This is a genomic window from Acinetobacter tjernbergiae DSM 14971 = CIP 107465 (genome assembly GCF_000374425.1).
In the GTDB taxonomy this organism is placed as follows: Bacteria; Pseudomonadota; Gammaproteobacteria; order Pseudomonadales; family Moraxellaceae; genus Acinetobacter; species Acinetobacter tjernbergiae.
The window spans coordinates 57,672-115,342 of the sequence record NZ_KB894354.1; the positions used below are offsets into that span (position 1 = coordinate 57,672).

General features: G+C 39.4%; 53 protein-coding genes and 5 pseudogenes (2 of these 58 cut by a window edge). 34 read left to right on the forward strand and 24 right to left on the reverse strand.

Annotation, left to right across the window (positions count from 1 at the left end):
- Window positions 1-730, reverse strand: a pseudogene (locus tag C502_RS18010) (IS5 family transposase); it reaches 204 nt to the left of the window's first position.
- 55 nt (window positions 731-785) lie between these two features.
- Between C502_RS18010 and C502_RS18720 the strand changes: the two are divergent.
- Together C502_RS18720 and C502_RS0101550 are read left to right on the forward strand one after the other, a co-directional pair.
- Window positions 786-1,071: pseudogene (locus C502_RS18720) on the forward strand (DUF932 domain-containing protein); the annotation flags it as partial.
- Window positions 1,072-1,286: 215 nt separating this feature from the next.
- The gene (locus C502_RS0101550) at window positions 1,287-1,730 is read left to right on the forward strand and encodes an acetyltransferase (RefSeq protein ID WP_018677103.1); all 444 of its coding nucleotides are present in this window, start codon (window positions 1,287-1,289) and stop codon (window positions 1,728-1,730) included.
- A 58-nt stretch (window positions 1,731-1,788) separates the two neighbouring features.
- Here the strand turns inward: C502_RS0101550 and C502_RS0101555 are convergent, their stop codons facing one another.
- Complete coding sequence (locus C502_RS0101555) at window positions 1,789-2,379, reverse strand: helix-turn-helix domain-containing protein (protein ID WP_018677104.1); 591 nt, start codon at window positions 2,377-2,379, stop codon at window positions 1,789-1,791.
- Window positions 2,380-2,661: 282 nt separating this feature from the next.
- Between C502_RS0101555 and C502_RS18015 the strand changes: the two are divergent.
- Window positions 2,662-3,206 (forward strand): annotated as a pseudogene (locus C502_RS18015) (YqaJ viral recombinase family nuclease); the annotation flags it as partial.
- 220 nt (window positions 3,207-3,426) lie between these two features.
- Here C502_RS18015 and C502_RS19705 read toward each other — a convergent pair.
- Window positions 3,427-3,546: pseudogene (locus C502_RS19705) on the reverse strand (IS1595 family transposase); the annotation flags it as partial.
- 182 nt (window positions 3,547-3,728) lie between these two features.
- On the opposite strand from C502_RS19705, the gene C502_RS0101565 reads away from it, so the two are divergent.
- The gene (locus C502_RS0101565; RefSeq protein WP_018677105.1) at window positions 3,729-4,892 is read left to right on the forward strand and encodes an MFS transporter; all 1,164 of its coding nucleotides are present in this window, start codon (window positions 3,729-3,731) and stop codon (window positions 4,890-4,892) included.
- Window positions 4,893-4,983: 91 nt separating this feature from the next.
- Here C502_RS0101565 and C502_RS18020 read toward each other — a convergent pair.
- Window positions 4,984-6,261, reverse strand: a pseudogene (locus C502_RS18020) (tyrosine-type recombinase/integrase).
- Between the two features lie 701 nt (window positions 6,262-6,962).
- On the opposite strand from C502_RS18020, the gene modA reads away from it, so the two are divergent.
- Genes modA through C502_RS0101585 form a run of 3 tightly spaced genes read left to right on the forward strand, consistent with a single transcriptional unit; the run spans window position 6,963 to window position 9,047 of the window.
- Window positions 6,963-7,733 carry a molybdate ABC transporter substrate-binding protein gene (gene modA, locus C502_RS0101575; RefSeq protein WP_018677107.1) on the forward strand — a complete coding sequence of 257 codons (771 nt, stop codon included), beginning with the start codon at window positions 6,963-6,965 and terminating at the stop codon, window positions 7,731-7,733.
- 7 nt (window positions 7,734-7,740) lie between these two features.
- Window positions 7,741-8,427, forward strand: coding sequence for a molybdate ABC transporter permease subunit (gene modB, locus C502_RS0101580; RefSeq protein WP_023274499.1), 687 nt, complete (start codon window positions 7,741-7,743; stop codon window positions 8,425-8,427).
- A 2-nt stretch (window positions 8,428-8,429) separates the two neighbouring features.
- Complete coding sequence (locus C502_RS0101585; protein ID WP_018677109.1) at window positions 8,430-9,047, forward strand: ATP-binding cassette domain-containing protein; 618 nt, start codon at window positions 8,430-8,432, stop codon at window positions 9,045-9,047.
- Here the strand turns inward: C502_RS0101585 and C502_RS0101590 are convergent.
- The gene (locus C502_RS0101590) at window positions 9,042-9,308 is read right to left on the reverse strand and encodes a metal/formaldehyde-sensitive transcriptional repressor (protein ID WP_018677110.1); all 267 of its coding nucleotides are present in this window, start codon (window positions 9,306-9,308) and stop codon (window positions 9,042-9,044) included. The genes C502_RS0101585 and C502_RS0101590 overlap by 6 nt on opposite strands.
- 56 nt (window positions 9,309-9,364) lie before the next feature.
- Between C502_RS0101590 and dmeF the strand changes: the two genes are divergently transcribed.
- Window positions 9,365-10,312, forward strand: a complete 948-nt coding sequence (gene dmeF, locus C502_RS0101595; protein ID WP_018677111.1) for a CDF family Co(II)/Ni(II) efflux transporter DmeF — start codon at window positions 9,365-9,367, stop codon at window positions 10,310-10,312.
- 47 nt (window positions 10,313-10,359) lie between these two features.
- Here the strand turns inward: dmeF and chrA are convergent, their stop codons facing one another.
- Together chrA and C502_RS0101605 are read right to left on the reverse strand one after the other, a co-directional pair.
- Window positions 10,360-11,712 (reverse strand): chromate efflux transporter, encoded by a 1,353-nt coding sequence (chrA, locus tag C502_RS0101600; protein WP_018677112.1) that lies wholly within the window; start codon window positions 11,710-11,712, stop codon window positions 10,360-10,362.
- A 2-nt stretch (window positions 11,713-11,714) separates the two neighbouring features.
- On the reverse strand, window positions 11,715-12,638 hold the full coding sequence (locus tag C502_RS0101605) for a chromate resistance protein ChrB domain-containing protein (protein WP_018677113.1): 924 nt from the start codon (window positions 12,636-12,638) through the stop codon (window positions 11,715-11,717).
- A gap of 216 nt (window positions 12,639-12,854) precedes the next feature.
- Here C502_RS0101605 and tauA point away from each other — a divergent pair, with 216 nt between their 5' ends.
- The 4 genes from tauA to tauD are packed head-to-tail and all read left to right on the forward strand — an operon-like array spanning window position 12,855 to window position 16,436.
- Entirely contained in the window at window positions 12,855-13,895 is a 1,041-nt protein-coding gene (tauA, locus tag C502_RS0101610) for a taurine ABC transporter substrate-binding protein (protein WP_171067596.1), read from the forward strand.
- Between the two features lie 9 nt (window positions 13,896-13,904).
- Window positions 13,905-14,696, forward strand: a complete 792-nt coding sequence (locus tag C502_RS0101615) for a taurine ABC transporter ATP-binding protein (RefSeq protein ID WP_018677115.1) — start codon at window positions 13,905-13,907, stop codon at window positions 14,694-14,696.
- A complete protein-coding gene (gene tauC / locus C502_RS0101620) occupies window positions 14,693-15,574 on the forward strand; it encodes a taurine ABC transporter permease TauC (RefSeq protein ID WP_018677116.1) in 882 nt (293 codons plus the stop codon). The genes C502_RS0101615 and tauC overlap by 4 nt, the downstream gene beginning before the upstream one ends.
- 16 nt (window positions 15,575-15,590) lie before the next feature.
- The gene (tauD, locus tag C502_RS0101625) at window positions 15,591-16,436 is read left to right on the forward strand and encodes a taurine dioxygenase (RefSeq protein WP_018677117.1); all 846 of its coding nucleotides are present in this window, start codon (window positions 15,591-15,593) and stop codon (window positions 16,434-16,436) included.
- Window positions 16,437-16,743: 307 nt separating this feature from the next.
- Here tauD and C502_RS0101630 read toward each other — a convergent pair whose 3' ends face one another.
- Entirely contained in the window at window positions 16,744-17,838 is a 1,095-nt protein-coding gene (locus C502_RS0101630) for an AraC family transcriptional regulator (RefSeq protein ID WP_023274498.1), read from the reverse strand.
- 66 nt (window positions 17,839-17,904) lie between these two features.
- Here C502_RS0101630 and C502_RS0101635 point away from each other — a divergent pair, with 66 nt between their 5' ends.
- Window positions 17,905-19,653: a neutral/alkaline non-lysosomal ceramidase N-terminal domain-containing protein gene (locus C502_RS0101635; RefSeq protein ID WP_018677119.1), complete on the forward strand. Its 1,749-nt coding sequence runs from the start codon at window positions 17,905-17,907 to the stop codon at window positions 19,651-19,653.
- Entirely contained in the window at window positions 19,650-20,936 is a 1,287-nt protein-coding gene (locus C502_RS0101640; RefSeq protein ID WP_018677120.1) for a D-arabinono-1,4-lactone oxidase, read from the forward strand. The genes C502_RS0101635 and C502_RS0101640 overlap by 4 nt, the downstream gene beginning before the upstream one ends.
- A gap of 141 nt (window positions 20,937-21,077) precedes the next feature.
- On the opposite strand, the gene C502_RS19090 is transcribed toward C502_RS0101640, so the two are convergent.
- Window positions 21,078-21,254: a hypothetical protein gene (locus C502_RS19090; RefSeq protein ID WP_018677121.1), complete on the reverse strand. Its 177-nt coding sequence runs from the start codon at window positions 21,252-21,254 to the stop codon at window positions 21,078-21,080.
- Here C502_RS19090 and C502_RS0101650 point away from each other — a divergent pair.
- Window positions 21,253-22,416, forward strand: coding sequence for an alanine racemase (locus tag C502_RS0101650; RefSeq protein WP_018677122.1), 1,164 nt, complete (start codon window positions 21,253-21,255; stop codon window positions 22,414-22,416). The two genes, C502_RS19090 and C502_RS0101650, sit on opposite strands and share 2 nt — an antisense overlap.
- 22 nt (window positions 22,417-22,438) lie before the next feature.
- On the opposite strand, the gene C502_RS0101655 is transcribed toward C502_RS0101650, so the two are convergent.
- From C502_RS0101655 to C502_RS0101665, 3 genes are all read right to left on the reverse strand, one after another.
- Window positions 22,439-22,807: a hypothetical protein gene (locus C502_RS0101655; RefSeq protein WP_018677123.1), complete on the reverse strand. Its 369-nt coding sequence runs from the start codon at window positions 22,805-22,807 to the stop codon at window positions 22,439-22,441.
- 144 nt (window positions 22,808-22,951) lie between these two features.
- On the reverse strand, window positions 22,952-24,193 hold the full coding sequence (locus C502_RS0101660) for a transporter (RefSeq protein WP_018677124.1): 1,242 nt from the start codon (window positions 24,191-24,193) through the stop codon (window positions 22,952-22,954).
- 261 nt (window positions 24,194-24,454) lie between these two features.
- Window positions 24,455-24,895, reverse strand: coding sequence for a universal stress protein (locus tag C502_RS0101665; protein WP_018677125.1), 441 nt, complete (start codon window positions 24,893-24,895; stop codon window positions 24,455-24,457).
- A 213-nt stretch (window positions 24,896-25,108) separates the two neighbouring features.
- On the opposite strand from C502_RS0101665, the gene C502_RS0101670 reads away from it, so the two are divergent.
- Together C502_RS0101670 and C502_RS0101675 are read left to right on the forward strand one after the other, a co-directional pair.
- Window positions 25,109-25,399: a hypothetical protein gene (locus tag C502_RS0101670; RefSeq protein ID WP_018677126.1), complete on the forward strand. Its 291-nt coding sequence runs from the start codon at window positions 25,109-25,111 to the stop codon at window positions 25,397-25,399.
- A 114-nt stretch (window positions 25,400-25,513) separates the two neighbouring features.
- The gene (locus C502_RS0101675) at window positions 25,514-26,005 is read left to right on the forward strand and encodes a DUF2505 family protein (RefSeq protein ID WP_018677127.1); all 492 of its coding nucleotides are present in this window, start codon (window positions 25,514-25,516) and stop codon (window positions 26,003-26,005) included.
- Between the two features lie 43 nt (window positions 26,006-26,048).
- On the opposite strand, the gene C502_RS18725 is transcribed toward C502_RS0101675, so the two are convergent.
- Window positions 26,049-26,252 (reverse strand): amino acid transport protein, encoded by a 204-nt coding sequence (locus C502_RS18725; protein WP_081401087.1) that lies wholly within the window; start codon window positions 26,250-26,252, stop codon window positions 26,049-26,051.
- 126 nt (window positions 26,253-26,378) lie between these two features.
- Here C502_RS18725 and def point away from each other — a divergent pair, with 126 nt between their 5' ends.
- A complete protein-coding gene (gene def, locus C502_RS0101680; RefSeq protein ID WP_026315709.1) occupies window positions 26,379-26,861 on the forward strand; it encodes a peptide deformylase in 483 nt (160 codons plus the stop codon).
- 183 nt (window positions 26,862-27,044) lie between these two features.
- Window positions 27,045-28,337 (forward strand): glutaminase, encoded by a 1,293-nt coding sequence (locus C502_RS0101685; protein WP_018677129.1) that lies wholly within the window; start codon window positions 27,045-27,047, stop codon window positions 28,335-28,337.
- On the opposite strand, the gene C502_RS0101690 is transcribed toward C502_RS0101685, so the two are convergent.
- Window positions 28,334-29,116: an AraC family transcriptional regulator gene (locus tag C502_RS0101690; RefSeq protein WP_018677130.1), complete on the reverse strand. Its 783-nt coding sequence runs from the start codon at window positions 29,114-29,116 to the stop codon at window positions 28,334-28,336. The two genes, C502_RS0101685 and C502_RS0101690, sit on opposite strands and share 4 nt — an antisense overlap.
- 106 nt (window positions 29,117-29,222) lie before the next feature.
- On the opposite strand from C502_RS0101690, the gene C502_RS0101695 reads away from it, so the two are divergent.
- Both C502_RS0101695 and C502_RS0101700 read left to right on the forward strand, forming a co-directional pair.
- Window positions 29,223-30,443, forward strand: a complete 1,221-nt coding sequence (locus C502_RS0101695; protein ID WP_018677131.1) for an MFS transporter — start codon at window positions 29,223-29,225, stop codon at window positions 30,441-30,443.
- A gap of 147 nt (window positions 30,444-30,590) precedes the next feature.
- Window positions 30,591-30,974 carry an endonuclease domain-containing protein gene (locus tag C502_RS0101700; protein ID WP_018677132.1) on the forward strand — a complete coding sequence of 128 codons (384 nt, stop codon included), beginning with the start codon at window positions 30,591-30,593 and terminating at the stop codon, window positions 30,972-30,974.
- Window positions 30,975-31,066: 92 nt separating this feature from the next.
- On the opposite strand, the gene C502_RS19405 is transcribed toward C502_RS0101700, so the two are convergent.
- The 3 genes from C502_RS19405 to metH form a co-directional block, all read right to left on the reverse strand.
- A complete protein-coding gene (locus C502_RS19405) occupies window positions 31,067-31,597 on the reverse strand; it encodes a TIGR02391 family protein (protein ID WP_018677133.1) in 531 nt (176 codons plus the stop codon).
- A gap of 117 nt (window positions 31,598-31,714) precedes the next feature.
- On the reverse strand, window positions 31,715-31,897 hold the full coding sequence (locus tag C502_RS19410; RefSeq protein WP_018677134.1) for a hypothetical protein: 183 nt from the start codon (window positions 31,895-31,897) through the stop codon (window positions 31,715-31,717).
- A 175-nt stretch (window positions 31,898-32,072) separates the two neighbouring features.
- Entirely contained in the window at window positions 32,073-35,759 is a 3,687-nt protein-coding gene (metH, locus tag C502_RS0101710; protein WP_018677135.1) for a methionine synthase, read from the reverse strand.
- Window positions 35,760-36,197: 438 nt separating this feature from the next.
- Here metH and C502_RS0101715 point away from each other — a divergent pair, with 438 nt between their 5' ends.
- On the forward strand, window positions 36,198-37,826 hold the full coding sequence (locus C502_RS0101715) for an inorganic phosphate transporter (RefSeq protein ID WP_018677136.1): 1,629 nt from the start codon (window positions 36,198-36,200) through the stop codon (window positions 37,824-37,826).
- A 558-nt stretch (window positions 37,827-38,384) separates the two neighbouring features.
- Here the strand turns inward: C502_RS0101715 and C502_RS0101720 are convergent.
- The gene (locus C502_RS0101720) at window positions 38,385-39,365 is read right to left on the reverse strand and encodes a Tim44 domain-containing protein (RefSeq protein WP_018677137.1); all 981 of its coding nucleotides are present in this window, start codon (window positions 39,363-39,365) and stop codon (window positions 38,385-38,387) included.
- Between the two features lie 82 nt (window positions 39,366-39,447).
- On the reverse strand, window positions 39,448-40,836 hold the full coding sequence (gene radA / locus C502_RS0101725) for a DNA repair protein RadA (protein WP_018677138.1): 1,389 nt from the start codon (window positions 40,834-40,836) through the stop codon (window positions 39,448-39,450).
- Window positions 40,837-41,127: 291 nt separating this feature from the next.
- Here radA and C502_RS0101730 point away from each other — a divergent pair, with 291 nt between their 5' ends.
- The 6 genes from C502_RS0101730 (at window position 41,128) to C502_RS0101755 (ending at window position 46,614) form a co-directional block, all read left to right on the forward strand.
- Window positions 41,128-42,540, forward strand: a complete 1,413-nt coding sequence (locus C502_RS0101730; RefSeq protein WP_018677139.1) for an amino acid permease — start codon at window positions 41,128-41,130, stop codon at window positions 42,538-42,540.
- 118 nt (window positions 42,541-42,658) lie between these two features.
- On the forward strand, window positions 42,659-42,871 hold the full coding sequence (lptM, locus tag C502_RS0101735) for an LPS translocon maturation chaperone LptM (protein ID WP_018677140.1): 213 nt from the start codon (window positions 42,659-42,661) through the stop codon (window positions 42,869-42,871).
- A 22-nt stretch (window positions 42,872-42,893) separates the two neighbouring features.
- A complete protein-coding gene (gene lysA, locus C502_RS0101740; RefSeq protein ID WP_018677141.1) occupies window positions 42,894-44,144 on the forward strand; it encodes a diaminopimelate decarboxylase in 1,251 nt (416 codons plus the stop codon).
- A 6-nt stretch (window positions 44,145-44,150) separates the two neighbouring features.
- Complete coding sequence (gene dapF / locus C502_RS0101745) at window positions 44,151-45,005, forward strand: diaminopimelate epimerase (protein WP_018677142.1); 855 nt, start codon at window positions 44,151-44,153, stop codon at window positions 45,003-45,005.
- 78 nt (window positions 45,006-45,083) lie between these two features.
- The gene (locus C502_RS0101750) at window positions 45,084-46,010 is read left to right on the forward strand and encodes an ADP-ribosylglycohydrolase family protein (RefSeq protein ID WP_018677143.1); all 927 of its coding nucleotides are present in this window, start codon (window positions 45,084-45,086) and stop codon (window positions 46,008-46,010) included.
- Window position 46,011: 1 nt separating this feature from the next.
- Window positions 46,012-46,614: an alpha/beta fold hydrolase gene (locus tag C502_RS0101755; RefSeq protein WP_018677144.1), complete on the forward strand. Its 603-nt coding sequence runs from the start codon at window positions 46,012-46,014 to the stop codon at window positions 46,612-46,614.
- A gap of 55 nt (window positions 46,615-46,669) precedes the next feature.
- On the opposite strand, the gene C502_RS0101760 is transcribed toward C502_RS0101755, so the two are convergent.
- Window positions 46,670-47,278 carry a LysE family translocator gene (locus C502_RS0101760; protein WP_018677145.1) on the reverse strand — a complete coding sequence of 203 codons (609 nt, stop codon included), beginning with the start codon at window positions 47,276-47,278 and terminating at the stop codon, window positions 46,670-46,672.
- Window positions 47,279-47,439: 161 nt separating this feature from the next.
- Here C502_RS0101760 and xerA point away from each other — a divergent pair, with 161 nt between their 5' ends.
- The 5 genes from xerA (at window position 47,440) to C502_RS0101785 (ending at window position 51,732) form a co-directional block, all read left to right on the forward strand.
- Window positions 47,440-48,327, forward strand: a complete 888-nt coding sequence (xerA, locus tag C502_RS0101765) for a site-specific tyrosine recombinase/integron integrase (protein WP_162147105.1) — start codon at window positions 47,440-47,442, stop codon at window positions 48,325-48,327.
- A 438-nt stretch (window positions 48,328-48,765) separates the two neighbouring features.
- Entirely contained in the window at window positions 48,766-49,515 is a 750-nt protein-coding gene (locus C502_RS0101770; protein WP_018677147.1) for an electron transfer flavoprotein subunit beta/FixA family protein, read from the forward strand.
- Between the two features lie 17 nt (window positions 49,516-49,532).
- Window positions 49,533-50,468 (forward strand): electron transfer flavoprotein subunit alpha/FixB family protein, encoded by a 936-nt coding sequence (locus C502_RS0101775; RefSeq protein WP_018677148.1) that lies wholly within the window; start codon window positions 49,533-49,535, stop codon window positions 50,466-50,468.
- A 174-nt stretch (window positions 50,469-50,642) separates the two neighbouring features.
- Complete coding sequence (locus C502_RS0101780; protein ID WP_018677149.1) at window positions 50,643-51,140, forward strand: DUF2147 domain-containing protein; 498 nt, start codon at window positions 50,643-50,645, stop codon at window positions 51,138-51,140.
- Window positions 51,141-51,216: 76 nt separating this feature from the next.
- A complete protein-coding gene (locus tag C502_RS0101785) occupies window positions 51,217-51,732 on the forward strand; it encodes a DinB family protein (RefSeq protein ID WP_018677150.1) in 516 nt (171 codons plus the stop codon).
- On the opposite strand, the gene C502_RS0101790 is transcribed toward C502_RS0101785, so the two are convergent.
- Window positions 51,717-52,307, reverse strand: coding sequence for a hypothetical protein (locus C502_RS0101790; protein WP_018677151.1), 591 nt, complete (start codon window positions 52,305-52,307; stop codon window positions 51,717-51,719). The genes C502_RS0101785 and C502_RS0101790 overlap by 16 nt on opposite strands.
- Window positions 52,308-52,529: 222 nt before the next feature.
- Here C502_RS0101790 and gyrA point away from each other — a divergent pair, with 222 nt between their 5' ends.
- On the forward strand, window positions 52,530-55,259 hold the full coding sequence (gyrA, locus tag C502_RS0101795; protein ID WP_018677152.1) for a DNA gyrase subunit A: 2,730 nt from the start codon (window positions 52,530-52,532) through the stop codon (window positions 55,257-55,259).
- A 26-nt stretch (window positions 55,260-55,285) separates the two neighbouring features.
- Here the strand turns inward: gyrA and C502_RS0101800 are convergent, their stop codons facing one another.
- The 3 genes in view from C502_RS0101800 to C502_RS0101810 are tightly spaced (at most 3 nt apart) and all read right to left on the reverse strand, a layout consistent with a single transcriptional unit that may run on beyond the window.
- The gene (locus C502_RS0101800; protein ID WP_018677153.1) at window positions 55,286-56,398 is read right to left on the reverse strand and encodes an ABC transporter permease; all 1,113 of its coding nucleotides are present in this window, start codon (window positions 56,396-56,398) and stop codon (window positions 55,286-55,288) included.
- A complete protein-coding gene (locus tag C502_RS0101805; protein ID WP_018677154.1) occupies window positions 56,395-57,525 on the reverse strand; it encodes an ABC transporter permease in 1,131 nt (376 codons plus the stop codon). The genes C502_RS0101800 and C502_RS0101805 overlap by 4 nt, the downstream gene beginning before the upstream one ends.
- 3 nt (window positions 57,526-57,528) lie before the next feature.
- Window positions 57,529-57,671: the 3' end of an HlyD family secretion protein gene (locus C502_RS0101810; protein WP_018677155.1), read on the reverse strand. 1,009 nt of this gene lie beyond the right edge of the window; the window shows 143 of its 1,152 coding nt (coding positions 1,010-1,152); the start codon falls outside the window, past its right edge; its stop codon occupies window positions 57,529-57,531.

Below are 57,671 nucleotides of genomic sequence, written 5' to 3' on the forward strand. Positions count from 1 at the left end.
TTGATTGTTTTCAATAATTCATTTCTCTCTAAAGATCCCAATTTCTTATCTTTCCATGGCCTTGCATTTTTTCTTGGAGGAATTACCGCATGTGCATGACGATCTGAAATCACTTGTCTGCACAATTTCGTGTCATATGTATGCTCCATCGGTATAGACAGAATCAATGTGTTCATCAAATTGGGTTTGATTCAGCAGATCACTCAAGACTTGTGAATCCTGACATTATTTGTTGTGAGCTGTACAGCTCGTATTTGCAAGGTTTTAGCATCGATATCAATATGCAGTTTACGCCATTGCCGACGATATTCAGGCTGATATTTCTTCCTTTTCATTCACCTTCGCCTAAAAACTTAAGGCCAGTTGAGTCTACCAATAGATGTAGTCCTTCATGAATTTTTTGATAGCTGATCGCAATATCAATCTGCTTTTGTCGTCTGCAAAGTGTGGAATAATCCGGTGCTGTCCAACTTAACCCACTGAGTTGAATAAGGCTTTGCACAAAGCCTGTGACCATACGCAAAGAAAGTCGAAAGATAGATTTGATCATCAAACAGCACTGAATTGCTGTATCAGAATAGGTTTGATTTCTTCCATGCTTAGCTTGTGGCTGAGCATGCCATTGAGTCTGAGGATCGAACCAAATTGAAATATTTCCTCGCTTGATTAGAGCTTGGTTATAAGAGGACCAATTCGTTGTGCGATAGATTTTGGATGCAGGCTTCTTCATTTGAAAATTATATTGCTGAAAAAGACTTTAAGAATAGTTTTGTGCAACAAAGCTGGATGAAAGTATTATTCAATTTTATCGTAATGCAGCCATGCCAAATCAAGGCATCAATACAACAACCAAAGCTGATAATAAAACCGAACTGAATGGACGAGCGATGTCGAAAGTCATGACCATGTTTAACGGACACAGCGTATGGATTGCTGTGCAGCATCACAGAGTTTTGTGACCATGAACGAAGAGCCATGAGTACCGATCACCGACTCGATTCAGCATGGTTTGGAGCAGGGGCTGCCATTAAACAGCGTGGTTTGGAACAGGCATTAAGAATGATTGCTTAGATTGATGGGCTAAGCAGAAAGAATGAATTGCAGTGATGAAATTCTTTCTACATTTTAAAAATCTAAATGAAATGTGATGGAGTCAGAGAAGTGGATGAGTAAAATAAATCCACTATTGTAATTATTTGTTCACTATAGTAAATTTAATGGTTGGTAATTATTCATTCTAGAGGAATTCTTCACCAAAATTTTAATTTGATGATGCGAGATACAATATGTTAAAAATTCGAATGTCACGACCAGATGAGGGTGACCAAGTGGTTGCCATCTGGAAAAGTTCTGTTGATGCTACACATGATTTTCTTAGCGCAAATGACCGTATAGAAATTGAAAAAGAAGTGGTTGGCTTTTTTTCAGAAACACCCGTGTGGGTTGCGGTTAATGCTGATGACCAAGCTTTAGGTTTTATGTTCTTACATGATGGACATATGGAAGCATTATTTATTGATGCTGCCGCTAGAGGATTAGGTGTTGGAAAAGCACTTCTATTACATGCATTAAGTATTTATCCAAACTTAACGATTGATGTGAATGAACAAAATCAGCAAGCAGTTGGTTTTTATCAACATATGGGCTTTCAAGTTACTGGTCACTCACCAGTAGATAGTCAAGGTAGAGCTTATCCGCTGTTGCACTTAAGCATGGCCTCTTCAACTTAATTTATTTTATGCTTTTTAGTGGGAAAGTTGCGGGATAAGAGTAATTGGAATTTTAGTTCTAAAACTTCTTTTGACTAAACGCAACGATATAAACACACGGTAACTGATGATCAGGGTTATGCAGTTTGCAGTCGGCAGGAGTCGTAAGCGCAATACTATCCCCAGTTTCTAGATGAAATAACTGAGTGTCAATTTGAATATCAAGTTGTCCACTTAAAAGCCAGATGGTTTGTCCATTGAGATGTTCATATGCACTTGCTGGCATAAAGAACTCACTTAATGCAGGAATCTCAATTTTAACTAATTCTGGATTTGCTCCAGCAGGAGAGATTGACCATCTTGTAATACCGAGTTGGTTGTCTGTCCAATGCTGTTGCTGTTGTTTCTTAGAAAGAAGAACGTTGGTATTTTGACTTAGTTCAGCTTCAGCAAAAAGCTTAGACAATGTGATACCGAGTGCATTTACTAAGCGACCAAGTATTGCAGCACTTGGACTAGAAGCACCTCGTTCGACTTTGCTGATCATGGCTTGGCTCACGCCTGAATATTCTGCTAATTCAGCTACAGTCCAGCCTTTGCTCTTTCTCTGTTTTAGTAATAGTCGAGCGATTTCAGCATCAAGTACTTGCGTCTCAGCATGTTCAACCATTATAGAAACCTTTCATTTTTACACATGGGTATTATGCGATAGAAATTAAATATTGTTGTATAAAATCAGCATTGTATTTTCTATTCAATATGATCAATTTATCTCAGGAATATTTTACATCGCTAAAACTTATGTAACACAACTAAGCCATATCTTCGGATGTGGCTTTTTTTATGCCCAAAATTCAGCTTTTACGTTTTTATCGATACAGGAATATTCTCTATGAATAGTCACACTCAAATTTAGAACACCCTTAAGAATCCATCTTTACAACCTTATCCCATCAAGATCGAGACAGAACATAAAGCTGAAGTTGGAACACGAAGTAAGCGTACCCCAAGTAAAATTAAAGTATTGGCAGCAAAACGCCTAGCCAATACTAAACAGTTGAATTACCAACAATAGTTGGAAGTCAGAAAACAAGGTATTGGCAGCAGTGATGCTGCAACCGCCTGTGGACTGAATCCTTATATGTCGATGTTGGAACTTTGGATGATTAAGACAGGTCGGATGCAACAAAACATTGAAGATGAAAGTGCAGGCTATGCACCTTTATATTGGGGCAAGCAACTTGAACCGTTGGTGGCGGAATACTACAGCATGCACATCAATAATAAGGTGCGTCGGGTCAATGCGGTGTTACACACCCCGATGAAGACAAACACTTTATGTTGGCAAACCTTGACTATGCCGTGGTGGGAAATAGCGAAGTTCAAATATTAGAGTGTAAAACTGTAGGGGAATATGGTTCTAAGTTATGGCGAGATGGCGTACCGCTGTATGTTCTTTGCCAAGTGCAACATCAGTTAGCGGTGACAGGCAAACAAAACGAGAATAATAAGTAAATAATTCAAGTAATAAAAATAATAAGTTTTAATATTAATGATAACTATTTTTTATCAAATGTGGCTTTTTTGCACAAACTTATCTCTAAAAGCTTATTCAGCAATATAAGTTTCTGATGAATAAGCCTATACCTAAAATTTATCGTATAACAAATTGGTCTTGTTAGAATCAAGCTTTAATCAATCGTGGAATAGATGCTCAAACTCTGCAAAGTTTAGCAGTATCAGATGCAGTAAAATCCATGACAAAAAAGCGAATGATTTACCCGAATTTTGCTTCTGCGATTTTTGAACGGGAATAGTATCTATTTTTTGCTTTCATATAAGGAAGTTGCCATACTTTTTAATATGCTTAACTTCCAAGCCTCAAAATTATTGTCCGAATTACCCCCCTTATTTTTTAATTTTCCCCCTTATTTTAAGAATTGCTTTGAATCAGAATCAGGAAATAATCGACACAGGAAGTGGTCGAAGAATCATTAAAATTAAATAAGTGAGTCAGGAATGGACCTAAATCAAGAGATTCAAAATGTAAACAATTTAAAGCTTAGCAGAATACGAAAAGTGATTGCACTTGGTTTTTCCACCCAAGGTCTTGGCTATGCTACCGTGATGACAGCACTTCCGACTATAAAAAGTCGATTTAGACTTTCCGATGATCAGTTATCGATAATTATTCTAAGTGTATGCGTTACAGCAGCATTAGGTTCAATTTTAGCTGATCGTATAGCTGCCAAACTCGGATCTCGATTTGCAATTGTGACTGGTTTCTCTTTTGAAGCCATTGGTATAGCAATAGCTACATTTAGCCCAAATGTAATGGTTATGATTTGTGGTTTTTTACTGTATGGACTTGGATTAGGTTGCATAGATGCAGCACTTAATATGCAAGCTGTCATGATGGAACAAAGGCTTGGTAAAAGTGTATTTGGAGGTTTCTTCGCTTGTTACACTGCGGCTGCCTTTTTAGGTGCATTGATTATGTCTGCAACTATTTCAAGTACATTTGGAGCCACAATAGCTTTATGTATTGCGGTGGTAATTATATTAATCACCTCACAACTGTCTAGAAACTGGTTATTTCAGCAAAAGCAATGTGCAGAATTACATCTTCAAGATAAACCAGCGCTTCCACACAAACAACTTGTGATTTTTGGTGTGATTATTCTGATTGCATTTACTGTCGATTCTGCAATTAGTACATGGAGCACAATTTATCTCAAAGATGTTTTAGCAAGCTCTGCAACTGTTGCTCCTTTAGGCTATGCGGCCTATCAAATTGGAATTTTACTCACACGATTAGGCCTTGATTATTTACTGAAATTTAAAACAGCTGCATGGATCGCTTTGGTCGCTATCCTGATTGGAGCATTCGGATGTGTGATATCTGGGGTAAGTCACTCATTATTTATAGTGATTGTTGGTTTTGCGCTGGCTGGTGTTGCTGTAGGAGCATTGGTTCCACTTACATATTCTGCAGTAGGTCATTTAGATGAAAATCGTCGAGATGAAATTATTGCTCGAGTCAATATTTTTAATTATGGAGGTTCAATAGCAGGTGCTGTCGTTGTTGGCTTGTTAGCAACACCTTTTGGTTATGCTGTGTCCTTTATAGGCTTGGCATTTGCTTTACTCAGTATTCTTTGTGTGAGAAAAAGACTGGTTTAATCGGTATCAATGGTCGGTAAATTATTTTGTGTAATTCCCTTTTTAAAGAATGCAGCAGTTTTAGACGGCAGAAGCATTCGTCTTATGCTATCTAGTTAAAGTGTGTACTACAGAATTTAGCCCAATCTTCCATCAAACTTTTCCTTTTTTCCAGATAAGCCCCACGTAAATAAGCGGCTTCAACTTCATCAGGTAGTTTGTGGGCGAGAACATGCTCACAGACTTCACGTGGGTAATCAATCCTATTAGCAGACCAATCATGAAATGTAGACCGAAAACCTTATGTGGTGATCACGCAATTTTGTTTTAGGTCAATATAGTCTCACCCATTTTGTTTAAGTTTTTGTTCGTGCATCCGTTTGATTAATGTGGTTAATGACATATCAGAAAGCATTTCACCTGTACGTGGAGCTGGAAATATGAAATCTTGCGCTTGAGTATGATTTTGAATGGATTCAAGCAAAGTAATTGCTTCTTGAGATAGTGGAACACGATGTTCCTTTTCGGCTTTCATACGTTCCTTAGGAATTATCCATACCTTATTCTTAAAATCAATTTCTTGCCATTTAGCTCCAAAAATCTCACCAGATCGACAGGCGGTTAAAATTGCAAATTCCAGAGCTTTCGGTGAAATTCCTTTTTTCTGTCTCAAGTGTTGCATAAACTCAGCAACTTGTTCATAAGGAAAAGATGGATGAGGACGTGATTCCTGTTTTAAGTTACCTAAGATTGGTTCAAGATTACCTTTCCATTCAGCAGGGTTATCACCCTCAAAATATCCCATAGCTTTGGCATAATCAAAAATGGTTTCTATGCGACCACGAATACGTCTGGCTGTTTCATTTTTTTCAATCCAGATTGGTTTAAGAGCCTCTGCAATATCAACCTTGGTAATGGTAGCAATGGTGAGATTACCCAGCGTTGGATAGATATAAGTTTCCAGAGTTGATGACCATTGCCCAATATGTTTTTGATTTTTGAGTTCACGGGTTTTATTGGCAATAACGACTTTTGCACAGTCCGTGAATGTTTTATTCCGCAGTTGCTGGATATGAAGCTTTTCAAGCTGTTCTTGTTTGTGTGCAATAGGATCAATCCCATTTCGTATTTGTAATTTTAATTCAGCGGCTTTGGCGCGAGCTTCAGCTAAAGAAACTTCAGGGTAGGGACCAATACCAATATCACGGCGATGAGGTTTTAACTTTCCATCTTTATCCAGACGTTTACCTACTACCGCACGCAAAATCCAGACACGGGAATTGCCTTCAACATTCAAGCAAAGACCATCAACACCCCCTACAGAATGTCGACCAGTCTCTTTGATTCTTGTTACACTGAGTGCAGATAGCTCTTTAGCTTTCTTTGGCATGTATTGACTTACCCCACATAAAATACTGGAAATGGTAGGATTGAGCAAGATGGCTTAGGATAATAAAAATATTAAATAATTGAAAAATATATGTTTATAATATTATCTAGGATTGCTTAGGACTATTGTTAGACGGAAACCGCTTCCGCCAAATATCTAAATAAGCGCTTGTTTTTACAAGGGCTTATTTTTTACCTATGGTTTTACTCTTCAACTTACCTATATCGAATTTTGGCATAGCTATTGCTTGATGCTTGTTGAAAAATATCTATGCCCAGACTCTAGCAATAGATACAAAGCATTTTTTCGTCTCATTCGTTCTTGATACACATTTGACGAGATTTTTTGTATTTTTGGAGTAAAATCTTTTACTTATCGCTATGTTTTTGAGAATATATCGTTAAGTGTGAAGCGTATTTTATCATTCTGATCTCAATAAAATTAGAATCTTTAAAATGCGATCTTTGCAAAAGTAGAAAAGATTTCATGATCTGGATTGCACTAAATTGAGCTGTTTTTAATTTCTGCACCAAACTGGGAAGAACTCACATTGGGTTAAATTGAATTTTGTCATGTAGTGAAATTTTGTTTGACTCATAACATCATTAAAAATAGCAAAACTTTAATCTCTGTTATTTTTAGCATATTTTTATCTTTCGATATGTTTTTAAAAATATATCGATTTATGAAGGAAAAGTGGTATGTCGATAAATATGAAAGCAATCCGCATTTTATGTACTGTTTTTGGTTGTAGCGTATTTGCTAGCAGTAATGTGTTCGCAAATGAGTCTGTAACGGTCTATGCCGCAGCAAGTTTAACCAATGCGGTGAATGAGTTAGATGCAATCTACGAACAAAAAAATAAAGTTGAAGTAAAGACTTCGTATGCGGGTTCTTCAACGCTAGCTAAGCAGATTGAAGCAGGTGCACCAGCTGATGTTTTTATTTCGGCAGATGTGCAATGGATGGATTATTTACAAAATAAGCAGCTTGTTTCAGCAACTGATCGCGTGAATTTATTGGGTAATCGTTTAGTGGTTATTACTCCAAAAGATCGTCCAATTAAATTAAAAATGGATAAAAACGTTGATCCGAATAAAGTGATTCAAGGTAAACTCTGTACTGGCGATACCAAAAGTGTGCCCGTGGGTAAGTATGCAAAGCAAGCACTTACATCATTAGGATGGTGGGATAAACTTGAGCCACGTTTGGTGGAAACAGAAGATGTGCGAGCTGCTTTGAATTTTGTAGCGCGTGGTGAATGTCAGGTGGGTATTGTGTATGCGACTGATGCTGCAATCAGTAAAGATGTTGTGGTCGCAGGTATATTCCCTGAGAATACGCATCCACCGATTATTTATCCGATGGGTCTCGTCAAGAAGAATGCTGAGTCGATGAAATTCTATAAATTTTTACAAAGTAGTCAGGCAAAGACAGTATTTAAAAAATATGGTTTTAGCGTACTCAAATAACTGAATCATGATGCTGACTCCTGAAGAACTCGATGTACTCAAGCTGTCATGTAAAGTGGCAGCAACCTGTCTTATCTTTAGTTTGATTCCTGCTATTTTGATTGCTTGGGTTTTGGCTCGAAAAGAGTTTTGGGGAAAATCACTGTTTGAAACTGTGGTGTTTTTACCTTTGGTTTTACCTCCAGTTGTACCAGGCTATTTGCTGTTGCAGCTGTTTGGCAATCGAGGACTTTTGGGGCAATACCTTGCACCCTTGGGTTTAGAGTTTGCTTTTAATTGGAAAGGGGCTGTGTTGGCTTCTGCGGTGATGGGCTTTCCTTTATTGGTACAATCAATTCGACTCGCTATTGAACTGGTCGACCAACGTTTAGAAATGGCTGCAAAAACGTTAGGTGCATCCTCCTTCGGGGCATTTATGCAGGTGACATTACCTCTTGCCAGTAGTGGTATTTTGGTGGGGAGCATTTTATGTTTTTGCCGAAGTTTGGGTGAGTTTGGTGCAACCATTACCTTTGTAGGTAATATTGCCAGTGAAACACGAACATTGCCTTTAGCGATGTATAGTCTAATGCAGCAGCCTGATACTGAAGCCGCAGTATGGCGATTGATTATTTTGTCTTTGTCTGTGGCGTTTTTTGCATTGTGGTTTGCGCAATGGTTCAATCGTTATCAAAAAAATAAGCGTGGGCATTAACGATGATTGATTGTCATATCCAACTCAAACAAGGGCAATTTGATCTTGATCAACGCTTTCAGTCTGATCAGTCCGTGATTGGTTTATTTGGGGCTTCTGGTTCAGGCAAAACCACGATTTTACATAGCATTGCTGGCTTAGTTACGCCGCAAGCAGGTTGGATCAAAATCAAAAATCAAACATGGTTTGATCAGGCACAGAAAATTAATCTGAGTACACAACAACGTCGTATTGGTCTTGTCTTTCAGGATGCGCAGTTATTTCCGCATAAAAACGTTAGGCAGAATCTATTGTTTGGATTTAAGCATATTCAACCGCAGCAACGTCAGTTTGAAGTAGATTATATTATTGAGTTACTCAAGTTAGAACATCTGATTGAGCGAATGCCCATCAAGCTATCTGGAGGGGAAAAACAGCGTGTCGCATTGGGACGAGCACTGCTGTATTCGCCACAATTGTTGTTATTAGATGAGCCACTTTCTGCATTAGATGCAGCACATAAAGCAGAGATCATTCCTTTTTTTCAAAGGGTCAAACAGGAATTGGGTATTCCAATGTTATATGTCAGCCATGATAAATCTGAGATTGAGCAGCTCACCCATGAGATCTGGTATTTATAAATAGCGCTGTAATAAAGCCAGAAATTTCTGTACTTCCTCATCATTGACATGATCAACATCTTTTAATACATGCTCTTTCAAGTGTAATTCCATCAGTTGATTCATTAAACCATTGACTGCGCCTTTGACCGCAGCAACTTGCTGTAATACGTCTATACATGAACTTTCAGGATTTAATAAGGACTTTTCTACTGCCGTCATTTGTCCTTGAATCCGTTTCACACGATTTAAAATTTTCTTGTCATAGTGTAGATGAGACATACTTTTTTTCCAAAAAAATATATACTAGGGGGGAGTATATTTGAAAGCTAAAACAAATGCAGCATACTAACCTAGAACGCCGTCATTCTCATCAGTTTGATCAAGGAAATCCTTTAGCACAAAAAAGAATTCTCATCGCCACAATCTTGACCGCGATCATGATGGTGTTTGAAATCTTAGGGGGATGGTTGTTTAACTCAATGGCATTGCTCGCTGATGGTTGGCATATGAGTTCGCATATGCTGGCTTTAGGTCTAGCTTATTTTGCTTATCGAATGGCACGTCACTATGCCGATGACCCACGCTTTAGTTTTGGGACATGGAAAATAGAAATACTCGCAGGGTATAGCAGTGCGATTTTGCTGATGGTGGTTGCTTTATTGATGGGGATTCAGTCCATCGAACGATTATTTCATCCTGTCACGATTCATTTCAATGAAGCTATTCCAATTGCAGTCATTGGGCTGATCGTCAACCTGATTTGTGCATGGTTGTTACATGAGGGTGGGCATGAACACCATCATCATTCGCATGAGCACCATCACGACGATCATCATCACCCACATGATCACCATCATCATGATTTAAATCAAAAAGCCGCATTTCTACATGTGGTTGCGGATGCAGTGACTTCCGTGCTCGCGATTATTGCCTTATTTGCTGCGAAATATTTTAGCTGGAATTTTTTAGATGCCTTGCTTGGAATTATTGGCGCATTATTGGTTGCTAAATGGTCTTGGGGACTTATGCAAGAAACAGGAAAAACATTAATCGATGCTGAAATGGGGCATCCTGTGGTGCAAGAAATTAAAGAAGTGATTGCTGAATTTCCACAAGTTGAGATTACAGATTTACATGTGTGGAAAGTCGGAAAAGGCAAATTTTCTTGTATTCTTGGATTAGAAACAACGATGTCTGATCTTAATCCTGATCAAGTCAAAGCTGCATTGGCAATTCATGAGGAAATTGTGCATGCATCGGTGGAAATTCATCATATTGAATAGATTGGAATGACTAGAGTTGATTCGTGAATCAACTCTAGTGAGGATTTTTATACAAATAGGTATAGAACTAAACCACAAAGTGCAGAAGCAAAAATCACATAAAGTACATTAATTTGGAATTTAAACAGCGCAATCATTGCAGCAATTGTGATGATTGCCGCTTCATAATTAAAAGCGTGATCGAAACCCTGTGGCCACAACACATGATAACTAAAGAAAAGTGCCAGATTGAGAATGACACCCACGACAGCAGCGGTAATTGCGGTGAGTGGAGCAGTAAATTTAAGTTCATTATGGGTGGATTCAATAATCGGAGCGCCTGCGAGAATGAACACGAAGGAAAATAAAAAAGTAAACCATGTGACAATGACAGCGCCGAGTGTACCTGCCAAGAACAAATGATCTGCACCTAATAAGGCATGATTAAAGCCCCCTACAAATCCAACGAATGCAACCACCATAATCAGTGGGCCTGGGGTACTTTCACCCAATGCCAGTCCATCAATCATTTGGGTTGGACTGAGCCATGCATAATGATTCACCGCACCTTGATAAACATAAGGTAATACGGCATAAGCTCCACCAAATGTCAGTAGTGCAGCTTTGGTAAAGAACCATGCCATTTGGGTATAAGCATGTTCCCATCCTAAGCTTAGGGTTAAACTGATGATTGGGATACACCATAATAATGCTGCAATAACGAGGATTTTAGTCAGTTGAGTCCAACGGAAAATAGCATGGGCGGGAGGTGGCGTATCATCGTCAATGAGGGCTGCGCCATAATGTTTTTGCTTGCTTTGATGGGCGTTTTGAGCTGCAAATAAATGCGGTTGCTTTTTGCTCAGTAAATAGCCCAGTATTGCGGCACTCAATACAATCAATGGAAAGGGAACATTGAAGAAAAAGATCGCGATAAAAGCAGCAGCGGCAATCAAATATAAGAAATTATTTTTGAGTGAGCGACTCCCAATACGATAGGTTGCATGAAACACAATCGCCGTGACCGCAGGTTTGATGCCATAAAATAATCCAGCAATAATCGGCACATCACCAAACTCAATATAAATCCATGATAGGGCAATCAGAATAAATAAAGAAGGCAGAACAAACAGAATGCCTGCAACTAAGCCACCTGCGGTTCGATGCATCAACCAACCAATATAAATGGCGAGTTGTTGTGCTTCAGGTCCAGGTAAAAGCATGCAATAGTTGAGTGCATGTAAGAATCTTTTTTCAGAAATCCAACGTTTCTGTTCGACCAGTTCTTGGTGCATCACTGCAATTTGACCTGCTGGCCCTCCAAAACTAATAAAGCCTAATTTCAGCCAAAATAAAAAGGCTTGCCAAAAAGAGATGCTTACTATGGGGTGGTCTGGTGGGGTGATTTGTTGTTGTTGCATGACTATTCTCGAAAAAAATTGGCATATAAGCCATCAAAAACGTAATTGGATAATTCTAATAATTGCTGATCATCTTGGATTTTACTTCTTAATCCCTGAATCACTTTCTCAATTCCAACGGCCTCAGGCGGTTCAATACCCCCTACATCAAGGAAATGCACAATCTCTGCAATTTTCTTTAATGCAGGTTTTTGATGTAGTGAGAAGCTATGCAACAGCACTTCAAAGGTAACTAAATGCTCAATATGGCTAAACGTAGCACCATCAAAGTCAAAGCCTAAAGCAGATGATGGGCAGTCTGTTGGAGTTTCTAACCAGAGGAATGTTGCATGAGGGTCAATAAAGTTTTGAATGAGCCAAGCCGAGGCTAAGCGGTCAATCCAAGGTCGTTTTCGGGTTGCCCATACTCTGTTTTGAAAATTTTCTTGCAGCAGTGTTTGGATATTGCCTTGGTTCATCTGAGGTTCATTGATTTCGCCTAGACGTAGAATAATTTGTTCAAGGCTATTTATTTCATTGCTAGTCTGTGTTTTGGCTTCTGTTGGGAAAAAGTCAATTTCAATAAGTGATTCAAGGTTTTTGCGTAATTTACGAATCTGTTTTAGGGATTCTTTTTTATTGATTTCATTTAGATTTTCTCTTAACCCAATCAATTGCTGATAAAGCAAATCATATTCATCTTTGCGACTAAACATTTCAGCCAAATTGAGCTGTTCGGTCGAAGTCGTTTGAAAAATATAGGCTGTACCATGCTCTGAAATGAGGTCATTCGCAATCGGTGTAAATTTTTCTGAATGCTCGGCAGGTAAGAGGTAAACACCGTCTCTGAGTGTTGCTGCGCCACTTGCTTTAATTGACCGCCATACTCGCATACGGGCAGTGGTGCTTTGAGTGGGGAGTGATGAAATGAGTAATGATATATTCATGTAATATACTCAACAAATTTGTTATATATATTACATATAAAATTAATTTTATAAATCTAAAAATTGCATATATTCATGTGTTTTATATCGAAGTGATTTGAAAAATAGATGACAGAAGTCCAATTATTTTGATTTCTATATCTTAAAAAAACATAAATAACGCATTTTTTCTTATTTTTAATCATAAAACATGCCGCATACCATAAGTCTATATTGTTGAAAGATCATCTAATTATGGGCATTAAGAACACTAAGCCGTTAATTGTTACAGCGATCGTCCTTGTGGCGATTGTTGCTTTTATTGTCTATCAAAATCAAAAAGATGCTGCACCTGTTCAGTCTAAAAACAACAAAGCAGTGGTGATTGCCTATCAAACAGGCGTTGATCCCACCAAGGTTGCACAGGCGAATGGTGATTATGAACGTGATAGTCATCAAGCAATTCAATGGCGTAAATTTGATGCGGGTTCAGATGTGGTCAATGCATTGGCTTCGGGTGATGTGGTGATCGGCAATATCGGTTCTAGCCCTCTGGCTGCTGCCGCAAGTCGTGATTTACCGATTGAGGTATTTCTGGTGACGGCTAAATTAGGCGGTTCAGAAGCATTGGTGGTAAGTAACAAATCAGGCATCAAAAACCCGCAAGATTTGATTGGTAAAACCATCGCCATACCATTCGTTTCAACCACGCATTACAGCTTATTGTCAGCGCTCAAGCATTGGAATATTGCGGATAACCAAGTCAAGATTATTAACTTACGTCCACCAGAAATCACTGCCGCTTGGGAACGTGGTGATATTGATGCGACTTATGTTTGGGAACCTGCATTAAGTAAAGTCAAAGCCAGTGGTCATGTCTTAACAGACTCGAAACAAGTCGGCGAGTGGGGCGCGCCAACCTATGATTTATGGGTGGTTCGTAAAGATTTCGCTGAAAAAAATCCAGAGTTTTTAAAAGCCTTTGTCCAAACCAGTTTGAAACAAATTGAAGCTTATAACCAAGATCCAAAAGCATTTGAACAAAATGCAGACAGTATCCAGAAAATTGCTCAGCTGACAGGCTCTGATGTGAAAGATATTCCTTTATTGTTGTCAGGCAATATTTATTTGAATGGTCAGCAACAACACGCGACTTTAGCGGGTGAGTTCGCCAAAAATATTTTCGATACCGCAACATTCCTCAAAAGCCAAGGCAAGGTGGATCAAGTCAAACCTGATTATCAAGCGAATGTCACCACCCAATTCTTACAGCCATAGGAGATATAAATGAGCGTATTAGCTGCCGAGCATCTTCATTTAACTTTTCCAAAGCAGACTGTGCCTGTTCTTCAAGATATCAATTTGAAGATTGAAGAAGGCACTTTGACTGTGATTTTGGGTGAGTCTGGTTGTGGTAAAACAACATTACTGAATATTTTGGCGGGTTTTCAAAAACCAAGTTCGGGGCAGATTACACTGGATCATGAAGTTGTCACTGCACCCGATGCACGCCGTGCAGTGGTATTTCAGGATCATGCGCTGTTACCTTGGTTAAATGTCTCTGAAAATATCGGTTTTGCTTTGCAGCTCAAAGCTTTAAAAGCGCAAGAAATTCAACAGCAAGTCGATGCAATTCTTAAAATTGTTGGCTTGAGTCATGTGGCTCAAGCCAATATTTGGGAACTGTCAGGTGGTATGAAACAACGGGTTGGAATCGCACGTGCCTTGATCAGTCATGCGGCATTCATTTTATTGGATGAGCCTTTTGCTGCGCTTGATGCGTTTACCCGTGAAACCATGCAGCAGTTGGTGCTGGATTTATGGATTGAACAAAATAAATCCTTCTTCCTGATCACACATGACATTGAAGAAGCACTTTTGCTGAGTAATCAACTGGTGTTGATGACGGCTCGTCCAGGTAAGATTGTCGAAACTTTAAAATTGGATTTCGCTGACCGTTATAAGCAAGACGAATCCATCCGTGCGATTAAATCCGATCCAAAATTTATTCAATTACGCGAGCAATTGTTTGAACGTTTACGTGTGCAGAAACAGGCAGGGCATGAGGTGGCTGTATGACGGGGCAAGCGGAAAATACAATCTATGATGTGACTAAAACTGAACCACTTAAAGATGAGAACAATCAACAATCAAATTCTATATTCAGCTTGATTTTAGCTTTTGCTGTTCGCCATCGTAGTTTAGCGCTCAGTCTTTCCAGTGTTTTGAGCGTATTGGTAATTTGGTATTTGATCACGGCATTAAAAATTGTTCCGAGTTTATTTTTGCCAAGCCCACAAGCGGTATGGCAGAAGTTCCTTGAAGTCAGCCAGCAAGGTTTTATGAAAGCCACCTTATGGCAACATTTGGCAGCAAGTATTTCTCGTGTTTTGTTGGCTTTAGTTGCCGCGATTGCCATTGGTGTGCCTTTAGGTTTATGGATGGGCTTAAACAAATGGGTGCGTGCGGTGCTTGATCCATTGGTTGAGCTATTGCGTCCAATTCCACCCTTGGCCTATTTGCCACTATTGGTGATCTGGTTTGGGATTGGTGAAACCACCAAAGTGCTTTTAATTTTCTTTTCGATTCTTGCACCTGTGATTATCAGTAGCACCCATGGTGTACTCAGCCATCAGCTCAATCGTGAACGTGCCGCTTTATCTTTAGGGGCAAGCCAATCCCAAGTGTTTTGGCATGTGATTCTGCCGACAGCCTTACCGCATATTTTAACGGGTATTCGTATTGGTTTAGGTGTGGGGTGGTCGACTCTAGTGGCTTCGGAATTAGTCGCAGCAGATCGCGGTATTGGTTTTATGGTCCAGTCGGCGGCGCAGTTCTTAATTACCGATACAGTAGTTCTGGGCATTATTGTCATTGCGACCGTCGCAGTCGGTTTTGAATTGTTTTTGCGTTGGTTACAGAAGCAACTCTCTCCTTGGTATGGTCAACAGTTATAAGTGTGAGTAGTAGAAGATGACCTTAAATATTGAAGTTATAAAACCAACAATCGGTGCAATTATTCATGATGTTGATTTAAACACGGCTGATGAAAATACTACGCAACAAATTCAACAGGCTTTGCTGGATCATCACGTGATTTTCTTCCGCAATCAGCAGCTTGCACCTCAGGTACAAGCTGAGCTTGCTCGCGGTTTTGGTTCTTTGCATATCCATCCAATTTTCCCAACGGTTGAAAATGTACCTGAAATCATTGTATTGGACAGTTGGAAACAAGACTTACGTGATAATGAATTATGGCACACCGATGTGACTTTCAGTCAGAAACCGCCATTGGGTTGTGTATTGCAAGCGATTAAGATTCCACCTGTCGGCGGTGATACACTTTGGTCGAGTGGCGCGGCGGCATTTGCTGCATTGGATCAAGACTTGCAGCAAAAGTTAAAAGGCTTAACCGCAACACATGACATCCGTCAGTCTTTCCCGATTGAGCGTTTTGCACATAATGATGTTGAACGTCAAAAACTGGAAGAAACTTTTAAGCGTAATCCACCCGTTGTTCATCCTGTGGTGAGAACGCATCCAGTAACGGGTCAGCCGATTTTGTTTGTGAGTGAAGGTTTTACCACGCGTATTAATGAGCTGGATGAGACTGAAAGTGCTGAATTGTTGCAATATTTATTTGCGCATGCCACCAATGAGCAGTTCCATTTGCGTTGGCAGTGGCAAGCCGGTGATGTAGCGATTTGGGATAATCGTTGTACACAGCATAAGGCGTTATTTGATTATGGGGATGCGCATCGGATTATGCATCGTGCCACGATTAATGGTGATGTGCCGTTTTATCAAGCAGCAAGTTAAAATTTAGTTTTGATAAAAAGCTTGGGTAAAATCCTGAGCTTTTTTATTTTACGGTTCGATCATCTTTGTGGAATCTTATGGCGATCTCATCCTATTGGGGGATAAGCCTTCAGCTGGAGTTACTTTTGTTTCGGCAAAAGTAACCAAAACCATTGTCATCCACAAAACCTGTCTTCTTTCGGCATCTCTTTAAAGTAATCGCAGAAATAGCATCCGATTAATCTCACGCAGGTTGTGGATGACCTGTAGCACCAGTAATTCCTGAGATATGTTCATTTTTTATGGGTAGACATTACGAATTAATCATTTAAGTAAGGTGAGTCTCTTGTTTATAGATCGAAGGCGCTTGTCCCGTCCAGCGTTTAAAGGCACGTCGGAATTCACGTAATTCACTAAAGCCCAGCTGCAGGCTAATCTCACTCATGGATAGGTTCTTTTCCAATAACTGTTTGGCTTTACGCTCCAACACATTTTGTCGGATTTGTTGAAAGCTCAGGCCCTCTAATAACAATTGTCGTCTTAAATGGCGTTCGCTGATGCGTAATTGTTCAGCAGCTTGTTGCATCTCAAAACGTTCTGGTAAATGCTGTTCAATCAAATGATCAAGTAAATGCACATAGCCGACCTGATTGAGCTGGTCGATTTCTTTTAGGGCCTGTTCACAGATGTGTAGCGCAGTTGCATAGTTGGCTGGGCTGTAATTTTTTAAGCTGCGCTGCAGTAGGCTGCTGCTAAAACGCATGATATTTTTATCACTGTTAAATTGGATTGGGCAGCCAAAGAGTTCGTGATATTGCTGTTGATATTCGTTTGGTAAATAGCTGAGCTCAAGATTCACCACATCATCATGATCGCCCAGCATTGCGTTTAAACAGGTGATGATGCTGCTAAATAATTCATCATAGAAAAAGGCTTTGAGTTCATTGCAGGGATAGGGTTCAGTGACTTCCAATTCACAAAGATCAGCATGGATAGAAAAGTCGATATTCAAGACACTGCCAGAAATCCGATGGTAGCGCAGCGCAATGTCTAAAGCATCTGCAACCGTTTTACAGGATTGCATGGCAAAGCCCAAAATCCCCATGGAGATCAGACCTTCGCTACTGCCAAGCTTTAAGCCTAGGTTAGGTTGTTGATAAACTGTCATGGCTTGACGAACAACATCACAGAGTTGACTAAAACGAACAACACTTTGGGTCTGCTGGATTTGCGTGATGTCTAAGCCTGAATCCTGAAACCATATGGCATAGTCCCAATGCTGTTGTTCAGCATAGTGAATCAGGCTGGTCAAAATAGTGGGCGGCGTAAACTGTTGTAAGTGTGTGTGATTGATCATTCGTTTAGGCATAAGTCCGTTTTGCCCCCCAAAAAGAAGTTCCTTTAACCCTTTTGGGTATCGCATAATTTTGATTAACTTTCAACATGCTTTATGACAAGCAACTAGAAAAAGAATTGAAAGGAAGTCGTGATGTATCAAGTGGGTTGGGATAAGCAGCAAATTAAAATAACACCGAAAGGTTATGCCATGTTTGGTTATGGGCAATGGTCTCATCGTGCCTATGAGCAGCGTACGGCTTTATATGCCCGTAGTGTGAGCATTGTCGATCAACACGGCAATCGACTGCTGATGTGTTGTCTTGATTTAGGTTGTATTACCCATGCCATACGCAGCCAAACAGTCGAGCGACTCACACAAATCCTTGATTCACAATTTGATGAAAATCAACTGGTGTTAATGGCAACCCATACTCATTCTGGCCCTGGTGGTTGTGGCTATGAAGCTTTATATAATATGCCAACACCTGGCTTTGTGCCTGAACATTTAACTGCCATTGTTGAGGCAATTGTACTCAGTATTCAAAATGCGATTGCGTCCGAACAAGACACTGAGATTTTCTTGGAGACACAACATTTTCCAGAGCATACCGCTGTCGCATGGAATCGTTCAATCAAAGCTTATAATCGTAATCCAGAAGTTCTGTCACGGACGGAAGCTGAAACACATTTAGCTCTGAACCGAGAAATGCAGCTGATTGGTTTCTACCGTGAACAAAAACTACAGTCCTTGATTTCCTTATTTGGCGTACATGCAACCTGTTTAGGAAATTCCTTAAACGCCTATGATGGCGATAATAAAGGTTATGCAGCCGCATTTTCTGAGCAGGCTTTAATTGAGCAAGGGGTTCAAAATCCAGTCACGATTTTTGCGCAAGCAACCGCAGGCGATGTATCACCGCATTTTCATGGCAAAGATCAGCTTAAGATTCGTAATCAAATTAAAGGCGAGCAGGAATATCAATACGCGCAACAAAATGGGCGCTATCAAAGTGAACTGGCTCTGACTGCTGTGCAACAAACTATTCCTGAAAAACTGCAAAAAGTCGAAGGCAAGATTGATGCCGTTATGTCCTATGTAGACCTGAGTAATATTGAAATTCCTGCTGAATTTGCATATGGACAATTGGGTGCAAAAACCAGTCAGCCTTGTCATGGTACGGCTTTTTTTGCAGGAACACCTGTCGATGGTTTAGGTGCGCCAAAATTTTTAATTAAAGGGATGCAGTTTTTAGCCGATCAATTTCACAAACAAAAAATCAAACATCCGAAAGCAGCAGATTTTGCAGCGTATCAGCAGTTGTATGCATCACAAGGGCCGAAACAGATTCTACTGGAAGCGGGTGCTAAAAAGATTTTAGGTCAACCGATTGGTTTTCCGCCGAGTATTCTTGATCCGTTGATTGCAGAAATGAACCGACAAGTGAAAGCTGGGGCGATTCAGCACAGTCCTTTAGTCCCGAGCGTAGTTCCCTTACAAATTGTGCGACTAGGTCAGTTAGCACTGGTCTGTTGTCCAGGAGAATTTACCACCATCGCAGGGCAGCGTGTGGTCGATACAGTGAAACAGACGCTTACTGCACAAGTATCCATTGAACGAGTGTGGTTAGCTTCATACTGCAATGATTATATGGGCTATGTCACGACCTATGAAGAATACCAACAGCAAGCTTATGAGGGTGGGCATACCTTATTTGGTCAATGGACATTGGCAGCTTGTCAGAGCAAATTCAAAGGATTAGCAGAACAATTATTATTAGAAAAAACTAAACGTCATTACGATGAAATGACACGACCACAGCCGATTCCAGAAAACGAACTCGCAAAACGCACCAATCATGGCAATTTAAAAACTGCCGTTAGCCAAGGAGAGGCAGTATGAGTGATTTAAAACAAGGCATCTGGTCAAACTGGTCAGGCTTTCAAAAAGCCAAGCCACAACAGATTTTACAACCTGCAAATATTCAGGAATTACAGTCCATTGTTCGTGAACAGCAAAAAATACGGGTCGTGGGTGCAGGGCATTCCTTTACGCCCTTGGTGTGTACCGATGCGACCTTAGTATCTTTAGATCGAATTTCAGGTGTTGCATCTTTCGATCTAGAACGCTGTCAAAGCAATATTTATGCGGGTACACGTTTATACGATTTAGATCAGCATTTACAGCAGCAATCCATCAATCAGGCTTTGATGAATCAGGGTGACATTGATCAGCAAAGTCTGGCGGGTGCGGTTTCTACAGGCACACATGGGACAGGAGCCGATTTACATTGTATTTCGGCCTATGTTGAAGCTTTTGATTTATTGACTGCATCAGGTGAAATTCTGAAATGCAGTCGAACAGAACATCCTGAAATTTTTGCAGCAGGGCGAGTCTCTTTGGGTAGCTTGGGTATCTTGACCCAGATCACCATGCAGAATCGCCCGCGCTATAAACTCAAAGAACACATTGAACTTTGTCCAGTCGAAGACATGATGCAGCATATTCAGCAATCGAAACATCAGCATCGACATATTGAGTGCTTTGTGTTTTCCCATGAGAAGCAGTTGATGTTGAAAACCTTGAATGAGACGGATGAAGCGGTTTTGCCGCGTAAGGAAAATTTTCCATCTGATGATACTTTATTGACCTTATGCTCTGAGCTGACCAAAAACTTTCCTTCACTGAATCCTTATTTACAAAAACTTTTGGGAATCTTTGTTAAACCGACCACCTATGTCGATTGGTCGAGTAAGATATTTCCGACACCACGAAATACCAAGTTCAATGAAATGGAATATCAGATTCCTGTTGATCGTGGAATTGAGTGTTTGGATGAAGTGTTACATGCTTTAAGAACGTATAAAGTTGCCACCTTTTTTCCGCTCGAATTTCGCTTTGTCAAAGGCGATGATATTTGGCTCAGTCCGTTTTATCAGCAGGATTCCATTTCGATTTCAGTGCATCAATATCATAAGCAAGACCCGAAGTTGATTTTTGATGTGGTTGAGCCTATTTTGCAGAAATATCGAGGACGTCCGCATTGGGGTAAAATGCATCAAATGAACAAGACAGAGCTTCGAGCTTTATATCCAAAGTGGGATGATTTTATGGCTTTACGTCGGCAGCTTGATCCAGAAGCTAAGTTTTTAAATCCCTATCTGGAAAAGCTGTTTTTAGGGTAGTTTTAACTTGGGTTTGACTTAAATGTTTATTTAATTTATTGAAAAATAATTAATTTAACGGAGTCTTACCGAGTTTTTATCCATTTTAGGATAAGCCACTTCGTCTTGCGCTTCACCAAAGCTTTAGTCGCTTTGGCTTGCTCAGGCTCGCCTTACTTTGGTTTCGCCCTGAGAAGTGTTTGAGGCTTGGTAAGGTGTATTTAAACGCTTGCGCTTTGCCAAAGCTTTAGTCGCTTTAGCTTGCTCAGGTTGTAGATGACATTCCCTCATATCAGATGGTTTTTTAGGATCACGATTAAATAAAAAAGGTATAGACATGTTGGATCATTATTTTAAACAACTCAATCTCGATCTCAAAAAACAGAGGATTGCGACCCCGCAACTTATTGTGGATGCGGCTGCGTTAAAACAAAATATCCAACATGTGCAACTGCGCTTGTCACATGCGCCACATTTAAAAGCCCGTTTGGTGGTGAAATCTTTAGCGAGTTTAGATTTACTCAAGTTGTTGTCTGAACAGCTTAATACGCAACGCTTTATGGTATTTCATCAACCGCATATCATTTCGATTCTAGAAAATTTTGCTGAAGCCGATATTCTGTTGGGCAAACCAATGCCTGCTCAAGCAGTACGTCATTTTTTTGAGCAACATGCAGAATGGTCAAATGCCAACATTCAATGGCTGATTGATACCAAGCAACGCTTACAACAGTATCTTGAGATTGCTCAGCTCTATTCTCTGTGCTTGGATGTGAATATTGAGATTGATGTTGGTTTGCATCGTGGTGGGGTGCAGTCGACTCTGCAACTGACAGAAATTTTAAAGCTAATTCAACAGTACCCGCAGTATTTAAAACTCTCAGGTTTGATGGGCTATGACGCACATGTCACCAAAATTCCAGCCATCATTAAAAAACCTGAACTGGCTTATCAAAGTTCGCAGCAGACCTATGCCAACTATCAAAGATTGATTCAAAAACAGTTCCCAACGCTGTGGCATGATGAGCTTTGTTTTAATGGCGGTGGCAGTCCAACCTTTAGTTTTCATACGACTGAAAGTGTCTGTAATGATTTGTCTTTTGGTTCAATGTTATTAAAACCGAGTGATTTTGACAGTGATTTTTTAAAGGCTTTACAGCCTGCTTTATGGATTGCATCGCCAGTCTTAAAAGTTTTACCTTTTACCCAGCTACCATCAATGTCTTTACTCGATAAATTGCCACATAAGTATAAGGCACTGTTTATTTATGGCGGATATTGGCTTGCCAATTATGTTTATCCAAAACAAGCGCATCCACATGCATTGTATGGGCGTAGCAGTAATCAGGAGTTGGTGAATGTACCGAAGCATTGTGATATTCAAGTCGATGATTTTGTGTTTTTAAGACCGACGCAGAGTGAAGCGATTATTCCTCAATTCTCAGAATTAAAACTATATCAGCAACATGTTTTTGAGACATGGCAAACTTTCCGTGAATGAAAGGCTGTTGAGCGGCTGAACTTTAAAATACATCAGTTAAATGACAGCTTTTCGCTTCAGTCAAATTTTCAATGGAATCGACCAGTAAAACATTGGTATCTTTTTCGCTTGTATATGCAGCAATGACTTCTGCGTAAATAGGCTGTTTCAGCTTTGCTGCTGTTGATAAAAAGCCTGATACTGCCTTTTTGTTAGACCAATCGGCATCTTTCAACACATATTTATTTTGAGTAAGATCACATCGCGTTAAAATGGCTTTTTTATCCTGAATGGTTAAGGTGCCAATAAAAATATCCATTGCTTCTTTGGGTTCGGTTGAATTGGCAAAGGCGGTTAAAGGATGAACTAGGTTATATGCAAGCAAAGAAAATATAAGAGACATTTTTTTCATTGAATTTTTCCTAGCGATCAAATCAACTGTAAAAATAACATGGTCGAGATGCTAATTTAATCAGTTTCTTTGACGCAAGGAAATCGTTGAGTCGGAACAGTGAAAAGTATTGCTACAAGACAACATGTTGATTAAGCCGAATCATTAAAAACGATAGCCAATTTTTAGACCGTAGGCGATTGCGCTGTTATTTTTAAAATCAGCTTGTTCTGCGATCGACTTAACACCTTCAATTGGGATGTAATACGTGCCATCTTCCGCAACCGCATCACCTAACCAGAAGTATTTCATTCCACCTGCAATAAAATAATTCGGTGCAGGGTTGAACTGAACACCTAAGCCAACGCCCCAAGCGCCTTTAGTCGGATTTAAAGTCGATGCAGGATTGCCTGTGCCTGAGTCCCAACTCACTTCAGTGGATGCACTCCATTGTTCAGTAAATTGATGCCCGAGACCTAAAGTCGTAGCCCATTGATCTTTTTGGTAGCTGTCTAGATCAAAGCCACCTGTATAAGCTCCTCCACTGATTAAGGTCGTCAGATATTCAGTCATAGCACCAAACTGAGTCGGACGAATATGGAATTCTTTCCAATTGACCCAACGGAAATTGGCATAGGCAAGCGTGTCTTTATAGACACCTGTTTGAAAATCAATATTGACGGATTGTGGTGTGCTAATGCTGGTTTTACTTGCTGTGGTCACTTCCAAAGGCTGACCAAACATAGTTTCAGTCACTTGCATATCGTGGTCGATCTTAGAGCGATAGGTCACTGCTGCTTTCAAGGCAATATCTGGAATTTGATAACTCAAACCTGCCAGCCAGCCCACAGCATGGTTTTGTTTAAATTTCGCATCATAGCCATTAAAGGCTTCACCATAGGAATTGCCACGAAGTACGACATCACCTTTGACGGATTGATAGACTGCACCACCATACAGTTGAAAGTTGCTGAAAGGACTAATCCCCAAAATCATGCTGATACTTTCGGTATCGACATTGACCGATGTGCCTTGTTGGGTAAATTCATTATCCGAAAAGGTATTATTAGATTGCATCGGATAATGGATATCTGCACCAAAAGGCTGATCATAGAGCAGACCAAAGCTCATTTGATCAGTCAGTTGCAGTTTCAAAGCAGCATTGTAGTATTGGAAACTATTGCCCATATTGCCTGTATTTAAATTTTGCGAGTCATTGACCAGTTCAGGGCGATTGCGAATTTTTCCTGAAATATCGGGGTCAACAGCGGTTGCATTGACCTCTACATAATTACCATTTTCGAGAAAGGGTAAAATAGATTGCCCTGATTGATCTAATGCAGAAGCATGATTCACTGCACTTGTAAATATTGTGCATATACCAAGCACAATTGGATTGAATTTCATTTTGATCATCCTTGCAAAACGGTATTTTATTTTTAAAAACGATATTTTTATTAACAGCCATTTTTCTATCTATAGCAGCATGATTTCACTCATGATTTGAAATAGAAAGCCAATGTCCATACTGTAGTGAAACATTTTTTTTAATTAGGAAGTAGGGTTAGAAATGATCAATATGGGGGGCGAATCGGTCAGATAGATTGATTTTAGGCAATAAAAAACCTTGTATCGAGACACAAGGTTTTTGAGATTTCTATTTAAATTTTATTGTTTAACAATCAACACTGGAATATGTGATTCAGTTAAAACTGCACGAGCGACACTGCCGAGCAATAAACGTTTTACCCCTGTACGCCCATGTGAACCCATAATAATAAGGTCTGCGCCAATTTCATCAGCTATAAAAATAATACCTTCACTGGCTGCACCATGTTGGATTTTAGTTTTCACTTCAATACCATCACGAATAAAAGATTGAGCAATATCTTGTAGTTGAAGTTTAGCGTGGGCTTCCGCTTGCATAAAATGGTCAGTAATCGCCGGAGCAACTTGATAAAAGTCGACACCGACAAATGGATCAACCGCAACCACACTCAGCACCGTGACTTTTGCCCCTGATAATTTTGCTAGAGACAATGTGTGTTCAACGGCCGCATAAGAAATTGGAGAATCATCAACAGCAACTAAAATATTTTGATAAGACATATTTACTCCTTATAGTTTATCGTTGTAAAAGATAAAAGTATAAGGAGTTGATAACATATTGAACTCTGTCTAGCAAATGAGATGATGCTCAAAAACCTATGATTACGCTGGAAATAATATAGAAATGTAGGAAATCCCCTAGCAAAATATAGTGCTAAGAGAATCTCTGTATTTTTGTAATTTGGTCTCATATTTAAAATAATAGGAATACGTGTGTTACTCAGTTTAGAAGCATTTAAACAACAAAGATTTGATCAAGTTGCTGCCAAAATTATGGCTGATCCAAAAGCTTATTTGGCATTTGATTCGGTTTCAGATTTTTATAAAGCCGTATGGTTGGATGAATTTCCACAAGGGACAACATGGTCAGCCACGGGATTGGATGATGGTGCAGAGCAGTTTTATGCGGTGATTGAATATGCAAATCACTATCTCTATATCAGTCGGACTGAACGAGTAACGGTAAAATTAGGTATAAGACATCATTACAATAAAAATTACTAATCCGAGCAGTCATTAATTTTTACGTGTTCAGATTTTGTGATTGAAATGAGAATGATATAATTTGCTGCGATGATAAAACCTTAATTAAAACTAAACTAAACGGAAATTTAAAAAATGGCACATCAATTTACGGTAAATGAAACAATTCATGGCGTTTCAATTGAAGATTTTTCAAGATTAGTTGCTATGACTTCATTGCATGAAGCAGTGTGTAAACGTATTCCAGGTGAAAACTTAGAAATTGTTGAATCAGTTGTAAAAGGCGATATTTATACACTACGTCGTGAATATAATCTTGATGTAAATATCCCAGAAGTAGCAAAAAAATTATTAAAAAATGCATTCCGTTTAAAACGTTCTGATATTACAGATTTGAAAAATTTAACCTCAACTGTGGAGTTAGGTGCAAACTTACCTTTAGAAGCAAAAGCTGAACGCAAGGTGACAGGAAACAGCGAAAAAGTAGAGATTGCACTGACTTGGACTGTTAAAGTTAAAGTACCTTTGATTGGTGGTATGCTTGAAAAGCATGCAGAAGGCGAAATTCGTAAATTTAGCCAACTAGAGATTGAAATTGTAGAAGAAGAATTAAAGAAAAACCTATAATTCTGAATAGATTGAAAACTCTCCGTAAGGGGAGTTTTTTATTTTAGAAACGAAGAAAATAGGGCAGGATTGAAAGAATCACGCCAATGACACTTAGCAACGTTGTACTCTCGATAAAGTATGGGTAAATCATGAGGACGAGACCACAGACTAAAGGCACGGTCATCTTTTGTTTTTTGCCATACATAAAATAGCCTAAGCCAATCGACCCGAAGATAACACCTAGAAAAAGTTGGGTTGCGTTCATTGTGTTTTGCCATACCTTATTTTTATTGCGCATATACTATGGCAAGATTCTTAAATGAAAATTATAGAAGCAGAATTAAATATCTCATACTATATGATTGAGTATTTAAAAAATTATAAGGTTCTGATGAGTGTAATTTTACCTGTAGCACAACGTGGTGAAGAGATTTTAAAAATTAAAGCGGCGGCTGTGGCTGATGCGGAGTTTAATAGTGATTGGCTCTTGCAACTGGCTTCTGCGATGCAAATGACGATGCTTGAGCGTAATGGTGTCGGGATTGCTGCGCCACAAGTCTATATTTCTAAGCGTGTTATTATCGTTGCTTCTCGTTCAAACCCACGTTATCCAGATGCACCTGATATGGATGCAGTTGTTATGGTCAATCCTGAAATTTTAGAATTTTCTCAAACGACTTGTTTGGGTGAAGAAGGCTGTTTGAGTGTACCAGATGAGCGTGGGCAGGTAGAACGGGCGCAAGCAATAAAAGTGCGTTATTACACTTTGCAAGGTGAAGTCATTGAAACGGCTTTTGAGGGTTTTCCTGCACGTATTGTTCAGCATGAGGTTGATCATTTGGATGGGGTATTGTTTGTGGAAAGATTAGTTTAGTTGTTTGTTTTAAGTGTTGAAAAACCTTTAATAACTTGAAAATAAAACAAGCGATTGCAGAGTTATAAGGCTTGTATTCTGATTTTAGAATTATCACAAATATATAATTTTAACCTTATGAACACTCATGACTATAAGAATTGATGCTCAATTATAAATTTATTCATTTTAAGGTTATTGACTATGCAAACCCCTCTTCCTGATTATCTAGCACATGTGATAGAAGCGTGTGACATAGATAACAGCGGACATCTAGCTGATTATATTCCAGAATTAGCCAATGCAAATCCCAATCGGTTGGCTTTGGCAATGTCGACCGTGGACGGGGAAATTTATTCAGTTGGGGATGATGATATTGAATTTACCATTCAATCGATGTCTAAACCTTTTACATATGCCTATGTGTTGCAACAACTTGGCATTGATGCCGTATTGGATAAAGTTGGGGTCGAACCTTCAGGAGAAGCGTTTAATGAGATTTCATTAGGTAAGGATCGCCGTCCAAAAAATCCGATGATTAATTCAGGTGCAATCACTACACATTCATTGATTCCAATGAAAGATGATCTAGAAAGTGCAGAAATTGTACGTCAATTTATGAGTGCGCTTGCAGGGCGTGAACTACGTTTTGATGAAGCTGTTTATGCATCTGAGGTGAAAACAGCTTATCGGAATCTCTCAATTGGTTATATGCTGAGAACAGTCGGGATTTTAGAAACTGACCCAGTGGATATTGTGAATGGTTATATTCGCCAATGTTCGATTTTGGTCACGGTGAAAGATCTTGTACGGATGGGGAGCGTACTTGCCAATGGCGGTGTTGATCCTAAAACGGGAAAACGATTATTGAATCGTTCTGTGGTTAGGCAAGTGCTCAGTGTAATGATGAGTTGTGGTATGTATGATGCAGCAGGTGATTGGCTCTCTACGGTTGGAATTCCTGCTAAAAGTGGCGTGGCTGGTGGGATATTGGGGGTGTTACCGGGGCAAGTGAGTATTGCTGCATTTTCTCCAAAGTTAGATGAGCATGGCAATAGTGTTCGTGGTATCGATATTTTAGAGCGACTGTCACGAGATATGGGATTGCATCTGATGGAGGGTACACCTTCAGCGCAGACCATTGTACAAAGTCATTATCGTACTGGGAAAGATGCATCATTGAGTGTGTATGTGCTTCGAGGTGTATTGAAATTTACTGAAGCTGAGATGTTGTTGCGTATCTTACAAGCCGAGCCGATGGATCAAAGCACCATCGTGATTGACTTAACCCAGATTTCAATCATTCACGATGTAGGTAAACGTATGTTTTTAGAGGGTATTGATCGCTTGATTGATGATGGTCATACCTTGCTTTTGGTTGATCCTGAGCAACGTTTGGATCATGCACGAACGCATAAGGATCGAACACTGCATGTTTATCAAGATATTGAAGATTTAATTGCACAACTAAAAGATGCTGAAAATAAGAAAGTTTAAATTTCACCAACTCTAAATTGCTGCGGTGTTTTATCCAAATGCCGTTTAAACATTGCACTAAAAGCGCTTGGATTGGTATAGCCCAGTGCTTCAGAGATGTGAGCAATCGATTCACCATTAGAGATTTTACTCAGTGCATGAGCGATATGCATCTGTTGAATCCATGCGCGATAAGACAGTCCCGTTTCTTTTTGAAACATCCGCATTAAGGTTCTTGAACTTGTACCAATATCATCTGCCCAAGCAGTTAAATCTTTTGAGTGATTTGGAGAGTGCAGTAGCTGTTGACAGATTTTTAATAATCGTTTGTCTTTGGGCCAAGGAATTTGAATGCTTAATAAATTTGCTCGATGAATTTCTTCAAAAATTAAAATTTGCAAAGCCTCTGAAATTTCTTGAGAAGAAACAATATTGGTTCGCTCGATCTGTGTAATTTGATTGAGCCGAATCAATAATTCATGTAGCAAATTACTGACTCGAATAATAAAACATTCTTTGCCCATTAATGCTGCGGCATTTACTTCAACGAGGGCGGTATTCAGTTTAACGTGACTCAGTGAAATGACACTGTGTTCAACATTTGCTGGAATCCATAACGCACACATCGGCGGAACTAACCAGACATTATTAGGTGTGAAAACTTGGATGTTTCCCATTGAAGCATATAAAAACTGTGCTCTGCTATGAGTATGTGTAGGCGTAAGCTCACGATAGGTATGTTCTGAGGACAGTCCAATCACCAATTCAGATTGATCAGACTGAATAAGAGAATCATGCATACATCACTCTAAATTTTGTCACTTATAAGATGATTATTGGAAGATAACTTTATAAGCGACAATTTACAATAAGCACCTTATCTAAAAATATTGGAGTTTTTCAGATATGACGTCTTCAATACAGTTGAAAGATGGCATTGCTGATACCGTAGAAAATGATCAGCCGCAAGGTATGATTATGAAGGTTGTAGGTGCAGTCGCTTTTGCTCATTTGCTGAATGATTTGATTCAAGCAGTCCTGCCAGCCATCTATCCCATGCTTAAAGCAAACTTTTCACTCAGTTTTGCTCAAGTCGGGCTGATTTCCTTTGTGTATCAGATTACGGGGTCGCTGCTTCAGCCTTGGATTGGACTGTATACTGATAAGCATCCAAAACCTTATCTATTGCCATTAGGAATGATGGTGACATTGTGCGGTATTTTAATACTCGCATTTTCTCCAAGTTTTACCGTATTGTTGCTCGCATCTGCACTTATCGGCGTAGGTTCTGCAACCTTTCATCCTGAAGCTTCGCGTGTGGCGAGAATGGCATCGGGTGGACGTTTTGGTACAGCTCAATCGACTTTTCAGGTTGGTGGAAATACAGGAACAGCAATTGGACCATTATTGGCTGCTTTAATTATTGTGCCTTTTGGGCAACATGCCGTTGCATGGTTGGTGGTATTTTCATTATTAGCGATTTGGGTTCTGTTTGGAGTAAGTCGTTGGACGATTAGCCATGCAAAAAACTCATTTGCTGCCAAGGTCAATCAAGCACAAACCAAGTTGCATGGTCGTCAGTTAATCATTGCTTTAACCACTATTAGTGTATTGATGTTCGCAAAATTTACTTATATCGCGAGTATCAGTAACTATTTTACTTTTTATTTGATTCATAAGTTTCAGATTAGTCTACAAACGGCTCAATTACATTTATTTGTGTTTTTGGCTGCGGTTGCACTGGGTACTTTTGCAGGTGGACCGATTGGCGATCGACTTGGGCGTAAAGCGGTGATTTGGGTGTCTTTTGTAGGAATGGCACCGTTTGCTTTGATGATGCCGTATGCCAACTTGTTTTGGACAACTGTTTTGTCAGTGATCACAGGTTTAGTGTTGTCGTCTGCTTTTGCTGCAATGGTGGTTTATGCTCAGGAGGCTGTCCCAGGGCGTGTTGGCATGATCTCAGGTTTAATGTTTGGCCTAATGTTCGGTGTCAGTGGTATTGCAGCAGCAGGGCTTGGACATTTGGCTGATGTGAACGGAATCGAATGGGTATTTGGTTTATGTTCTCTTTTACCCTTACTTGGTTTTGCAACGGTCTTTTTGCCAAATACAAAAGCTAAATAGTTGGTTTACATTTAAGTCTCTCAGTTCTAAAGGATTGAGAGATTTTTTTATTTGAGATATTTTGAATGAGCTCAACTAAAAGTGAATTAGATTTTTTAAATTAAAATAATTTTTAAAGAAATTAATAACTCTAAAGCTGATAAATTTATGAAACTTTATAACAAAAATTTAAAACTACCAGCTCGTGATTTACGGAACAATATGACTGATGCTGAGCAATTGCTATGGCAAAGGATCAGACGTAAACAGATTTTAGGATTGCAGATTTATAGACAGAAGCCAATTCTAAATTTTATAGTGGATTTTTATTGTCCCAAAGCTAATTTAGTTATTGAATGTGATGGTGGGCAGCACTATACAGAAGAAGGATTGGAGGCTGATCGGGCGAGAGATCAAGCTTTGGGGCAGTTGGGATTAAACGTGCTAAGGTTTGATAATAGGCAGGTTTTGACTGAAATTGATGCTGTGGTGGAGAGGATTTATTGTGTTGTAGAGCAACGGTTAGAACTTATCAAATTAGAATCCCCCTAAATCCCCTTTTGAGAAAGGGGGACTTTCCGTGAATTTGATGGTGGTATTGTTTCGCGGAGTTCCTCCCTTTTTTAAAGGGAGGTTAGGAGGGATTAAAGGTCTCCTTCATATATTTTTTTAGCTTCTATGGCTTTATCAAGTTTCCTATGAATAAGAGATATCATTGATAAAGTATCGAGAGCATCTTGTTCATTGACTTCCCAAGTTATTTTAGGTGCATGTGCAGTAGTATTTCTGAAAGTTCCAAATACACCTTTGAGTAAATTCATAAACCCTTTTTGTTCACTTTCATGGCTTTCGGTTGTTAAGTTATTTAATGCTAAATAAGGAATTTTACCTTTATATGAGAAAGCTTGATCAACTAATTCTGAACCATCAGCAGTTAAGTTAGTTTTTATTCTAATTTTTTCTGCAATACTTTTAGTTGCTTCAAATACAGCATGAAAATAATTATCGACAAGTAATTCAGCTTTGCAAAAAGTAAGGACGTCAGAATGAATTTTTCGGTCTAATAATGTTTTTCTTAAATTTTGAGCTCGTTCTTCAGCTTCAGAAAAAGTTTTTACTTTATCTGTTTCTCTGATATCACAACTTTCAGTTAGTTCAAAGCCCTCAAATGACAATACATAATTTAGTTCGGTTCTTATATTTTTAAACCATTCTTTTCTATGGATGTGTCGGGATGGGCGTAGAACATATTTGATAAATGCTAGAATATTGTTGGAACAGCGATCTTCACTTTACTTGGTACTAAGAGCATCATACAAACGTTTCCATTTTGTAGAATTCAATTGTGGGTCTTTGATGCTTGTTTCAGCAAGATATTTGGAAATTTCAGTTCCTGAAATCCCATTATTTGTATCACCCAAAATTTTACAAATACTTTCTAGGCTACCAAGATCAATATTTTTAATTATTGCCATCATTTGCTTTAATTTTTAAGGATTTATATATTCTAAGTATATGCTTGGGGAATATCAATTTAATCCCTCCCAACCTCCCTTTGAAAAAGGGAGGAGCTGTCACGTAACTCATTTGATACGCAAAAGTTCCCCTCTTTTTTAAAGAGGGGTTAGGGGAGATTATAAGAACTCTAAATTAACCAATCGAATCATCTAAATTCGGTGCTAACCAACGCTTCGCTTCATCCAGTGTCCAGCCTTTACGTTTCGCATAATCCTCAAGTTGATCCTGAGAAATTTTACCTACGTTAAAGTATTCACTTTCAGGATGCGAATAATAGAAACCACTGACAGAAGAAGGTGGCATCATCGCAAAGTGTTCAGTCAACTTAGTACCAATCTTCGCTTCCGAACCTAACCAGTCAAATAACACCGCTTTTTCAGAATGCTCAGGACAAGCAGGATAACCTGGTGCAGGACGAATACCGACATATTTTTCTTTGATCAATTCTTCATTGCCCAAAGTTTCATCGGCTTTATAACCCCAGAATTCTTTACGGATACGTTCATGCAAATGCTCAGCAAAAGCTTCGGCAAAACGGTCAGCTAAAGACTGAACCAAGATAGCTGAATAATCATCACCTTTGGCTTTATATTCATTTGCCAATTCTTCCGCACCAAAGATTGATACCGTGAAACCACCGAGATAGTCGGTATTGTCTTTAGAGGTACTAATAAAGTCAGCTAAAGATAAGTTTGGTTTGCCTGTGACTTTGTCAGACTGTTGACGCAAGTGTTCAAAAGTATGTGTGACATTCTGCGCTGTTTCATCAAACACGCTGACTGTATCTGCACCTGTACGTTGAGCAGGGTATAGACCAAATACAGCACGAGCATCGAAACGATTATTCTCGATCACATCTTTGAGCATGGCTTGTGCTTGATTATACAAATCCGTTGCAGCTTCACCGACAATTTCATCTTCTAAGATTTTCGGGAATTTACCTGCCAAGCTCCAAGAAATAAAGAATGGTGTCCAGTCAAAATACTCCACCAATGTTGCAAGTGGGTAGTTGGTCAGTACATGTGTTCCCATTGTATTTGGAATTGGAGGCACATAATTCGCATCGACTTTAAAGCCATTTTCGATTGATTCGGCATAGCTGAGTTTGGCTGCTTTTGGTTGCTTATTGGCTAAGCGTTCACGAATCTTGGCATATTCAGCGCGATGCTCAGCAATAAAATTACCACGCATTTCTTTCGAAAGTAGGGTGGTTGCAACACCTACCGCACGCGATGCATCAGCCACATAGATCACTGCATCATTTGAATATTGCGGATCAATTTTAACGGCTGTATGCGCTTTCGATGTGGTTGCACCACCAATCAATAAAGGAATGTCAAAACCTTTACGTTGCATTTCTTTGGCAACAAACACCATTTCATCTAAAGATGGCGTGATCAAACCTGATAAGCCGATGATGTCACATTTTTCATCAATTGCCGTTTGCAAGATTTTTTCACACGGCACCATTACGCCGAGGTCAACGATGTCATAACCATTACAACCCAAGACCACGCCCACGATATTCTTACCAATATCATGTACGTCACCTTTTACTGTTGCCATCAACACACGACCTTTAGATTGTGCATTGCCTTTTTCGGCTTCGATGTACGGGTTTAACCAAGCCACAGCTTGTTTCATGACACGCGCAGATTTAACCACTTGAGGTAGGAACATTTTGCCTGAACCGAATAGGTCGCCGACCACGTTCATACCATCCATCAATGCACCTTCAATGACATCGAGTGGACGTTTTGCTTTGAGGCGTGCTTCTTCAGTATCTTCATCAATATAGGTGGTGATGCCTTTGACTAAGGCATATTCAAGACGCTTTTCAACTGTTTCATTCCGCCATTCAAGATTTTCAGCTTCACGTTGAGCGCCACTATGACCACGGAATTTTTCTGCGACCTCAAGCAATTTATCGGTGGCAATTTGACCTGATTCACCTTGGTTTTTGTTCAGTACAACATCTTCAACCGCATCTTTGAGTTCTTTGGGAATATCGTCATAAATTGCCATTTGACCCGCGTTGACGATCCCCATGGTCATGCCTTGTTTGATGGCATAGTAAAGGAATACAGAGTGAATCGCTTCACGTACTGGTTCATTACCACGGAATGAGAACGATACGTTGGATACACCGCCTGAAATCATGGCATGCGGTAAATTCTGTTTAATCCAACCTGTGGCTTCAATAAAATCGACGCCATAGTTATTATGTTCTTCAATCCCTGTTGCGACTGCAAAAACGTTCGGGTCAAAAATAATATCTTCGGCAGGGAAGCCAACATCATTGACTAAAACATCATAAGAACGTTTACAGATCTCACGCTTGCGTTCAGCCGTATCTGCCTGACCTGTTTCATCAAATGCCATGACAATAATCGCAGCACCATACTGGCGACATAAACGTGCTTTTTCGACAAACTCGTCATAACCTTCTTTTAAGGAAATTGAGTTCACGACAGGCTTACCTTGTACGCATTTTAAGCCTGCTTCAATAATTTCCCATTTTGATGAGTCAATCATGATGGGCACGCGTGAAATATCAGGTTCAGATGCCACGAGATTTAAGAAATGTACCATCGCATTTTGCGAATCGAGCATCCCTTCATCCATGTTGATATCAATAATTTGTGCGCCTGCAACGACTTGTTGCTGTGCCACCTCTAAGGCTTCAGCAAATTTTTCTTCACGGATAAGACGCAGGAATTTTTTTGAACCTGTAACATTAGTACGTTCACCCACGTTGACAAAGAGTGAGTCATCATAAATGTTAAATGGTTCTAAACCACTTAAACGACATGCAGGCTTCGTTTCAGGAATCTGACGTGGTTTTATATCTTTAACCGCATTGTAAATGGCACGGATATGATCAGGTGTTGTACCACAGCAACCACCTGTAATATTGATTAAACCACTTTCAGCAAATTCTTTGATGAATGCTGCGGTTTGTTCAGGCGTTTCGTCATATTCACCAAAAGCGTTTGGTAAGCCTGCATTTGGATGGGCAGAAACAAAAGTATCAGCAACATCAGCAATGGTTTTAACGTGTGGACGCATCGCATCTGCACCGAGCGCACAGTTAAAGCCAATTGAAAGTAAATCACCATGACGAACCGAGTTCCAGAAAGCCTCTGCGGTTTGACCCGTTAAGGTACGGCCTGATGCATCAGTAATCGTGCCTGAGATCATTAACGGAAGTTCATGACCAAGTTGTTTGAACACTTCTTTTACTGCAAAGATCGCAGCTTTACAGTTCAAGGTATCGAACACAGTTTCAATCAAGATGATGTCTGCACCACCTTCGATCAAGGCATGAGTGGCTTCGATATAGTTTTCTTTGAGTTCATCAAAAGTAATGTTACGGAACGCAGGATCATTTACATTGGGTGAAATTGAACAAGTACGTGAGGTTGGGCCAAGTACACCGGCAACAAAACGTGGTTTATCTGGGGTTGAATATTTGTCACATGCTGCACGTGCTAGACGTGCTGCTTCACGGTTGATCTCTGGAACGAGGTCTTCCATGTGGTAGTCCGACATTGAAACACGTGTGCCATTAAAGCTGTTGGTTTCAATAATATCTGCACCAGCATCTAAATAGGCTTCATGGATCCCTTGAATAATCTGGGGTTGTGTTAGCACCAATAAATCATTGTTGCCTTTTAGGTCTGAGGCCCAATCTGCAAAACGTTCACCACGATAATCTTCTTCTTCTAATTTATGGCGCTGGATCATCGTTCCCATTGCACCGTCAATAATGAGGATACGTTGAGCAAGAAGTGATTTTAGGGTGGCGAGCGTGGACATAAGGAACCCCAGTAGATAATCAATATAAAAAAGCAGGGGCATTGTAACAGAAGCGCAGAAAAAGCGCGTATTTTCAGCATTAGGTTGAGGTGATTCATTGGTTCAAATGAAAAATGTCACAAAATCTTCATTAAACTGAAATAATTACATGAAATAATGCTTAAAAAGGAAACAGATAGTTATAAATATGACAAATAAGTTTCATATTTTTTTGTGTTTGTTGCAAAATCAGACAAACAGGTTTGATTGAATTTATTTTGAATTAAGATATTGTTTTTGTTGTATAAAAATGAAAATAATCTTGGTTTAAATCAAAAAAAACATAAAAAAATGTAAGAAAAATATGAAAATTTGGCTTCATATGACAGTCCTTTGTCATATAATTGTCATAATTTAATTAAACAATACAGAGGATTTTATTATCTTCTTACCGTCTACATGAATTCTAATCTTCCTCCTGTTTCGGATTCACCGCTTGCCAGTTCTACGGCAAAATCGACGAATGTACATGTTGCTACACCGAAATTTTTTATGCCGGTGTTTTTAACGATTATTATTGCAACACTAATTTATATTGGTTTTCAGGTGAGTGCTGACTTAGCGCATGTGCCACCATTGAGTTTGTATTCTGTCATTCTTTTAGCTACAGCCCTTTTTATTGCACTCGCCTTTGAGTTTGTAAATGGTTTTCATGACACTGCAAATGCTGTAGCAACAGTAATTTATACCAATGCATTACCTGCACCAGTTGCTGTAATGTGGGCAGGCTTCTGTAACTTTTTAGGTGTTATGGTTGCGAGCGGTGCGGTTGCTTATGGCATTATTGCATTGCTTCCTGTTGAAATGATTATGAATGTAGGTAGTGGTGCAGGCTTTGCAATGGTATTTGCTTTGCTGATTGCTGCTATTTTATGGAATTTAGGAACTTGGTTCCTAGGAATTCCTGCTTCAAGTTCACACACATTGATTGGTTCAATTTTGGGTGTGGGAATTATGAATCACTTGTTAAATGCATCAACTGGCGCAACCAGTGGCATTGATATGGATCAAGTGATTAAAGTGGGTAAAGCTTTATTGTTTTCTCCATTAATTGGTTTTGCTTTTGCAGCTGTTGTATTTTTACTGGTGAAAAAAATATTCAAAAATCAATTGGAGTTATTCCAGCCGCCAGAAGGCAATAAACCACCACCACCATTGATTCGTGCAATTCTAATTTTCACGTGTACAGGTGTAAGTTTTGCACATGGTTCAAACGATGGTCAAAAGGGCATGGGTTTAATCATGTTGATTTTGATTGGTTTGGTGCCTTTGGCTTATTCGTTAAATAAAAGTTTAGATGCTCAACATTTGCAGTCATTTGAACAGCTTTCTGCTCAAACTTCGACCGTATTAAATGTGAATCAAAATGAATTACCTGATGAAAAAGCACGTGCTGTACTCACGAAGTATATTCAAACGAAAGAGCAAACACCTGAAGTTGTTCCTGCACTTGCTAGTATTACGTCACATTTGGGTACACATGTTGCAAGTTATGGTGATCTGAAAGCTATTCCAGAAGCTGCGATCAGTGAAATTCGCAATGATATGTATTTAAGCACGACAACATTTAAGCGTTTAGATAAAGCTAAAGCTTTACCAGTAATGGATGCTGCTCAAGCGAAGGTAGTAAAAGAATATCGTAGTAGTTTAGATTCATTCCTTCAATACATTCCAAATTGGGTAAAAGTCGCAGTTGCATTGGCACTTGGTCTAGGGACAATGGTCGGTTGGAAACGTATCGTCGTGACTGTTGGTGAGCGTATTGGTAAAAATCATATGACTTATGGTCAAGGGATGTCTGCCGAGTTAGTTGCAATGAGTACTATTGCTGCGGCTGATGGCTTAGGTATGCCTGTGTCTACAACTCACGTATTAAATAGTGCTGTTGCGGGTACGATGGTGGCAAACAGATCTGGTTTAAATTTTGCGACAGTGAAAACCATTCTTTCAGCATGGATATTTACATTGCCAGCAACGATCTGTTTATCTGGTGGTTTATACTGGTTGTTCTTACAGTTTGTATCTTAATTTAGTCTGATCGAACGTATAATAGTGTTTTAAAAGCTTTGCTTCGGCAAGGCTCTTTTATTTGTGATCTAAAGATCAAAATGAGTGAAGATGGATTTGTGACTTTATTTACTTTTGTCGATTCTAAAATTTAAAGATGTATGCGTCAGGAATAATAAGAAAATTTGTTTAGGTCTAATCGTGATAGAACTGATGGAGTACCTGCATTGAGTAGAAAATAGTTGTATTCCCCAAACGAGGAATATTTTTACCTTTTGTTATAGGCTAATATAAATAAAACACATGATGGGCTTGATTCTAGGGTTATAAATTTATACAAAATACAATATGTCTGACCAATTAATCTATTTACACTCCGCCATTCTCTAAAACAGAGAATGGCTTTTTTTATTCAGATGAGAGGTGTATTGAGGTTTTCTTGATAGTTTTCTCTAGAGTGTCTGATGAAAAGAGTTTGTTTAACTGATAAAAAAATGTGGCTTATGTAACTGTGATCCCAAATTTAATGCAAAAAAAGAGCTGTTTTCACAGCTCTTTTAAGTTCTATATAGTGTCAATTTAAGCCTGTTGAATTCCTGCAACGACCCAATCTTGTTGCGAACCAGCAGGTTTAACAAAATGCCAAATCTCTGTAAAAGGCTGTGGCAAGCTATTCAAATCTTCGCTCACTGTACCTGTAAAACGAACGCTCACAACATACTGATCATTTTCAGTTGTGCTTTCTACAACCATCGCATTCAGATTGCTAAATTCAGCAACGTCTTGGTCTTGGTTCGCCATAATGTCACTGTACATAGATGCATAAAGTTCAGGGGTCAAGTAACGACGAATCTCTTCGATATTGCTTGCACTGTTTACCGATTGAATATGGTTAAAACGTTGACGTGCAACACGTAGAAATGCAGCAGGTTCAGTACCATCTGGTAACTGATTGCCATTACTCATTGATGCACCGCCAAATGGTGCTTGGGGAGTAGCCGTACCGCCACCGACTGATTGACCAAAGATATTGGTATTGTCAGCTGTTGAAGATGTATTTTGGCGACCAAAATTATTTTGAGCACTGTTATTTGGTGCATAAGGATTGTTCGCTGCGACTTTTTGCTTACCGCTGAATTTACGGAAAATAAAGAAAGCGCCACCTGCGATCAGTAATAACCAGATCCAAGTTGGGATTCCACCTTTTTTCTCTTCCTGTTGAGCTTGCTGAGCAGCTTGAGCATTTGTCGTTTGTTGCTCGGTTGCTGTTGGATTATGTGGTTTATCATCAGCCAATGCATTTGCTGCAATAGCACCAACGGCAGCACCTGCCACACCTGCTGCAACCATTGAACCGACACCTGGACCTGATTTTTGAGGTGCAGTTTGTTGTGGAGCAGGCGTAACTTGACGTGGTTGTTGAGCTGGTTGACTCGCTGAGCTAGATCTACTCATGCCGTGGCTTTTTCCGCCACCTGCACGCTTTGCTTCCGCTAGCGGTGCAGCAACTAAAGTTGCCATTAAAAGAGCTGCCATCAAGCCACGCTGGTGTACTTGCATCGAAAATTCCTATTTAAATCCAATTTGTAAGTGTATTTATGCAGGCATTCACCTGTAATTTCAACTATAAAAATATGTTTTTTTATATCAATTCGTCACTCAATTGCATCGCTTCAGTAAGTGCTTCATGCAAGCGTGCAACAGCAATAATTTGAACACCTTCTACCGATTTTTGAGGTGCATTGCCTCTAGGTAAAATGACATATTTAAAGCCATGCTTTGCTGCTTCCTTTAAGCGTTCTTGACCATTCGGTACAGGTCTAATCTCTCCAGACAGCCCAACCTCACCAAAAACAGCCAATTGTTGTGGTAAGGCTTTGCCTCGTAAACTCGAAGCACAAGCCAATAAAACTGCCAGATCAGAGCCAGTTTCGGTAATCTTTAAACCACCCACCACATTGACATAGACGTCTTGTCCTGAAGTTTGTACACCACCATGACGATGCATCACTGCAAGTAACATATTCAAACGGTTCTGCTCTAAACCTAGTGCCACTCGACGTGGTTGCCCATGTGCATCATCGACTAAGGCTTGAACTTCGACGAGGAGGGGGCGTGTCCCTTCACGGCTGATCATGACAATTGAACCTGGAATGGCTTCATCATAACGACTCAGGAAAATTGCAGATGGATTGGCAACTTCACGTAGACCTTTATCGGTCATTGCAAAGACACCGAGTTCATTGACTGCACCAAAACGGTTCTTTACTGCACGAATCATGCGATAACGAGAGTCGGATTGCCCTTCAAAGTAAAGAACACAATCGACCATATGTTCTAAAACTCGTGGGCCAGCTAGCGCGCCTTCTTTGGTGACATGACCGACTAGAAATAGGGCGGTACCACTGTTTTTTGCGAAACGGGTGAGTAGGGCAGCAGATTCGCGGATTTGTGAAACACCACCTGGTGCAGATTGTAAAGTTTCAGTATAAAGCGTTTGAATCGAATCCAGAATTGCGACCGCAGGACGCACTTGTGCCAAAACCTCACAAATACGTTCGACACAGGTTTCAGCCATGACTTTTAATTGGTCTGTTGGTAGGTCTAGGCGTTGTGCGCGTAAGGCAACCTGTGAAAGAGATTCTTCACCTGTGACATAAAGTGCTGAACTTTTTTTACTTGCCATATGTGTGGCAGTTTGTAATAAAATTGTTGATTTACCGATACCTGGGTCACCACCAATCAAAACAACTGAACCTGTAACTAAGCCTCCACCCAGTACACGATCAAACTCACTAATACCTGTTTGTAGGCGAGTTTCATTTGAGACAGAGATTTGATTGAGCGTCGTAATATTGGCAACTTCTCCCGCATATCCACCTACTTTAGGGCGCGCTCGGTGCGAGATACTTGGCTCTAATCGTACTTCCGTTAAGCTATTCCATTCACCACATTCTGAACATTGACCTGCCCATTTAGAGTGATCTGCGCCACATTGTTCACAACGATAAACTGTTTTAACTTTGCTCATATTTACTCGTAAAAGATATGTGATAGATCAATTAAATTTTGACCAAATCAAGTTGCAGAAAATCTGAAATACAAATTTTATCTATAACTGTCGCCAAAGTTGATTTTGGCACGTAAACTGCTAATTACAAGGAATAGTATATTGAGGTTTATAAAACAGGAAAACATGATTAAAAATGCAACTAAAAAGCGTTGAAATTTCAAAAAAGTGATCAAAAGCCGAAAAAACTTTTTCTATTGTTAGATTTTTAGGCTAATTTTGTGACATAAAACTCGAGAGTTGAATATAACAATGTCAAATGATTTTACTGGTTCACCAAATGAAAATGGTGAGCTGCATCGTAGCCTTTCCAATCGACATTTACAGTTGATTGCGATTGGTGGAGCAATCGGAACGGGATTGTTCATGGGGTCAGGCAAAACCATTAGTTTGGCTGGACCATCGATTTTATTCATTTATGGCTTAATTGGTGTGATGGTATTTTTCGTCATGCGTGCCTTAGGCGAATTACTTCTATCTAATTTACACTATAAATCTTTTATTGATTTATCCACTGATTTAATCGGTCCATGGGCGGGTTATTTTGTTGGTTGGACCTATTGGCTATGTTGGGTCACGATTGGTATCGCGGACTTGTCTGCCATTATTTACTATCTTGAATTTTTCAATGGTGGTGAGTCATTTACCCCAATGGGCGGATTGCTGATCAGTACCATTGCCATTTTATTTGTACTTGGGTTGAACCTTGTGACAGTAAAATTATTTGGTGAGATGGAATTTTGGTTTGCAATGGTCAAAATCACAGCCATTATTGTCTTGATTGCAGTTGGCTTATGGATGATCTTTACTGGATTCACTAATGCTGCTGGTACAACAGCAAGTATTAGCAACCTGTGGACACATGGCGGATTTTTCCCTAAAGGTTTAGATGGCTTCTTAGCGGGCTTCCAAATTGCAATTTTCGCCTTTGTGGGTGTGGAGCTTGTCGGTACAACTGCTGCTGAAACACAAGATCCAAAACGTAATTTACCAAAAGCGATTAACTCAATTCCAATTCGTATTATTATTTTCTATGTATTGGCATTGTTTGTCGTCATGTGTGTTACACCGTGGGATCAAATTAATCCTAAAGTCAGTCCATTTGTAAATATCTTCTCACAAGCGGGTATTGCTTCTGCTGCGATTATTATGAATTTGGTGGTGCTATCTTCGGTCATGTCATCAATGAATAGTGGTGTATTCTCGACTAGCCGTATGTTGTTTGGTTTATCAACGGATAAGCAAGCACCGAAGTTATTCGGAAAACTTTCTAAATCTGCTGTTCCTGCAAAAGCGTTGATTTTCTCAGCGGTTTGTATCTTTATTGGTGCATTTGTACAATTTGTTTATAAAGTAAAAACAGGAACTAACGATGAAGTGACTGCATTTACTTTAGCGACAACATTATCAACGATCCTGTTTATTTGTGTGTGGATCGTGATTATGTGGAGTTATATTAACTACCGCAAAAACCGTCCTGAATTGCATGCACAGTCTACCTTTAAACTTCCTGGTGGCGTAGTTACATGTTGGGTGGTCATTGCATTCTTCCTTGCAACGATTTACTTCCTTGCATTGGATGAAACAACTTTAGAATCATTAAAAGTGAGCCCAATTTGGTTTATCATTTTAGCGATTGGCTATTTCTTTGCGAAAAAGAAATAAGCTAGACGAGTTTGAATGAAAAAAACGCCAGCATAAGTTGGCGTTTTTTTATGTTTAGACTTTAGCCTGTGGGTTGATCACGCTATACTGCTGCGAATTGTAAAAGTTAGGTGCTCAGATGCGTCAAGTCATTTGTTCGATCGGTTTATTACTGAGTAGTGTGGTACTCACTGCATGTGGTCAGTCAGGCATGTTGCAATTACCCTCTAATCAGGATCACGATAAGCGTGCAAAATACCTGCTTTATAAAAATGAAGCATCCAAAGCAGAAGCCTCACCTGATCTAAAGTCAGAACGCCAAGTTACATCATCACCGACCACCTCACCTTAAGTTTGTAAATAAGGACATCTTCATGAGTTTCACTCGCATTAATGGAGTATTGCATGCTGAGCAATGTTCATTAGATCAGCTCGCACAGCAATTTGGCACACCTTTATATGTTTACTCAAAAGCAACTTTTGAAAAGCATTATTTAGATATGCATCGTGCCTTTGATTTTATTGATCATCAAATCTGTTTTGCGGTGAAGTCAAACTCAAATATCGCTGTTTTAAATGTCTTGGCAAAACTTGGTGCAGGTTTTGATATTGTGACGGGTGGTGAACTCGCTCGTGTACTTGCAGCAGGTGGTGAGCCATCAAAAATTGTGTTCTCTGGTTTAGGTAAATCAGAAGCAGATATTGAAAAAGCATTAACTGTCGGCATTGCGTGTTTCAATGTTGAATCTTATGCTGAGCTTGATCGCATTCAAAAAGTAGCCGCAAAATTAGGCAAAAAAGCCCCGATTTCTTTACGTGTAAATCCAGATGTAGATGCTAAAACTCATCCTTATATTTCAACAGGATTGAAAGAAAATAAGTTTGGTATTCCAAGTGATACGGTGAATGAAACGTATCAATATGCTGCTTCATTACCGAACCTAGAGATCGTCGGAATTGACTGTCATATCGGTTCTCAATTGACAGAAACCAAGCCATTTGTTGATGCACTTGATCGTGTCATTTTGATGATCGAAGAATTGAAAAACTTAGGCATTACCCTCAAACATATTGATATTGGTGGTGGTTTAGGTGTTCGCTATAAAGACGAGACTCCTCCAAGCGTTGCTGAATATGCCAATGCCATGCGTCCAGCTTTAGAAAAGTTAGGCTTGAAAGTATATATGGAGCCAGGGCGTAGTATTTCAGCTAATGCGGGTGCTTTATTAACCAAAGTTGATTTATTAAAACCAACCAATCACCGTAACTTTGCCATCATTGATGCGGCGATGAATGACTTAATTCGTCCCGCTTTATATGAAGCTTGGATGGATATTCAATCTGTGAATCCAAAGCATGATGTTGAAGTTAAAACATGGGATTTAGTCGGTGCAATCTGCGAAACAGGCGATTTCTTGGGTAAAGAGCGTGATTTGGCACTTCAGGAAAATGATGTATTAGCTGTGTTGGGCGCAGGTGCTTACGGTTTTGTGATGAGCTCGAACTATAATACCCGTGGTCGTGCTGCTGAAGTTATGGTCAATGGTGATCAAGCCTATTTAATTCGTGAGCGTGAAACCATAGAATCACTTTGGGAAAGAGAGCGTTTGTTGCCTGAGGAGTAAATTGGGATGTATTTAGAATTTACCAAAATGCATGGTTTAGGGAATGACTTTATGGTTGTTGACCTGATTACCCAGCGAGCTTATTTAGATACATTGACGATTCAACGCTTAGCTGATCGTCATTTTGGTGTGGGTTTCGATCAACTTTTGATTGTTGAACCACCTGATTTTCCAGATGTAGATTTTAAATATCGTATTTTTAATGCAGATGGTTCTGAAGTCGAGCAATGTGGTAATGGTGTGCGTTGTTTTGCTCGATTTGTACATGAGCGTCAACTTACTACTAAAACAAAAATTCGGGTGCAAACCAAAGCAGGGATTGTAGAGCCTGAGTTGGGTGCGAATGGTTTGGTTCGCGTTAATATGGGGCCGCCAAAGTTTCTTCCAGACGAAATTCCATTTGTCACTCAAGCACATGAAGATACTGAAGGTTTATACGCACTAGAATTGGCAGATAACCAAAGCATTAACATTGATGTAGTGAATATGGGTAATCCTCATGCAGTTACCATCGTTCCTGATGTATTAACTGCTGATGTTGCCAATATTGGCCCACAAGTGGAATCTCATGTACGCTTTCCTGCACGTGTCAATGCTGGTTTTATGCAAATCATTGATGAAAAGCACGTCCGTTTGCGTGTGTTTGAACGTGGTGTGGGTGAGACTTTAGCGTGTGGTACAGGGGCTTGTGCCGCAGCAGTTAGTGGTATGCGCCGTGGTTTACTTGCCAATGAAGTTGAAGTTCAGCTTGCGGGCGGTAAGTTACATATTGCTTGGCGTGAAGGTGATGTGGTGTGGATGACAGGTCCAACGACTCATGTTTACGATGCACGTTTGGATTTAAGATATTTCCAAGGGTAAATTAGATTGATCTGAGGGTAAAAAGTCTCAAGTTGGGCTTTTTACCCTTTATTTTTACAATAAGAAAATGAGAGAAAAATGCAAAATAAGCTTCGTGGTGGTATTTATGGTTTATTGATCGGTGATGCTGTTGGTGTGCCTTATGAATTTCATTTACCTGAACAACTACCTCATATTATCGATATTGATATGATTCCGCCCAAAAATTTTAGTCGAACTTATCCTGATGTTCCAATTGGCACATGGTCAGACGATGGTGCGCAAGCTTTGTGTTTATTGGCATCCTTACTTGATTGTCAGAAGTTAGAACCTGTTGATTTAATGAATCGTATTGCGAATTGGTATCAGTTTGGTTATATGACCCCCGATTATCAGGTATTTGATGTAGGTGTGCAGACGGCAACCGCTATTCGAAAATATTTACTAGGTACGCCAGTCATGCAAGTCGCAAATGATGATGAACATGCCAATGGTAATGGTGCATTGATGAGAGTTTTACCTTTAGCATTGTGGCATCAAGGAACAGACGAGGCATTAATTTTAGCTGCATATTTACAATCACACATTACGCATGCGCATTTACGCTCAAAAGTATGCTGTGCCTTGTATTGTTTATGGGCGAGATATATTTTAAAAGGAATGGTGATTAATGCCGCATGGTCACATGCGGTCACTATCCTACGACAATATTATGAAAAACGACCTGATGAATTGGAGCAATTAGAATTTTTTATCCGTCCTGATGATTTAGAACGAGGGACGGGAAGTGGTTATGTTGTAGATTGCTTAAAATCAGCTTATTTAGCGCTACAAGAGCCAAATTATCAAGCAGTGATTAAAAAAGCGATTTCTTTGGGGCGGGACACTGACACAACAGCATGTGTGGCAGGTGGATTAGCAGGACTTGCTTTTGGATATGAGGATATTCCTCCAGTATGGTTACAACAATTAAGAGCTAAAGAACTGGTCGAGCCTTTACTCATACAATTGATAGAAGGCTTATGAAATGAATTTAGTTTTTCTCGCAGGCGCATCAGGCAATACACAATTTTGGAATCCTCTGATCGAACAGCTTCCTAATAATTATACAAAGCAAGTGATCGCTTACCCTGGTTTTCATGGTACGGCAGCACATCCCGACATTCATAGTTTTGATGATCTGAGCAATTATGTGGTTGCACAGATTCAACAACCCTCGATCTTAATTGCGCAATCAATGGGTGGAATCTTTGCCATAGCTGCGACATTACAAAAAACAGATTTGATCAAAGGTCTCGTATTAATCGCAACTTCAGGTGGAATTAATCTAGAACGATTTAAGGTTCAAGATTGGCGTCAGCTTTATCGACAGGAATATTTGGAATCCCCTGATTGGTTTGTGACGACAAAGGTCGATTATGAGGAATTTCTATCTACAATAGAGATAGAAACATTACTCATTTGGGGTGATCAAGATCCAGTTAGCCCAATTGAAGTTGGGCAATATTTAAATCAGATACTTAAAAAATCAAAACTTTATATTGTCGATGGTGGTGATCATGGACTGGCAAAGCAGGATGCAGATGAAGTGGCAATACAAATAAATGCTTATTTAAAAGACTCGGTATAGGTCGTTCAAACGAGTGGTCAGCGTGCTATGAAAAGCACGCCTTTTTTATGATTTATCACTTACTCAATGCTAGTTTCAGTGCAAACAGTATAAAAATACTGCCAGTGATACGATCCATATATTGAATAAATTTCGGTTGCTTTAAATAGGCTGCAATAGATTGCATGGCAACAATCAAGAAAATTGACCATATAAATCCAATCAATACATGGATCAGTACCAGCCCCATTGTCCAAACAACAGGTGAAGCAGTATGGGGGATGAATTGTGGCAAGAATGAAATATAAAAAATGCCGACTTTGGGATTGAGTAAGTTGCCCCACAAGCCTTTCATAAACCAGTTCTGCGTTGCGGCTGATTCATTCAACCCCGCAAGTTGTGTACGAGGTTTTAAAATAAGATTGAATCCTAGCCAAGTCAGGTATGCTGCACCCATCCACTTCAACGCATTAAAAGCAAGATCAGAAGTCATCAATAATGCGCCTAAACCACAAGCGACAATAATGCCCCAAACAATACAGCCTAAGTTAATTCCTAATGCTGCTTGAAAGGCTTTAATTTTCCCTTCTATTGTTGCTGTGCGAATGATGAGTGTTGTGTCTAGGCCAGGTGTCAGCGTAAGAAGTGTAATTGCGATTAGATAGGAGATAAGCATCATTGACATTGTAAGAAGAGCGACTTAAAACTTGAAATGTATTGTATTACATAGACAGAGATTTTCCGAAACTTGTTTAATTCTATAAAGGGAAAAATTTGTTAGACTGAGTAATGTATGAACTGAATAACATTGAGCGTAATTTGGAAACTCCGACAAAACTGCTTTCCATGTGGTTAAAAGAACGCATTATTCAAAATCAGTCGGAACATACCATTGCGGCTTATCAACGTGACTTAACCGATTTTTTTGAGTTTTGTGAATCGAAACAACTTCAATTACAAAATATTGAGGCATCTGATCTACGAGAGTATTTGGCTACACGTGTTGAACAAGACCAACTGAGTTCAAGTAGCTTACAACGTCATTTAACATCAATTCGCCAATTTATGAAGTGGGCGGAGCAAGGTCAATATTTGCAACAAAATCCATCAGAAGATTTTAGGTTAAAACGTCAGCCTCGACCTTTGCCAGGGATGATTGATATTGAAACCGTGAATCAAATTTTAGATCAGCCATCACCAGAAAAACCCTTAGAACAACAGCTATGGTTACGGGATAAGGCAATGCTTGAATTGTTATATTCGAGTGGTTTGCGTTTGGCAGAGTTGCAAGGACTCACGGTCAAAGATATTGATTTTAATCGGCAATTATTACGCATCATTGGTAAAGGAAATAAAACGAGAGTTGTGCCATTTGGAAGCAAAGCAAAAGCAAGTTTGATTGAATGGCTTAAAATTTATCGGATATGGCAAGGCGGTTTTACAGCAGATTCGGCGGTATTTATCTCACAACGGGGCAGTGTATTAAAGCCACGCCAAATTGAAAATCGAGTTAAACTTCAAGCACAAAGAGCAGGTGTCAATGTCGATTTACATCCACATCTCTTACGCCACTGTTTTGCCAGTCATATGCTTTCAGCGAGTGGTGATTTGCGCTCAGTGCAAGAGATGTTGGGCCATAGTAATTTATCGACAACCCAGATCTATACGCATGTTGACTTTGATCAACTGGCAAAAGCCTATGATCAGGCGCATCCACGTGCACAGAAAAGCTAAATGTTGATATATTATGTTGCAAAATTGAGTGTTTAATAGGCGACTGATTTTTTCGTTTATTTTTAAGCGTTGCTCAATCAATATTCTTACTTTATTGCCAAGTTTTTGTAGAATCGAAAGTACGGTAAAGTTTAATCGAAATGATCAGTTACAGATCCAGTTAAATCAATTTGGAAAGTGTATTTTATGTTGTTGAAAGTTATAAAATATTAGATAAATCAATATTTAAAAATCAAAGTGTCAAGTGATTAAATATAAATGGTGAAATATAAGGCTAAATTATTGAACTGAGCATTTCATCTTTTTTACAGTCGCAGAAGAAATTGTGACTTGACCGAAATGCCATATACATTGCAAGATAGGGCACCTAAAAAGTTTCGATCGAAGAGTTAGAATACTCTTCATTATATTTACTTGCTTAGAACAGCCGAGGATTACATGAAGGCTCTTGTCGCTGTAAAACGTGTGGTTGATGCCAACGTTAAAGTTCGTGTGAAGCCGGACAATACTGGGGTTGACCTTACTAACGTTAAGATGTCAATTAACCCATTCTGTGAAATCGCAGTAGAAGAAGCAGTTCGCTTAAAAGAAAAAGGAACAGTTTCTGAAATCGTTGTGGTTTCAGTGGGTTCTAAAGATGCGCAAGAACAAATTCGTTCTGCGATGGCTTTAGGTGCTGACCGTGGTATTTTAGTTGAAACTGCTGACGAAATTGGCGCTTTAGAAGTTGCTAAAATTTTAAAAGGCGTTGTTGATGCTGAAAAACCAGAACTTATTCTTCTTGGTAAACAAGCAATTGATGACGACTCTAACCAAGTAGGTCAAATGCTTGGTGCTTTACTTGGTGCAGGTCAAGGTACTTTTGCATCTGAAGTCAAAGTTGACGGCGGTAAAGTACAAGTTACTCGTGAAGTTGATGGCGGTTTACAAACTGTTGAACTTGGTCTTCCAGCAATCATCACAACTGACTTACGTTTGAATGAGCCACGTTATGCTGCTCTTCCAAACATCATGAAAGCGCGTAAAAAACCGCTTGATACTAAGTCTCCTGCTGACTATGGCGTTGCAACTGGTACTAAACTTAAAACAATTAAAGTTGAAGCACCTGCTGAACGTAAAGCTGGCGTACAAGTTAAGTCTGTAGACGAACTTGTTGAAAAATTGAAAAATGAAGCGAAAGTGATCTAATACAGAAGGATAAAATCATGAGTATTTTAGTTATCGCTGATCACAACAACCAGTCACTTAACGGTGCAACTTTAAACGTTGTTGCGGCAGCTCAAAAAATCGGTGGTGATATTACTGTATTAGTTGCTGGTTCTGGCGCTCAAGCAGTTGCTGATGCTGCTGCTAAAGTTGCTGGTGTGAGCAAAGTATTACTTGCTGACAATGCTGCTTATGCGAACCAATTGGCTGAAAACGTTGCTGGCTTAGTTGCTGACATCGCGAAAGGCGGTTACAAATACGTATTAGCTGCATCTACAACAACGGGTAAGAACATTCTTCCACGTGTTGCTGCACTTCTTGACGTAAGCATGATTTCAGACATCATTGCTGTTGAATCTGCAAATACTTTCAAGCGTCCTATCTATGCAGGTAACGCAATCGCAACTGTTCAATCTGACGAAGCAATTATCGTTGGTACAGTTCGTGGTACAGCATTTGATGCAGTTGCTGCTGAAGGTGGTTCTGCTGCGGTTGAAGCTGTTGCTGAAGCGAAAGATGCTGGTATTTCTGCATTTGTAAGCGAAGAAATCGTGAAGCTTGATCGTCCAGAATTAACTGCTGCACGTATCGTTGTATCTGGCGGTCGTGGTGTAGGTTCTGGTGAAAACTATCACAAAGTACTTGACCCATTAGCTGACAAGCTTGGTGCTGCTCAAGGTGCTTCACGTGCTGCGGTAGATGCTGGCTTTGTACCAAACGACTTCCAAGTTGGTCAAACTGGTAAAATCGTTGCGCCTGATCTTTACTTGGCAATCGGTATCTCTGGTGCGATTCAGCATTTAGCGGGTATGAAAGATTCTAAAGTTATTGTTGCAATCAACAAAGACGAAGAAGCACCAATCAACAGCGTTGCTGACTACTGGTTAGTTGGTGATTTGAACACTGTTGTACCAGAATTGGTATCTAAACTTTAATTCTCTGAATTAAGTTTGAAAACCCTTGCGATGCAAGGGTTTTTTTATGGTTAAGAGATTAGAAAAAATCATTATTTGTTGTAAAAACAGCAACGATTAGACCTAAGTAATCAGAAAGTAAAAGAAATTTGCTTCAATTAAAAAATAATTTTGCAAAATATAGGGAGATGCAAAATGAAAATAAACTCGTTATCTCAATGGGTTTTGGGGGTGTTTTGGGCAGTGTTGGCGAGTACAACTGTTTATGCAACTGATTCGATCGAAGGGTACTGGAAAAGTATTGATGACCGTACGGGTGAACCTTTATCTATTATCGAATTTAAAAAGAAAATTGATGGAACTTATTCTGGAACAATTGTTCATCGTTACCCCAACGTTAGCGGTGTGATCTTAACGCATTGCGTGAAATGTGCTGCACCAAATACGAATAAGCCTATTCTAGGAATGGAGATTGTTTCTGGTGTGACTAAAGATCCCAAAAACCCAAACAAATATAATAATGCGACTTTGTTAGAGGTTTTGAGCGGTCGTACTTATCAGGGTAAGGGGGAAGTGACCAATAATGGACGTTTGCTCCGAGTGCGAGCATTTAAAGGAGTTTCGCTATTTGGGAGGAGTTCTGTATGGGTACGTACTGCCACACCTATAGATGTCGAGGTTAAATCACCTTAATTCTTACTGGTCTCCAACGCTCCGAAAGGGGCGTTTTTATGTTAAAAATAAGAACAAATAAATGAGAGCATTACCGATGAATTATACTTTTAAGACCTATTTTCTGATGCTGGCTCATTATAATCAGTGGGCAAACCAAAAGTTATTTTCTACACTCATCAGCTTAACAGAGGAGCAATTAAATCAAGACTGTAAAGCTTATTTTAAATCTCTTATGCAAACGGCAAATCATGTGTTGGTAGGAGATATACTTTGGTTTGAGCGTATCAATGGTGTTGTGGCGTCAACGTATGCTTTAGATGAGGTTCTTTATAATGAACTCGCCCAATTAGAGAATGCTCGAATTGAGCATGATCAAAGTCTGATTAATTTTATCCATGAACATGATGAAGTTTCATTCCATCAAATGATTACTTATGTCCGTCGAGGTCAAGTTTATACTGAGCCTTTGATTGAAATATTGGCACACCTATTTAACCATCAAACGCATCATCGAGGTCAAATGCACAGCATGATCTTTGAGCTAACAGCAAAATCCTTGGAGCTAGACTTAATTTTCTTTCAAAGAGAATATGCCTATTTATATCGCTGATTAGGATAACAAAAGGACATAATGACTAGACCATGTGTTAATTGCATGATTAATAAATGATATTTGTAATAAGGTGATGAGATTTCACATTTCCACGTAGGAAATTTAATACTCCAATCATTATTCATAAAGGTAAGATTGTCAGTCAGTTTCCATGAGACACCTTCAATACCATACTTGAATATTTCTTCTAAGTTTTTAGATGATTGTAAAGTATTCAATGTGTTGATGAATTGTTCAGTAATATAGTTTTCAATTTTGCCCGATGGAAAAATTTCAAGATCCCAATGAATATCATCTTTATGTAAAGAAATAGCCTCCTCTGTAGATGGGGTGTAATGTATATTAGAGAAATAAGCTAAATGTTGTGGGATAAGACTTTGTTCTAAAAGCGCTGTATCAATTTTTCTGTGTTTATTTTTTATGGGAAAAATGTCTTGAGAAAATACATTTGAAAATGGTGCATTGCATATCATACGACCAATTCCAAAAAGCATATTACGATTTTCGTCATTATAGTATTTGAACATACGTTTTGAGACACGGTAACGATATTCTTGATTTGGTTTTGACATATTTTTCTAAATAAATTTTTGCTTAATGGTTTTATGTAAATTCTATATAAATAAAGAAAATACGACAATCTATTTGTATCAAAAGCTCCCAGTTGAAGAGCTATTTATGCTATAATTTTTCGCTATATTTTTTAATTTTAGTTCAAGTTTCTGAGCTAATTTTTTGCAAGATTGAATACATAAAAACAAGTAGAGCCATCTACTTGTAAACAAGGAGTATGCATGAGCGTATCGGAAATTAGACCGATTGCCATTGAGGACGAACTCAAGCATTCATATCTAGATTACGCGATGAGCGTAATTGTATCTCGTGCATTACCAGATGTGAGAGACGGTCTTAAACCTGTTCACCGTCGTGTGTTGTTTGCAATGCATGAATTGGGCAATGATTATAACAAAGCATACAAAAAGTCTGCTCGTGTTGTCGGGGACGTGATCGGTAAATATCACCCTCATGGTGACAGCGCAGTATATGAAACAATCGTTCGTATGGCGCAGAATTTTAGCTTGCGTTACATGTTGGTTGATGGTCAAGGTAACTTCGGTTCTGTCGATGGGGATAGCGCAGCAGCAATGCGTTATACCGAAGTTCGTATGCAAAAGTTGACCCATGAAATCTTAGCAGACTTAGAAAAAGATACTGTTGATTGGGAAGATAACTACGACGGTTCTGAGCGTATTCCTCAAGTAATGCCAACACGTATTCCAAATCTTTTGATTAATGGTACAACGGGTATTGCGGTTGGTATGGCGACCAATATGGCACCGCATAACATGACAGAAGTCGTGAATGCATGTTTGGCCTATGCCAATAACCCAAATATCTCTATTGAGGGTTTGATGGAGCATATTACGGGGCCAGATTTCCCGACAGGCGGTATTATTTACGGTAAATCAGGGATTGTGGATGCTTACCGCACGGGTAAAGGTCGTTTGCATATCCGTGGTAAATATCACTTCGAAGAAGATCAAAAAACGGGTCGTACTACGATTGTCTTTACTGAAATTCCTTATCAAGTTAACAAAGCAAGAACCATTGAGCGTATTGCTGAGTTAGTTAAAGAGAAGAAATTAGAAGGTATTTCTGAGCTTCGTGATGAGTCTGATAAAGATGGTATGCGTATCGCAATCGACTTGAAACGAGGCGAGAACGCAGAAGTTGCAGTGAATAATTTATTCTTGCATACCCAACTTCAAAACTCGTTCAGTATCAACATGGTTTGTCTAGACAATGGTCAACCAAAGTTGATGAACCTGAAAGATATTATTGCGGCATTTATTCGTCATCGCCAAGAAGTTGTGACGCGTCGTACCATGTTTGAATTGCGTAAAGCACGTGAACGTGGTCATATCTTAGAAGGTTTGGCGGTTGCTTTAGCCAATATTGATGCCATTATTGAAACCATCAAAACTTCTGCAAACCCTACTGAAGCGCGTGAGCGTTTACAAGCAGGTGAATGGGCAGGTGGCGGTGTGGTTGCATTGCTTGAAAAAGCAGGCGCAATTTCTGTTCGTCCAGATGAAATTGAAGGCGAAGACCCTACTCGCCCATTTGGTTTGTCAGGTGAAATTTATCGCTTGTCACCAACGCAAGTGGCGGCAATTTTAGAATTACGTTTGCACCGTTTAACGGGTCTCGAACAAGACAAGTTACATGCAGAATATTCTGAGATATTAGGTCAAATCGCTGAATTAACAGCAATTCTCAATGATTTTAATCTATTGATGAATGTGATTCGTGAAGAACTTGCTTTGATCTTGCAGCAATATGGTGATGGGCGTCGTACTGAAATTGTTGAATCAGGCGTTGATTTCTGCCGTGAAGATTTGATCCCAGAAGAACAAGTGGTATTGACTGTTTCTCAAACAGGTTATGCAAAAACTCAACCACTTTCTGACTATCAAGCGCAACGTCGTGGTGGTCGTGGTAAGTCTGCAACCTCGATGAAAGATGATGATATTATTCAACATTTAATTGTGGCATCAAACCATGCAACGGTTTTATGTTTTACCAATGTTGGTAAAGTTTATCGTTTAAGAGTGTTTGAAGTTCCGCAGGCTTCACGTGGTGCGAAAGGTCGTCCAATTATTAATTTGCTTCCATTGGATGCGAATGAGACTGTGACGGCAATCTTGCCATTGACTGAATTTCCTGAAAATCACTATGTATTCATGGCAACGGCATCAGGTACGGTTAAACGTGTTGAATTAGCACAATTTAGCAATGTTCGTTCAAATGGTTTACGTGCGATTGAGTTGAACGAAGAAGATACTTTAATCGGCGTTGCAATCACCGACGGTAATCAGCAAATCATGTTGTTCTCGAACGAAGGGAAGGCAATTCGTTTTGCTGAAACAGATGTTCGTGCGATGGGACGTACTGCAAAAGGCGTGCGTGGTATGCGTGTGAGTTTTGCAAGCAATACCATTGAATCTGAAGATGCTGAAGTCGAAAATGATGATAGCGATGACAATGATGATTCATCAGATTCAACTGTTGTCAGTCGCATTGTTTCACTCGTGGTTGTACCTGAAACGGGTGAAGTACTGTGTGCTTGTGCAAACGGTTATGGTAAACGTACACCAGTGGATGACTTCCCAACCAAGAAACGTGGTGGTAAGGGCGTGATTGCAATCAAAACTAGCGAACGTAATGGTGAGTTAGTTGGTGCGGTATCAATTGATGAAAGCAAAGAACTCATGTTGATTTCTGATGGTGGTACTTTGGTTCGTACGCGTGCCGCTGAAGTTGCGACGACTGGACGTAATGCCCAAGGTGTTCGTTTAATCCGTTTAAGCGATGCAGAAACATTGGTTGGTGTGGTTTCGATTGAAGCTGTAGAAGATGACGAAGAGTTAGAAGCTATCGACGTTGTGGAAGATATTGAGCTTCAAGCAGCAACTTCTGAAGAAGTTGTCGCTGAGCCGAAAGATGATACGCCTGAAGCGTAAGTCATCTAAGATCATAAAAAAGGAAGCTAATCAGCTTCCTTTTTTATTGGCTGCATCATCACCAACCGATAATAAGAAAGTGCCAGTAAAATTGCAGCTACCGTCGCAAGATAAATAAGTTTAGGAACAACAATGAATGTTGCGACCCCCATCTGATTCAGTTGTACGAACATTTGTACGCCATTGGTGGATGGTAGTAACCACGCCAAGAATTGCATCCATTCAGGCATAGCTTGATGTGGCCATGCTGTTCCTGTTAATAGAAACAAAGGCACTGAAGTCACAACAATTAAATGTCCGACTCGTTCGGGCATATCCACCAATGAGCCAACAAGCATTGCTAAACCAATGATACAACTTACATAAATTGGAACAGCAAGCAACATACCCCAAAAGTTACCGCCATGTGGATATTCATATAACCAAAAGGTGAAACCGAATAAATAAAGGCAACCAAGGCATCCAATGGTTAAAATTGCTGTGAAAATAGCAAAAAATTCTGATCGCTTCGCCACCCAACCTTTTTCTCGATAACTGGCAATCAACATGGCAAGCCCAAGTAAAATGGTTTGATGAATGATGAGGCTCGCTACCGCAGGAAAAATATAACTGCCATAACCCGATAGCGTATTAAACAAAGGAATTTGATGAATTGAAATCTCAGGGTGGAATGAAGAAGCATGCCCAAATTTTTCTAAATATTCTTGTAAACTCGCTTCAATTGAAGTCGCTAGACCAATTCCCACTTCTTTGGTTCGAATGAAATAGGCTGTGCTGAGGTAAAGTCCAATTCCGCCTATTTCACCACGTTTCAAGCTATTGGTGAGATTGTCTGGTAATAATAGAATACCTTCAGCTTTTTGATTTTTTACTAATTTTTCAGCTTCTAGAAAATTTTCTGTGACCATCGTAATTCGAATATGTGGACTATTTGCAGCTTGACTAATAATTTTTGAAGTTACAATACTTTGTTCTTGATCAACAATGACAATTGGAATATCCGCCGCAGATTGGGCTTTATACGCAGTAGGATAGAAAAAGCCATATAAAATAACGGCAGCAATTAATGTGGTAAATACTGAGCTATTCGCTGCAATATTTTTAAACGTTTGAATATAGTAAGAGAAAAATGATTTCATCCACTTTGCTCCTGAACATTTTTCTTTAATAGGCGAATACTTAACCCAAAATAAAGAGCAGAAAAAACAAGTAGAATACTTAAAGGAATGAAAGATACCAACAGATCACTACCAATGACCCATTGTTCTGTTTGTAGTTTTGCATAAGGTGTGTAGGGAATAATCATTGACCAAAATTGCGTAAATGCAGGTGCATTATTGAGGGGGAGGGTAATTCCTGAAAAACTTGGTGATGATCCGCCATAAAGTGCAATAAAACCAAAGGTTTTAGGTAGATCTTTGGTGGCTAAAACCACGGTGCTACTGATGACAGCATAAGAAAAATAAAGTAAAAATTGTGCAAGCAGAATCAGGCTGAGTGAACCTGCAATAAAGTAGCCACGAATATGCGCTAACCAAAACATCCAGCACCATGTCCACGCACAAAAAATAAATACATAGACCAGAATTTTGCCCAACAGGCTAGAAATAATTTGTTTTGAATTTACCCATTCAGTTAAGGTTTTTCTTTTAAATTCCTGACCGATCGCAAAAGCGACACAACAGCACAGTAGTAAGTGTAAAACTGCGGGTACCATGAATGGTTCTAGGAACAATTCATAACTCATATTGGGATTATATAGTGTGGAAATTTTGATATGAGGTGTCGGAACATCCAAGTAGGGGATTACATTTGATAAGTAACTATCTCCCATATAGTCTGCCATACCATTTAAGGTGCTGATCAGCATTGCAGAGGAAATGGTGTTACCAATACTAAAAAAAGATTGATTATAGGCGATACTGATTTGCGCATCTTGTGCTTGTACTAATCGTTGTTCTGCACCTTCAGGAATTAAAACAAATCCCCATGCTTCAGTTTTATTAATGAGTTGCTCAGCCTCATCTTGGCTTGCCGTGATTGTTTTGACGTTTAAGGTATGATTGACACTGAGCGCATGAATCACTTTACGACTCATTTCACTTTGATCTTGGTCAATCACCACAATCGGTAAATGTTCAGCTTTACCTGATGAGAACATATTGCCAAAAAGAAGAATCACCAACAAAGGTGCAATGATCGCCATAAAAAAGTCAGCTTTATGGCGTTTTAAATAGCGTAATTCCCGAAGCATCACTGCAAACATCGGTTATTTTGCCTCTTCAATTTTAAACAAAATACTCATACCAACTTTTAAGTCAGGAATCGTTTGTTCAGGCACTAAATGAAATTTAAAGCTACGAATATCATAACCACCTGTTTGTCTTGTGGTTTTTATCGTCGCAAAATCAC

Bases quoted from the DNA above. Each gene is read 5' to 3' on its own strand.
- C502_RS0101550 (WP_018677103.1), top strand. From the start codon at position 1,287: ATGTTAAAAATTCGAATGTCACGACCAGATGAGGGTGACCAAGTGGTT.
- C502_RS0101555 (WP_018677104.1), bottom strand. From the start codon at position 2,379: ATGGTTGAACATGCTGAGACGCAAGTACTTGATGCTGAAATCGCTCGA.
- C502_RS0101565 (WP_018677105.1), top strand. From the start codon at position 3,729: ATGGACCTAAATCAAGAGATTCAAAATGTAAACAATTTAAAGCTTAGC.
- modA (WP_018677107.1), top strand. From the start codon at position 6,963: ATGTCGATAAATATGAAAGCAATCCGCATTTTATGTACTGTTTTTGGT.
- modB (WP_023274499.1), top strand. From the start codon at position 7,741: ATGATGCTGACTCCTGAAGAACTCGATGTACTCAAGCTGTCATGTAAA.
- C502_RS0101585 (WP_018677109.1), top strand. From the start codon at position 8,430: ATGATTGATTGTCATATCCAACTCAAACAAGGGCAATTTGATCTTGAT.
- C502_RS0101590 (WP_018677110.1), bottom strand. From the start codon at position 9,308: ATGTCTCATCTACACTATGACAAGAAAATTTTAAATCGTGTGAAACGG.
- dmeF (WP_018677111.1), top strand. From the start codon at position 9,365: ATGCAGCATACTAACCTAGAACGCCGTCATTCTCATCAGTTTGATCAA.
- chrA (WP_018677112.1), bottom strand. From the start codon at position 11,712: ATGCAACAACAACAAATCACCCCACCAGACCACCCCATAGTAAGCATC.
- C502_RS0101605 (WP_018677113.1), bottom strand. From the start codon at position 12,638: ATGAATATATCATTACTCATTTCATCACTCCCCACTCAAAGCACCACT.
- C502_RS0101615 (WP_018677115.1), top strand. From the start codon at position 13,905: ATGAGCGTATTAGCTGCCGAGCATCTTCATTTAACTTTTCCAAAGCAG.
- tauC (WP_018677116.1), top strand. From the start codon at position 14,693: ATGACGGGGCAAGCGGAAAATACAATCTATGATGTGACTAAAACTGAA.
- tauD (WP_018677117.1), top strand. From the start codon at position 15,591: ATGACCTTAAATATTGAAGTTATAAAACCAACAATCGGTGCAATTATT.
- C502_RS0101630 (WP_023274498.1), bottom strand. From the start codon at position 17,838: ATGCGATACCCAAAAGGGTTAAAGGAACTTCTTTTTGGGGGGCAAAAC.
- C502_RS0101635 (WP_018677119.1), top strand. From the start codon at position 17,905: ATGTATCAAGTGGGTTGGGATAAGCAGCAAATTAAAATAACACCGAAA.
- C502_RS0101640 (WP_018677120.1), top strand. From the start codon at position 19,650: ATGAGTGATTTAAAACAAGGCATCTGGTCAAACTGGTCAGGCTTTCAA.
- C502_RS0101650 (WP_018677122.1), top strand. From the start codon at position 21,253: ATGTTGGATCATTATTTTAAACAACTCAATCTCGATCTCAAAAAACAG.
- C502_RS19090 (WP_018677121.1), bottom strand. From the start codon at position 21,254: ATGTCTATACCTTTTTTATTTAATCGTGATCCTAAAAAACCATCTGAT.
- C502_RS0101655 (WP_018677123.1), bottom strand. From the start codon at position 22,807: ATGAAAAAAATGTCTCTTATATTTTCTTTGCTTGCATATAACCTAGTT.
- C502_RS0101660 (WP_018677124.1), bottom strand. From the start codon at position 24,193: ATGAAATTCAATCCAATTGTGCTTGGTATATGCACAATATTTACAAGT.
- C502_RS0101665 (WP_018677125.1), bottom strand. From the start codon at position 24,895: ATGTCTTATCAAAATATTTTAGTTGCTGTTGATGATTCTCCAATTTCT.
- C502_RS0101675 (WP_018677127.1), top strand. From the start codon at position 25,514: ATGGCACATCAATTTACGGTAAATGAAACAATTCATGGCGTTTCAATT.
- C502_RS18725 (WP_081401087.1), bottom strand. From the start codon at position 26,252: ATGAACGCAACCCAACTTTTTCTAGGTGTTATCTTCGGGTCGATTGGC.
- def (WP_026315709.1), top strand. From the start codon at position 26,379: ATGAGTGTAATTTTACCTGTAGCACAACGTGGTGAAGAGATTTTAAAA.
- C502_RS0101685 (WP_018677129.1), top strand. From the start codon at position 27,045: ATGCAAACCCCTCTTCCTGATTATCTAGCACATGTGATAGAAGCGTGT.
- C502_RS0101690 (WP_018677130.1), bottom strand. From the start codon at position 29,116: ATGCATGATTCTCTTATTCAGTCTGATCAATCTGAATTGGTGATTGGA.
- C502_RS0101695 (WP_018677131.1), top strand. From the start codon at position 29,223: ATGACGTCTTCAATACAGTTGAAAGATGGCATTGCTGATACCGTAGAA.
- C502_RS0101700 (WP_018677132.1), top strand. From the start codon at position 30,591: ATGAAACTTTATAACAAAAATTTAAAACTACCAGCTCGTGATTTACGG.
- C502_RS19410 (WP_018677134.1), bottom strand. From the start codon at position 31,897: ATGGCAATAATTAAAAATATTGATCTTGGTAGCCTAGAAAGTATTTGT.
- metH (WP_018677135.1), bottom strand. From the start codon at position 35,759: ATGTCCACGCTCGCCACCCTAAAATCACTTCTTGCTCAACGTATCCTC.
- C502_RS0101715 (WP_018677136.1), top strand. From the start codon at position 36,198: ATGAATTCTAATCTTCCTCCTGTTTCGGATTCACCGCTTGCCAGTTCT.
- C502_RS0101720 (WP_018677137.1), bottom strand. From the start codon at position 39,365: ATGCAAGTACACCAGCGTGGCTTGATGGCAGCTCTTTTAATGGCAACT.
- radA (WP_018677138.1), bottom strand. From the start codon at position 40,836: ATGAGCAAAGTTAAAACAGTTTATCGTTGTGAACAATGTGGCGCAGAT.
- C502_RS0101730 (WP_018677139.1), top strand. From the start codon at position 41,128: ATGTCAAATGATTTTACTGGTTCACCAAATGAAAATGGTGAGCTGCAT.
- lptM (WP_018677140.1), top strand. From the start codon at position 42,659: ATGCGTCAAGTCATTTGTTCGATCGGTTTATTACTGAGTAGTGTGGTA.
- lysA (WP_018677141.1), top strand. From the start codon at position 42,894: ATGAGTTTCACTCGCATTAATGGAGTATTGCATGCTGAGCAATGTTCA.
- dapF (WP_018677142.1), top strand. From the start codon at position 44,151: ATGTATTTAGAATTTACCAAAATGCATGGTTTAGGGAATGACTTTATG.
- C502_RS0101750 (WP_018677143.1), top strand. From the start codon at position 45,084: ATGCAAAATAAGCTTCGTGGTGGTATTTATGGTTTATTGATCGGTGAT.
- C502_RS0101755 (WP_018677144.1), top strand. From the start codon at position 46,012: ATGAATTTAGTTTTTCTCGCAGGCGCATCAGGCAATACACAATTTTGG.
- C502_RS0101760 (WP_018677145.1), bottom strand. From the start codon at position 47,278: ATGTCAATGATGCTTATCTCCTATCTAATCGCAATTACACTTCTTACG.
- xerA (WP_162147105.1), top strand. From the start codon at position 47,440: ATGTGGTTAAAAGAACGCATTATTCAAAATCAGTCGGAACATACCATT.
- C502_RS0101770 (WP_018677147.1), top strand. From the start codon at position 48,766: ATGAAGGCTCTTGTCGCTGTAAAACGTGTGGTTGATGCCAACGTTAAA.
- C502_RS0101775 (WP_018677148.1), top strand. From the start codon at position 49,533: ATGAGTATTTTAGTTATCGCTGATCACAACAACCAGTCACTTAACGGT.
- C502_RS0101780 (WP_018677149.1), top strand. From the start codon at position 50,643: ATGAAAATAAACTCGTTATCTCAATGGGTTTTGGGGGTGTTTTGGGCA.
- C502_RS0101785 (WP_018677150.1), top strand. From the start codon at position 51,217: ATGAATTATACTTTTAAGACCTATTTTCTGATGCTGGCTCATTATAAT.
- C502_RS0101790 (WP_018677151.1), bottom strand. From the start codon at position 52,307: ATGTCAAAACCAAATCAAGAATATCGTTACCGTGTCTCAAAACGTATG.
- gyrA (WP_018677152.1), top strand. From the start codon at position 52,530: ATGAGCGTATCGGAAATTAGACCGATTGCCATTGAGGACGAACTCAAG.
- C502_RS0101800 (WP_018677153.1), bottom strand. From the start codon at position 56,398: ATGAAATCATTTTTCTCTTACTATATTCAAACGTTTAAAAATATTGCA.
- C502_RS0101805 (WP_018677154.1), bottom strand. From the start codon at position 57,525: ATGTTTGCAGTGATGCTTCGGGAATTACGCTATTTAAAACGCCATAAA.